Genomic DNA, 55862 nt, shown 5'->3' on the forward strand with positions numbered 1-55862 from the left:
ATTGGCCGGGCTTCAGTATCAATCCCTAACGCGCAAGATCGACAGCATGGGTAAATGCTTTCTCACTTGTTGCAACATTTTTTCAGTAGCCCAGGTGTATTTCGTGCTGTTTACAAGGAAGGGCGAGATCTTGCGGTCTCTTTCCTCCTGAAGGCTGGCAGAAAACAGATAGCCGCCGATGGCCCAAGATTACAGCTATAGTTCTTAGACGCTTCGGAGGCAAATGACGACTTTTTAGGGGTCTGATAACGTCTAGCCACAGGACAGTGTTACACGAGGTTAATCATGGACGCAGACGCTCCCATCCCTGACTACGAAACTGAACGCTTACGACGCGTTGCGGACCTTTGCCCGCAAAATGACCAAGATGACGAAGTCTTCGAAAAGATGATTTCAATGACATCTGAGTACTTCAGCGCTCCGATCGCATTGATTTCGATCGTTGACAAGCACGAACAATGGTTCAGGGCTCGGATAGGGATTGAACAGCGCGCAACACCACGGAGCGCTTCGTTCTGCGCGCACTCACTGCGTGATAGAGAGCCTGTGGAGATCTTGGATGCGCAAAAGGACGATCACTTCAAAGATAACCCTTTGGTAACAGGCCTCCCCTTCATTCGCTATTACGCTAGCGCACCACTTCTCACAAGTGACGGTTTCTCGTTAGGCAGTCTATGCGTAATTGACACCTCGCCAAGAGGGCCTATGAGCAAACGAGACGCCGGAATGCTCGTTTATTTTGCTCAACTGGTCGTGATGCGGATTGTGGGCTTACGCTCCCGTAACTATATAGACCAGCCTACTGGACTATTTAACCGGCTCCGACTTGAAGAAGATATTCGCCAAGCGAGCTCTAGCGGCATACCACAAAACCTATATGCCGTAGATATTATCTCACCAAAATTTTTGAATGATGTAGTAAAAGCACTTGGCTATAGTTTTGCGCAATTGCTGATGCTTAATGTAAAGACTCGACTCCTGTCTTTGTTACCAAAAAATTTACTTTTGTACAAAATCAGCCCCACCCGCTTTGGCTTTCTTCTCAATGCTCGCGAACCTGTTGAAGATCTCTGCTTAAAAATTCTTTCGAGCTTTGAAACGCCGGTTGATTGTCAAGACATTCCAATACTTATGCAGGCAGGCATAGGAGTTTTGGAAATTGCCGATGCAGAAGAGAAGGATTGGCTGCGCTTGGTGGTTGGGGCAGCTGACGATGCGAGAGCAAGAAACTTGGGATGGTCGCTTTACCAGGCTGAACTGGATGCAGCCCAGCAACGCGCGTTTGCACTATTGAGTTCTCTACCGGATGCAGTTCGATCTACCGAGCAACTGAGTCTAGTGTTCCATCCGAAAGTCAATTTGCCCAGCCTCGCGTGCGAAAGCGTAGAAGCGTTGATCCGGTGGAATCATCCGACACTCGGCCCGATTAGTCCGGCAGAATTTATACCTCTCGCCGTTAAAACTGCATTAATGCAGTCAATAACTTTCTGGGTGCTTGATGCGGTAGTGGACCAAACGAAAGATTGGAGAACGAGAGGCATTGAGTTAAGAGTCGCTATGAACGTGACCGTCAGCGACCTTGAAAACTCAAAATTGGTAGAAAAAATTATAGAACACATGCAAAACGGAGACCTTTACCCGGAAAGTATTGAGCTTGAATTCACCGAGAGCATGCTCATATCAGATCCTCAGATGGTTATTAAACAGCTAGAGCGCGTGCGCGGATTGGGAATTGAGATTTCCGTAGATGACTTTGGTACTGGCTATAGTAACTGGACATACTTGCGTCAACTTCCGATAAATACGGTAAAACTCGACCAGTCACTGATTAGCAACATCAACACGAATGAAAAAGACAAACAACTAGTTAAGACGCTGATCGAACTCTCAAGGGGGCTGGGGTATAGAGTCGTAGCAGAGGGCGTTGAGACCGACAACATCCTTGATCTCATTACTAGCTGGGGTTGTACAGAGGCTCAAGGGTACCTGATCACTAAGCCTCTGCAGGCGAGTTTGTTGGAAAAATGGCTGGAACAAGGCGGCTTCAGCACCGGCTCTTGATAGGCCGAATGATCCGGCGGGTAGCGTGCTTGAGCTCCCGCCCCATCAATGAAGGTTTTCTCAGATAGCATCCGTCTCACCTCGCTGCTACAGCAACGTGCTACGCAGCAAAGGTTTCACTCTGCATCAAGCAGTTCCTGTGCCACTGTCAGCGCCCCACTCACCTGGTCATCCAGCGTCTTGCGGATCCCCGAGCGCCACAGGTATCGGGTCGACTCTGGTTTGCCGTCGTTGTCCCCATTGGTAATGTCTGTACTACCAGCGAGACCACGAGAAAATTATCTGGTCGGAGGCGATTCCGGACCTGAATATCAGCGAAATCACCGGGTAGTTTTGCGCCAATTTTGCGCAGACACAAAAAAGCCGATCTATCTGATCGGCTCAAGTGTCTGATTTTACTCAGGAATAATGGTCGGGACGGAGTGATTCGAACACTCGACCCCTAGCACCCCATGCTAGTGCGCTACCGGACTGCGCTACGCCCCGACTAGGCGTGTTACTGGGTTTACTTCGCTACGAAGCGATCCGGAATATACCGCAAGCTTTTGAAATGTGGAAGTATTTTAAAAGCTTGTATCACTTCTTCAGAACAACCAGCACATCTTCGAGTTCGGAGATCATCTGACGGATCATTTGCTTGTATTGGGTGGTGTCGTCTTTGGCTTCATCACCGGACATACGCTGGCGTGCGCCGCTGATGGTGAACCCCTGGTCGTACAGCAACGCACGGATCTGTCGGATCATCAGCACATCCTGGCGCTGATAATACCGACGGTTCCCGGTGCGTTTGACGGGGTTGAGTTGAGGAAACTCCTGCTCCCAATAGCGCAGCACGTGCGGTTTGACCGCACAGAGCTCGCTGACTTCACCAATGGTGAAGTAGCGTTTGCCTGGGATGACGGGTAGCTCGTCGTTATGACTTGGTTCCAGCATAAGCCTCAACTCGGGCCTTCAACTTCTGCCCTGGACGAAAGGTGACCACACGGCGAGCCGTGATCGGGATTTCTTCTCCCGTTTTTGGATTGCGGCCAGGCCGCTGGCGTTTGTCACGCAGGTCAAAGTTGCCGAAACCGGACAATTTGACCTGCTCGTTGTCTTCCAGAGCGTGCCTGATTTCTTCAAAAAACAGCTCGACCAATTCCTTGGCTTCGCGTTTGTTCAGACCCAGCTCTTCGTACAGACGTTCCGCCATCTCAGCTTTCGTCAAAGCCCCCATACGTCACTTCCTTAACGTGGCGTTCAACCTTTGTTCGAGCGAGGTGAGGATATTTTGTGTCGTGGTATTCACCTCATCGTCATTAAGAGTGCGCGATGGATGCTGCCAGGTCAAGCCAACTGCAAGGCTTTTTCTATGCGGATCAATGCCTTTACCCTGATAGACGTCAAATAGCCTGAGGTCTGTCAGCCATTCCCCTGCATTTTCACGGATTACATCCAGAACGGCAGTGGCGGCCACTTCACGGTCGGCGATCAGGGCCAAGTCACGACGCACTTCAGGGAAGCGCGACAACTCGCTGAATTTAGGCATTTTGCCCGATGCAACTTCAGCCAAGACCAGCTCAAAAACGAACACTGGACGGTCCAGACCTAGGGTTTTCGACAGCTCCGGGTGGATGGCGCCGACGAAGCCTACCAAACGCCCTTCGCGCTCGATACGCGCGGTCTGGCCCGGGTGCAACGCCGGGTGGCTGCCTGGCACGAAGGTGAAATCGTCGAGTGCGCCGGCGAAGCCCAATACTGCTTCCACATCCGCTTTAACGTCGAAGAAATCCACGCCGTCACGGCCCTGTGCCCAGCCTTCCGGCAGGCGGCTGCCGCACACCACGCCAGCCAGCATCGGCTCTTGCTTCAGGCCGTCGAGTTGGCCGACGAAACGCAGGCCGCTTTCGAACATGCGCACGCGGTCTTGCTGACGGTTCAAGTTGTGGGAAAGTGCTTTCACCAGGCCCGGCCACAGCGACGAACGCATGGCCGCCATGTCGTTGGAGATCGGGTTGGCCAACAGCAGCGGTTCTACGCCCGGGTTGAACAGTTCGAACTGTTTCGGGTCGATGAAGCTGTAGGTCACCGCTTCCTGATAGCCACGGGCAACCAGCAAACGACGCAGTTCAGGCAGGTGCGCACGCGCTTCTGCTTTAGGCTGCGGCGCGAGACGCGCTTGCGGGTAGCGAACCGGCAGGCGGTTGTAGCCATATAGGCGGGCCAGCTCTTCGATCAGGTCGACTTCCAGGCTGATGTCGAAACGATAGCTTGGCACTTCAACGTGCCACTGCCCTTCCCCGCCAGCGGAAATACCCAGGCCGAGCGCCGACAGCAGTTGCTCGATTTGAGCAGGCTCGATCACCAGACCGAGCATTTGCTCGACGCTCTTGGCGCGCAGGGTGATCGGTGCAACGGACGGCAGGTGCTGCTCGCTCACGCTTTCAGTGATCGGGCCAGCTTCGCCGCCGGTGATTTCCAGCAGCAAGCCAGTGGCGCGCTCCATGGCTTCACGGGCCAGCTTCCAGTCCACGCCACGCTCATAGCGGTGCGAAGCATCGGTGTGCAAGCCGTAGGAACGGGCCTTGCCAGCGATGACGATCTGATCAAAGAACGCACTTTCAAGGAAAATGTCACGCGTGGTCGCGGACACGCCGCTGTGCTCGCCCCCCATCACGCCGGCAATGGCCAGTGCGCGGGAATGGTCGGCGATCACCAGCGTGTCGGCGCGCAGGGTTACTTCCTGGCCGTCGAGCAGTACCAGCTTCTCACCTTCTTCGGCCATGCGTACGCGGACGCCGCCGTTGATTTCGGCAAGATCGAACGCATGCAGCGGTTGGCCCAACTCGAGCATCACGTAGTTGGTGATATCGACGGCGGCGTCAATGCTGCGTACGTCGGCGCGACGCAGGCGCTCAACCATCCACAGTGGGGTTGGCTTGGACAGGTCGACATTGCGGATCACGCGGCCCAGGTAACGTGGGCAAGCGTTGGGTGCCAGCACTTCGATAGAGCGCACTTCGTCGTGCACAGCGGGTACGGCGGCAACCACGGGACGAGTGACGGGGGCGTTGTACAGCGCACCCACTTCACGCGCCAGACCCGCCAGGGACAGGCAGTCGCCACGGTTCGGGGTCAGGTCGACCTCGATGCTGGCGTCTTCCAGTTCCAGGTAGACACGAACGTCCTGGCCCACTGGCGCGTCGGCCGGCAGCTCCATCAGGCCATCGTTGCCCTCGCCCACTTGCAGCTCAGCCTGTGAGCAGAGCATGCCGTTGGACTCAACGCCACGCAGCTTGGCTTTCTTGATCTTGAAGTCGCCCGGCAGTTCGGCGCCGATCATGGCGAACGGAATCTTCAGGCCCGGGCGCACGTTTGGCGCACCGCACACGACCTGGAAAGTCTGCGCGCCATTGCTGACCTGGCACACACGCAATTTGTCGGCATCGGGATGTTGCTCGGTGCTCAGCACTTCGCCCACGACCACACCGCTGAAAACACCGGCGGCCGGCGTAACGCTATCGACCTCAAGACCGGCCATCGACAGACGAGCAACCAGCTCGTCGCGATCTACCTGCGGGCTTACCCAGCCACGCAGCCATTGTTCACTGAATTTCATCCTGCTCTCCTAAAGATTCGTTACGACTAGCGAAATTGCGCGAGGAACCGCAAGTCGTTGTCGAAGAACAGACGCAAGTCGTTCACGCCGTAACGCAGCATGGCCAGACGCTCAACGCCCATGCCGAAGGCAAAGCCCGAGAACTCTTCCGGGTCGATCCCGGACATGCGCAGTACGTTGGGGTGAACCATGCCGCAGCCCATCACTTCCAGCCAGCCGGTCTGCTTGCAGACACGGCAGCCTTTACCGCTGCACATCACGCATTCCATATCGACTTCAGCGGACGGCTCGGTGAACGGGAAGAACGATGGACGAAAACGCACCGCCAGCTCTTTCTCGAAAAACACCCGCAGGAATTCTTCGATGGTGCCTTTGAGGTCGGCGAAATTGATATCGCGATCAACCAGCAGGCCTTCAACCTGGTGGAACATCGGCGAGTGGGTGATATCGGAGTCGCTACGGTACACACGGCCTGGGCAGACGATGCGGATCGGCGGCTTGGTCGCTTCCATGGTGCGGACCTGTACCGGCGAGGTATGGGTGCGCAACAGCATGTTCGCGTTGAAATAGAAGGTGTCGTGCATCGACCGGGCCGGGTGATGGCCTGGGATGTTGAGCGCCTCGAAGTTGTGATAGTCGTCTTCGACCTCAGGGCCTTCGGCAATGCCGTAGCCGATGTGGGTGAAGAACTGCTCGATACGTTCCAGAGTCCGGGTAATCGGATGCAGACCGCCCGAGGCCTGGCCACGGCCAGGCAAGGTCACGTCAATGGACTCGGCGGCGAGCTTGGCCGCAAGATCGGCCTCCTCGAGCGACGCCTTGCGCGCATTGAGAACCTCAGTGACACGCTCCTTGGCGACGTTGATCAGCGCACCGACTTGCGGACGCTCTTCAGCCGGCAAATTCCCCAGGGTCTTCATCACCTGAGTCAATTCACCTTTTTTGCCAAGGTAGTGAACCCGGATTTGCTCCAGGGCATTGATATCTTCAGCGCTTTGCACAGCCTCGAGAGCTTGAGCGACGAGCGCGTCCAGGTTTTCCATGTACAGACTCCAGATACAAAATAGGGGAAGAGCTTGAAGGCTCTTCCCCTATTTATGACGTTTACCACCTTGGGCTACAGGAGTAACCCAAGGTGACTGTCGGGGGTACTTAAGCCAAGGTGGCTTTAGCTTTCTCGACAATCGCAGCAAACACCGCTTTATCGTTCACGGCCAGTTCAGCCAGAACCTTACGGTCGATTTCGATGGACGCTTTTTTCAGGCCAGCGATGAAACGGCTGTAGGACAGACCGTTAACACGTGCACCAGCGTTGATACGAGCGATCCACAGAGCGCGGAACTGACGTTTTTTCTGACGACGGTCACGGTAGGCGTATTGGCCTGCCTTGATTACCGCTTGCTTGGCAACACGGAATACGCGTGAGCGTGCGCCGTAGTAGCCTTTAGCGAGTTTCAGAATTTTTTTGTGACGTTTACGGGCAATGACGCCACGCTTTACACGAGCCATGAGTTACTTCCTCTATTCTTGATCCAAAATTAACGAAGGCGCAGCATGCGCTCGACTTTTGCCACGTCAGACGGATGCAGCAAGCTGCTACCGCGCAATTGACGCTTACGCTTGGTCGACATTTTGGTCAGGATGTGGCTCTTGAAAGCGTGCTTGTGCTTGATACCGTTAGCAGTTTTCAGAAACCGCTTAGCAGCACCACTTTTAGTCTTCATCTTTGGCATGTTCGGATACTCCGCATTCAGTTGATAAACATAATCAGAAGGCCTGCCGTGCCCTGTTGATTACTTCTTCTTTTTCGGGGCGATGACCATAATCAGCTGGCGTCCTTCCATCTTAGGATGCTGCTCGACGGAACCGTACTCCAGCAGGTCACCTTCAACCCGCTTGAGGAGTTCCATCCCCAGCTCCTGGTGGGCCATCTCACGGCCGCGGAATCGCAAGGATACCTTGGCCCTGTCCCCATCACTCAGGAAACGTACCAGGTTGCGCAGTTTTACCTGGTAATCCCCTTCCTCCGTCCCTGGACGAAACTTGATTTCTTTTACTTGAATCTGCTTCTGGTTCTTCTTCGCTGCGGCAACCTGCTTCTTCTTCTCGAAGATCGACTTGCCGTAGTCCATCACCCGGCAAACGGGTGGGATTGCGTCGGCGGAGATTTCCACCAGGTCCAATTTGGACTCTTCAGCAATACGAAGCGCTTCATCAATCGAGACGATGCCAATCTGCTCGCCGTCAGCGCCAATTAACCGAACCTCGCGTGCCGAGATATTCTCGTTGATCGGGGCTTTCGGTGCAGCTCGTTTATCTTGTCTCATTTCACGCTTAATAATAATTACTCCGAATCTGGGCGACCACGCCGGGAAACCGCTTGCGCGAGGAACTCAGCGAACTGGGCGACGGGCATCGAGCCCAGGTCAGCACCTTCACGAGTACGCACAGCGACAGTCTGCATCTCGACTTCCCGATCTCCGATAACCAAAAGATAGGGAACCTTGAGCAAAGTATGCTCACGGATTTTAAAGCCGATCTTTTCATTTCTCAAGTCGGACTTGGCACGAAATCCGCTTTCGTTGAGAGTTTTTTCAACTTCAGCAGCAAAATCGGCCTGTTTATCAGTGATATTCATGATCACTGCCTGGGTGGGAGCCAGCCACGCGGGGAATGCACCCTCGTAGTGCTCGATCAGGATCCCGACAAACCGTTCGAACGAGCCGAGGATCGCCCGGTGCAGCATAACCGGGTGTTTACGGCTGTTGTCTTCGGAGACGTATTCGGCTCCCAAACGGATCGGCAGGTTAAAATCGAGCTGCAAAGTACCACATTGCCAGACACGGCCAAGACAATCTTTCAGCGAGAACTCGATTTTAGGACCGTAGAAGGCGCCCTCACCCGGCTGCAAATCGTACGCAAGGCCCGCGCTGTCTAGGGCTGCGGCCAGTGCAGCTTCGGCGCGATCCCACAGCTCGTCGGAACCGACGCGTTTTTCCGGACGAGTGGACAGCTTCATTTCGACTTCGGTGAAACCGAAATCGCGATAAACGTCCATGGTCAGCTTGATGAACGCAGCGGATTCAGCCTGCATCTGCTCTTCGGTGCAGAAGATGTGGGCGTCGTCCTGAGTGAAGCCGCGCACACGCATGATGCCATGCAGTGCACCCGATGGCTCGTTACGGTGGCAGGCACCGAACTCGGCCAGGCGCATCGGCAACTCGCGGTAGCTCTTCAGGCCCTGGTTGAACACCTGCACGTGGCACGGGCAGTTCATTGGCTTGATGGCGTAGTCGCGGTTTTCCGACTGAGTGGTGAACATGTTGTCGGCGTAGTTGGCCCAGTGCCCGGATTTCTCCCACAGGCTGCGATCAACGACCTGGGGAGTCTTGATCTCCAGGTAGCCGTTTTCGCGCTGCACTTTGCGCATGTACTGCTCGAGCACTTGGTACAGGGTCCAGCCGTTCGGGTGCCAGAACACCATCCCCGGCGCTTCTTCCTGAAGGTGGAACAGGTTCAGGCGCTTGCCGATCTTGCGGTGATCGCGCTTCTCGGCTTCTTCGATGCGCTGGATGTAGGCCGCCAGCTGCTTCTTGTCAGCCCAGGCAGTGCCGTAGATCCGCTGCAGTTGCTCGTTCTTTGCGTCGCCGCGCCAGTAGGCACCGGACAACTTGGTCAGCTTGAACGACTTGAGGAAGCGTGTGTTCGGCACGTGCGGACCGCGGCACATGTCGACATATTCTTCGTGGTAGTACAGGCCCATGGCCTGCTCGTCCGGCATGTCTTCCACCAGACGCAGCTTGTAGTCTTCGCCACGAGCAGTGAACACGTCGATCACTTCAGCGCGCGGGGTGACCTTCTTGATCACGTCGTAATCTTTTTCGATCAGCGCGTGCATGCGCTGCTCGATCGCGGCCAGGTCGTCCGGCGTGAAAGGGCGTTCGTAGGCGATGTCGTAATAGAAGCCTTCATCGATGACCGGGCCGATGACCATTTTCGCCGTCGGGTACAGCTGCTTGACCGCATGGCCAATCAGGTGCGCGCAAGAGTGGCGAATGATCTCCAGCCCCTCTTGATCCTTGGGCGTGATGATTTGCAGGCTGGCGTCTGAGGTGATCAGGTCGCTGGCGTCAACCAGCTTGCCGTCGACCTTGCCGGCCACGGTGGCCTTGGCCAGGCCTGCACCAATGGATGCGGCGACCTCGGCGACTGAAACCGAATGATCGAATGAACGTTGACTGCCGTCGGGAAGAGTAATAGTTGGCATGGCGCCTCCTCTCCTAGTGGTGACCCCTACCAAAGGTCACGTGGGTTGGGATGAGCCAGTACAAGATCCAACACCAGGCCGTTCATTGCTGAACGCCTGCCTTACAGCGGCAGGAGCCTTTCGGCCAACCGATAATCGAACCAGAGTGACTGGAGTGAGCTAAAAAGAAACATGGCAAGGCGGCAATTGGCACGCCCGGATTTAGCCAAGCGCAAGATCCTAGCACAGATGAACGGTCATCGCGCCGACGCTATCTTGTGTAAAGACAAATTCCAGGCTTTATAGCTGCAAAAGTGAACTTGAGCTGTACGCCACGCCTCAAACACCCCGAGAATCGCCGTTCGTCCTCGACCCAAAGGAGCATCCACATGATGCGTTTCACCTCATCCCTCGCTCTCGCCGCATCCCTGACTATTCTTTCCCTCGGCGCGCAGGCCGCTGCCCCGTCGAACTGGCCAGCGGGCGCACGTGACAGCTTCGTCAAAGACTGCAGCGCAGCTGCCAGCCAGAACGTAGACGCCAAAACCGCCAAAGACCATTGCGAATGTGGCGCGGACAAGATCAACGCCGAATTGAGCACTGCAGAAATCAAAGAGCTCATGACCAACCAGAACGCCAGCCCGCAGCTTAAAAACAAAGCTGTCGCGGCCATTTCGTCCTGCAAAGTGGTGAAGAAAAAGTAAGATCGACCACTGATCAGACGGTCGCCGTGCTGAAAAAACCGCCTGAAAACTGCTATTTCTCACAAATTACGCAGCTTTTACGGCTTTTTTTAACAGCTGATATTTCGCGCGAAAGCCCCGTAGATCGGGGCTTTCAGCCGACCAAAGCACTAAACGCAACGCTATTGATTAGCAAACAATGCCTTGGGGGGGCTCCCAAGTCGAACATTTCGACTATGATAGCTCGGTGTGCCCAGTTGGCCTGAGCAGCACAGCACTACTGAAAATATATGTTTCTTGGAGATACACCATGTCTAATCGCCAAACCGGCACCGTTAAATGGTTCAACGATGAAAAAGGCTTCGGCTTCATCACTCCTCAAGGTGGCGGTGACGACCTGTTCGTACACTTCAAAGCTATCGAAAGCGACGGTTTCAAAAGCCTGAAAGAAGGCCAAACCGTTTCCTTCGTGGCTGAGAAAGGCCAAAAGGGTATGCAAGCTGCACAGGTTCGCGGCGAGTAATTCTCCGCTGAGCTAAAAAAAACCCCGTCCATGTGACGGGGTTTTTTATGCGCGTTGCAAAAGCCGCGAGGTGCTCAGCCGCAGTTGACCCGCGTGATCACCAAGTTATCGTCGGTGCTCAGGTTCAGGCGGTCTGAGCGGTATTCCAGGGTGACCATGTCGCTAGGCCTGAGGATCCGCGCGTTCTGCGCACCGGCACGGGTACGCGCCTGATCCAGCAGTTGAGGCGAGGCTTTCTGGCCGATCGCGAACTCGGCAGCTTTCGACTCACAGCGGCTATGACCGGCATCGGTCACGGCGGCGTCTTTGGCTGGCTCAGAGGCACCTGGGGTGCTGCAACCCGCCAAAGCGAGTGCTGCCAACAAAGTACCGAATGATGCGAGCTTCCAAGGCATGAAGCCTCCTATGATTAAAAATGGACAGAGATCGTGCGACAGCGATCTGGCAGATTGGTTTCAAGACGTAAATCGCCCGTAGGCAAGTCTGCCTGACTCAGGGCGAGCATTCGCTCAGTCAATCGTCACCAGATATGAACGTATTCAGTAGATGTCGATGTAGTCGAACGGCGGTGTTGGCCAGTTCTGCTTGAGCGCGTTGAAAATCTGCATGACCCAGACTTCATCGCTGGCCGCGACGTTACCGACGTAACCAGAACCTTTGGCCCAGGTTTCAAGACGAAACAGCAAGCCTCCAATATCAGTGCCACCCACCACCCCTGAAGAAATGTAGGCGACACCGGCCTTAGTGACCCGCAACTGCGTATGTTCATCGTCACTGGCACTGGCCAGCAGCTGACGGACAGCGTCCAGCGTCAGGTTCTCGGGGTTTTTCAAATCGATCTGCACCTGGCGTTCCCCGGCAATTAAATTGAGGCACAGTGTCGCACAGCGTCTGCCTCATCCCGAAGCATCTCATGCCTAAGTAGCAGTGCCATACGCCCGCCAAAAATGGTTAACTGCCCCGGTAAGAACCGCGTTTTAGCGCACTGCCCAGTACTTCCAACTCCGCGAGACACCCATGACCACTGTTACCCTCCAAGCCGACATCAAAGCCAAGTGGCCCCAAGGACAAAGCTCCTACAGCCCCGGAAGCCCGGAGGAGTTGGCAATCATTGGAATCGATCTGCTGGTCAAAGAGCTCGGCACTCAGGCCGCTCAGGCGTTCATCGGCCAGATATTCGAGAAATACCCGGCCGATCACATGGGCGCTCACAACCCCGAGCGCGAATAAAGAACCGGCCGGCGAACGCCGACCGGCAAACTCATTACTTCAGACGCGCCAGGCGCTCGGTCAGCAGATCGAAGAAGCCTTGGGCGTCGCCGTTCTCAACCCAGAACGCGTTCTTCGGTTGTTTCAGGCCATCGTACCAATCGACGATGGTCTGGCCGAAGGTCGGGCCTTCACGGCTGTCCACCACCACGTTCACTTCACGCCCGCTGAACAGCTCAGGCTTGAGCAGGTAGGCAATGACCGTGGCATCGTGCACTGGCCCGCCTGGGATGCCGTAGTGCTCCATGTCGCCTTTGACGTATTCATTCAGGATATCGCCAACGACTTTGCTCGCGTTGTTCTTGATGTCGGCGATCTGTTTCATCCGCGCGTCACTGGTCAGCACCTTGTGGGTCACGTCCAGCGGCAGGTAAGTCAGCTTGACGCCACTTTTGAGCACGATCTCAGCCGCGATAGGGTCCGCGAACAAGTTGAACTCAGCCACCGGCGTGATGTTGCCGCCGTTGAAGTGCGCACCGCCCATCACCACCACTTCTTTGATGCCTTGAGTGATTTCCGGCGCCTGGGTCAGCGCCAATGCCAGGTTGGTCTGTGGGCCGAGCATGGCGATGGTAATGCTGTGCGGCTTGGCGGTGCCGAGGGTCTTGATCAGGTAATCAACGGCATTGCCCTCAGCCAGGCCTTTTTTCGGCTCGTGCACGGCAACGCCGGAGATACCTTCCTTACCGTGAATGTTCTCGGCGTAGATCGGCGTGCGCAGCATCGGTTTGGGTGCGCCTGCGTACACCGGAATATCCTCGCGCCCTGCCCACTCACGGGCCAGTCGCGCGTTACGGGAGGTTTTGTCGAGGCGCACGTTACCGGCGACGGTGGTCAGTGCACGAATGCTCAATTCCTGGGGTGAGGCCATTGCAAACAGCAACGCCACCACATCGTCGGCGCCTGGGTCGGTGTCGATGATCAGGTCGATTTTTTCCGCCGCATGGGCGCTGGCTGCAGTGAGCGCGGACAAAAGCAGGACACTCCGAAACAGGTTTTTCAGGGTTGGAAGACCACGTTGCATGAAACACTCCTTGTCGTAGGGGAACTCTAGAAGGTTACGCCGGACACCAGCGCGATATTGCAATAAGGCTGGCACTCGCCAGTGCGCACCACGGCGCGGGCCTTGCGGCTCAGTTGCTTGAATTCTTCATGGCTGACCAGACGGCGCTCGCCGAGGGCTGCCTGCTCAGTCAGGCTGTTGAGTTCGGCGAGCGCAGGCGGTTGCTTGAGCAGGATTTCTTCGGCCAACACATGGCTTTCCACCTGCATTTCGCTGAGCACAATGCGCAGGGTGCTGATGAAGTCGGGAATGCCCTGGGTCAGCGCCAGGTCGATCAGCTCGACACCTGGCGGCACAGGCAGGCCGGCATCGCCGATCACCAGGATGTCGCCGTGACCGAGAGATGCGATCACGCGCGACAGGGCAATATTGAGCAGAGGTGTCTTTTTCATGAGGGCACAAAACCTTGCACGTCGTGCAGCGTAGGAATAGAGGGTTGCGCACCGGCGCGAGTCACGGACAAGGCTGCCGCCACCTGGCCAAAGCGGATGGCCTCGGCTTCGCTCTTGCCATTGGCGAGCGCTGCGGCAAAACCACCGACAAAGGTGTCGCCGGCAGCCGTGGTATCCACCGCCTTGACCTTGGGCGCCACCAAATGCTCAAAACCTTGGCCATCGGCAAACAACGCGCCCTGAGCACCGAGGGTGATGATGACCTTGCCGGCACCCGCCTTGATCAGCTGCGTTGCGGCGACCTTGGCACTGTCGAGGGAGTCGACCGTCACGCCACTTAATGCGCTGGCTTCACTTTCATTGGGAATCAGGTAATCGATCGAGGCGTACCACTCGGCAGGCAAGGGGCCACTGGCCGGCGCCGGGTTAAGGATCACCGTTTTGCCCAATTCACGACTGCGTTTCAGGGCATGGCCTACGGTGTGCAGCGGGGTTTCCAGCTGGCAGACGATCACCTCGGCGGCTTGTAACACCGCGTCAGCGACTTGCAACGAGTCGGGGGTCAGCTCACCGTTACTGCCAGCCACGATCACAATCGCGTTCTGGCTGCTGTCATCCACCACAATCAGCGCCACGCCGCTGGAACCGTCGACGGTGCTCACAGCCTGGCAATCAATGCCCTCAACCAATAAAGCCTCGCGCAACTGGGTGCCGTAGGCGTCCGTGCCGACGCAGCCGACCATCGCCACATCCGCCCCAAGACGCGCCGCAGCCACCGCCTGGTTAGCGCCCTTGCCACCGGGGACGGTGGAAAACGTTTGGCCGATCAGGGTTTCACCGGCGCGTGGCAACCGGCTGGCGCGGGTGACCAGGTCCATGTTCAAGCTGCCTATTACCACTACTTTTGCGGGCATACATCATTACTCATCAATTCGGTTCAGCGGTATTGGGCGAACACACCGGCAAAGGGCGCCGTCGACTCACGCAAAACAATACTCGGCGTCACGATGCGTTGATCGATCGGCAGTTGGGGTGTTGCAATTCGTCGCAGTAAAAGCTCGGCGGCCGTCTCGCCCAGTTGCACGATCGACTGCCCGACCGTGGTCAACGCGGGGTACACGTAACGGCCCATTTGAATATCATCGAACCCGATCACCGACAGCTCGCCAGGCACGCGAATATTGCGCTCGGCCGCGGCACGTAACACGCCGAAACCAATCATATCGTTACTGGCGAATATCGCGCTGGGCGGATTTTCCGACAGCAACTGCACCGCCGCCGCATATCCGCCGGTGCTGGTGAAGTCGCTTTCCAAGGTGCGATTCGCCGCCACTTCCACGCCCGCCTCACGCAGCGCGCGGTGATACCCCGCCAAACGCATCTGCGCCACGCGAGTGTGGCCGGGGCCACCGATACAGGCGATGTCGCGGTGACCGAGTTCAAGCAAGTGCCGGGTCGCGAGGTAAGCGCCCTCCTCGTGGTCGATGCGCACCAGGTCGACATCAATGCCGTCCAGCGCACGGTCGACGATCACCATGGGCGTGCGCACCGCACTCAAGCCGGCGGCGAGGCCACTGTCGTCGCCCCCCACCGAGGTGACGATCAAGCCGTCGATGCGTTTCTCCAGCAACACGCGCAAATAACTGCGCTGCTTTTCAGCGTTGTCGTCGGAGTTGCAGAGGATCACGCAATAGCCATTACGCTCGCAGTAATCCTCGATCCCCCGGGCCAACTCCGCAAAATACGGGTTCAGACTGTTGGGCACCAACAAGCCGATGGTGGCGGTAGTCTTGGCCTTGAGCGATCGCGCGACCGCACTCGGCACGTAGTCGAGCTGCTTGATCGCCGCCTCCACCTTGATCCGCACAGGTTCGCTGACCGGCCGCGTCTTGTTCACCACATGCGACACGGTGGTGTAGGAAATACCTGCAAGCGCTGCCACATCCTTGATCGTTGCCATGGTTTAGCCCCGCCGACTGGCGCGCTGGCTGCGGTAGGTGTCGAGGACCACAGCAATCACGATCACAGCACCGGTGATGATGCGTTTGGTGGGCTCGGTGGCACCGATCTGCGCAAGGCCGGCGGCCAATACCGAAATAATCAACACACCGAAGAACGTACTGATGACCGAACCGCGCCCGCCCATCAGGCTCGTACCGCCGATGACCACAGCGGCGATCACCTGCAGTTCCAGGCCGGAGCCGGCATTCGGGTCCGCCGCTTCCAGGCGCGAAATCTGGAACAGCGCCGCCACACCGGCCAACAGGCCCATCAGACTGAACACCAGGATCTTGTAGGGCTTTGGATTGATCCCGGCCAGGCGCACGGCCTCTTCGTTGGTGCCGATACCGATCAGGTAGCGACCAAACACCGTGCGCGTCAACACCAACTGAGCGGCGATGATCACCAGCAGGGCGATGATAAACGACGGTGAAATCCCGAAGGCAACCGGGTTCGACAGCCAGGCATACGAGTCACCGATATAGGCGGTGCGCGAGCCGGTCATCTGGTAGGCCACGCCACGCGCCATTTCCAGCACACCGAGCGACACGATGAACGACGGAATGCGCCAAGCCACGGTGATCGAGCCCGTGATGGTGCCAGCCAACGCGGCGCAGCCCATGCCGAGCAGCGCTGCCGGCAGAACGCTCCAGCCCCAGCCGAGAATCGCCACACTGACCGCCGATGCGGCCAATGCCAGCACCGAACCTACCGACAGGTCGATGCCGCCGATGATCAGGATGAACGTCATGCCCACCGCCAGCACCATCAGGTCCGGAATCTGGTTGGCCAGGGTGCTGAAGGTGTCATAGGACAGGAAGTGGTCGCTCAGCACCGAGAACAGCGCAATCATCGCCAACAAAGCGCCGGCCAGCCCCAGGTAGGTGCCCAGGCCGTAGAAGTTACCGCCGGTTTTACCGGGGGAAGTTGTGGTTTTCATGGGGTTTCCCTAAGCACTGCGTCATTGAGCAGCGCGTCACGTTTTTGGTAGCCGGCAAAGGCGGCGGCGAGCAATTCGTCCTGGGTCCAGCTGTCGCGCTCGAAGGTCTCGATCAGGCGCCCGGCGGACAACACACCGATGCGGTCGCAGATCAGCATCAGTTCCCGCAGATCACTGGAGACCACCACCAGCGCTTTGCCCTGGCGAGTCAATTCGCCGAGCAAGGCATAAATGTCGAACTTGGCGCCGACGTCGATACCCCGAGTCGGTTCATCGAACAGCATCACCGCGCAATCGCGCTCCAGCCAACGGCCGATCACGACTTTCTGCTGGTTGCCGCCCGACAGCTCGGACACCAGCTGCGCCGGGCTGGAGCTGCGAATGCGCATGGCATCGATCTGACGCTTGGCCAAGGCGGTTTCGTCGCGGCTGTTCACCACACCGCCGCCGGAGATTTCCGGCATGTTGCCCAAGGCAATGTTGGCGCTGATGGACTGGGTCAGCAGCAGGCCTTCGCCTTTGCGGTCTTCGGTGATCAGGGCGATGCCATGGCCGACCGCATCCACCGGGGAACGGATGCTCACCACCTTGGCCGGCGAACCCAAGGCGACAGTGCCGCTGTCCGCCAGGTCCGCGCCGAAGATCAGTCGCAATAACTCAGTGCGGCCAGCGCCGATCAGGCCGGAGATGCCATAGATCTCACCGGCGCGCACTTCAAAGGACACATCGCGAACCTTGTCCGAGCGGGTCAACCCTTTCACGGTCAAGGCGGGACCGCCGATGGTGCGCGGGCCCAGGTCGATTTTTTCACCCAACTCGCGACCAACCATCAAGGTGACCAGTTGCTCACTGTTGTAATTGGCCATCGGCTCGACGCAGACCAGCTTGCCGTCGCGCAATACCGCAATACGCTGGGCGACACGGGCCAGTTCTTCCAGCCGGTGCGAAATATAAATGATCGCCACGCCGCGGGCCTGCAGGCGGGTGATTTGCTCAAAGAGCATTTCGACTTCACGCGCGGTCAGCATCGCCGTGGGCTCGTCGAGGATCAGAACATGGCAGTCGCCGATCAGGTTGCGGGCGATTTCGACCATTTGTTGATGGCCAATGCCCAAGGTGCCAACCAGGGTGTCCGGGTCGATCGCATCCAGGCCGACCTGGGCCATGGCCTCGATCGCGGCTTTGCGCAATTGCTTGCGGCTGATCCAACCACATTTGCTGGGCAGGTTATCCAGGAACAGGTTTTCGGCCACGGTCAGTGTTGGCAGCAGATTGAGTTCCTGCATGACCATGCGCACGCCCAGCTCTTCAGCCTGGGTGCGGCTGCCGGGGCGGAAATCCTGACCATTGAACTGCATGTGCCCGGTGGTCGGCGTGACCAGCCCGCCGATAATTTTCGACAGCGTACTTTTACCTGCGCCGTTCTCACCGGTCAGCGCCAGCACTTCCCCGCGATTGAGCGTGAGGGTGATGTCGGATAGAACCGGTTGGGCATAGGTCTTGCCGATACCGCTGACCGAGAGGACAGCGTTCGGGGCGGAAGATGACATAGGAAAATCTCCAGGCGCCCGCTCAGGACGAGCGGGCGCTGTTGGGTACTGCCAGGATTACTTCTTGAGAACGAGTTCGACCGGGGTTTCGATCACGCCATCTTTGGCATCGACTTTCTCACCCTTGACCAGCTTGAGCGCGTTCTGGATACCGAACACGGCCTGCTGAGCAGCGGCCTGGTCGGCGGTCGCCAAGACCCGGCCGTCCTGCAACATCGGCTTGATGGCTTCAATGTTGTCGTAGCCCACGACCAGCACTTTGCCGGCCTTGCCCGCTGCACGTACGGCAGAGACAGCGCCCAGCGCCATGTTGTCGTTACCCGCCAACAGTGCCTTGAGGTCCGGGTATTCGCTCAACATGGCAGACGCGACTTTCTGGCCCTGGTCGATTTCCCAGTTGCCCGATTGGGTGGAGACAATCTTCATACCAGCGGCGTCCATCGCATCCTTGTAGCCTGCGGTGCGCTGTTGGGCGTTGGTGGTGGTCGGTACACCTTCGATGATGCCGACTTTATCGCCCGAGGCCAGTTGTTTGGCCAGGTAGTCACCCACCAGCTTGGAGCCTTTGCGGTTGTCCGGGCCTACGAACGGGATATTGAGGTTTTTGCTTTTCAGTACGTCCGGATCCAGGCGGTTGTCGATGTTGACGATCTTGATGCCGGCATCGGAGGCTTTCTTCAGCACGGTCACCAATGCCTTGGAGTCGGCAGGGGCGATCACGATGGCGTTTACTTTGGCAAGGATCATCTGGTTGACGATATCGATCTGTGCACTGGTATCGGTTTCGTTCTTGATGCCGTTGGTGATCATGTCAAAGTCGGCGGCGTGTTCTTTCTGATAGGACTTGGCGCCGTCCTGCATGGTGACGAAGAATTCATTAGCGAGGGATTTCATCACCAGGCCGACCTTGGGTTTGGCGGCGGCGTCATCAGCAAATGCAGAGGAAATAGGTAGAGCAGCGGATGCGGCAGCAAGCACAGCGACAGCAAGAAGACGTCCAGCAAATGGCAGCTTCATGGGTTCACTCCGATCTTATGATTATTGTGAGCAACGCTTGCACAATGAAACATCTCGCAAACGTTTGCGTTGTTCAAACTATGAGAACCTTGCCGAGATTTGTCAACGGGTGAAAAACGTCTTTCATCCAAGCCCTTTGGCCTCTGCACCTACGCCCTACCATTGATCTGATTAAACATCGCCCTCCCCCAGTCGTTCTCTAAAGCGACAGGCCGTGACACCCAGGTCATACACAACCTGTCGATATTCCATCGTGGTTTTCGGACAACCGAACGTAATACTGTCTTGTCGTTCGGAAAGCCGGACAGGCGTCTTTCCGATCAATCTGAAAAATCAACATAAATTGTTTTAAATCAACACGTTAAATTATATTTACAGACACAATCGGCTTGGTACAAATCCTGCTCTTTCTCAGCACCTCGGCGGCGTTCAGAACTGCCCGGGTGTTCTAGATGAACCGGCTACAGCACTCATCAAAAGCCAGAGAGAAAAATAATGAAATCTGCACTGAAGACCTTTGTTCCGGGCGCCCTCGCCCTCCTGCTGCTGTTCCCCGTTGCCGCCCAGGCAAAGGACGTTGAAACCAAGACCAAACTGTCCAATGTGGTGATTCTCGCCACCGGCGGCACAATTGCCGGGGCCGGCGCCAGCGCCGCCAACAGCGCTACCTACCAGGCGGCCAAAGTCGGCATCGAGCAGTTGATCGCCGGTGTTCCTGAGCTTAGCCAGATCGCCAATGTGCGCGGCGAGCAAGTGATGCAAATTGCTTCCGAAAGCATCAACAATGAAAACCTGCTGCAACTGGGTCGCCGTGTTGCTGAACTGGTCGACAACAAGGACGTGGACGGCATCGTCATCACCCACGGTACCGACACCCTGGAAGAAACCGCCTACTTCCTGAACTTGGTGGAAAAAACCGACAAGCCAATCGTGGTAGTCGGCTCGATGCGCCCAGGCACCGCGATGTCGGCAGACGGCATGCTCAACCTGTACAACGCCGTGGCCGTGGCCAGCAGCAAAGATGCACGCGGCAAGGGCGTGCTAGTCACCATGAACGACGAGATCCAATCGGGTCGCGACGTCAGCAAGATGATCAACATCAAGACCGAAGCGTTCAAGAGCCCATGGGGCCCACTGGGCATGGTGGTTGAAGGCAAATCCTACTGGTTCCGCCTGCCTGCCAAGCGCCACACCATGGATTCTGAATTCGACATCAAGACCATCAAGAGCCTGCCGGACGTGGAAATCGCCTACGGTTACGGCAACGTGAGCGACACCGCCGTCAAGGCCCTGGCCCAGGCCGGCGCCAAAGCCATCATCCATGCGGGTACCGGCAACGGTTCGGTGTCTTCCAAGGTAGTGCCTGCCCTGCAGGAACTGCGCAAGCAAGGCGTGCAGATCATTCGCTCTTCCCACGTGAATGCCGGCGGTTTCGTACTGCGCAATGCCGAACAGCCTGACGACAAGTACGACTGGGTGGCTGCCCATGACTTGAACCCGCAGAAAGCGCGGATTCTGGCGATGGTTGCCCTGACCAAGACCCAGGACAGCAAAGAGCTGCAACGGATGTTCTGGGAATATTGATTCCTGGTGACACCTGTAGGGGCGAGTTTACTCGCCTCTATCTCCCCACACCGCCCCGCTACAGCCGCCCTCGAATGTCTTGAATTTTAAGCAGTTGCGAAATTCCTCATAGTTAAATACTGTATACACATACAGCAAACTAAGGAATGCTCCGTGGCAAAGTCCTCTTCCGCAGCACCAACCCCACCTGATGCCTACGCAAGCCTGGCCGTTCGCGTGCAAAAAATCATCAATTCGACCAATGCCCAGAAAGCCAAGGCAGCGTTGATCTTCCGTTTGCCGGAGGAACCGGAAGAGGAATGGGCGCGCTTGCTGGAAGAAATTGCAGAGAACGACAACGTCACCCTCGCCTATCGGGACGACGGCGGCGTGCAGATTTTCTGGGTTGTGCCGAAGGAAGATTGATTCAATGAGTGCCCGCTTGACTGCTTTGTTTTGTTTGTTTTTTGCCATCAGCGCCAACGCCCAGGCGCCTCGAACCTTCAGCGAAGCCAAGAAAGTCGCCTGGAAGCTCTACGCCCCACAATCCACGGAGTTTTACTGCGGCTGCAAATACACCGGCAACCGGGTGAATTTGAAAGCCTGCGGTTACATCCCACGCAAAAATGCCAACCGCGCCGCACGTATCGAATGGGAGCATATCGTCCCGGCCTGGCAGATCGGGCACCAGCGCCAGTGCTGGCAGAACGGTGGGCGCAAAAACTGTACGCGCGTTGATGACGTGTTCAAGCGCGCCGAAGCGGACTTGCACAACTTGGTGCCGAGCATCGGTGAGGTTAATGGCGACCGTAACAACTTCAGTTTTGGCTGGCTGCCGGTTCAACGCGGTCAGTACGGCTCATGCCTGACCCAGGTGGACTTCAAGGCCAAGAAGGTCATGCCGCGCCCATCCATTCGCGGGATGATTGCCCGAACGTATTTCTACATGAGCAAACAATACGGCCTGCGCCTGTCCAAACAGGATCGCCAACTGTACGAGGCTTGGAACAAGACTTACCCGGTGCAAGCCTGGGAACGCCAGCGCAACCAAACGGTGGCTTGTGTAATGGGGCGTGGCAATGAGTTTGTCGGCGCAGTGAACCTGAAGGCCTGCGGCGTGTAGGTGCGAGCTTGCGCGCGAAAGACGTCAACGATAACGCGCGTATCTTGGATAAACGCGGCGGCTTTGAGCTTTTCGCGAGCAAGCTCGCTCCTACAATGGCCAGCCCCTACGTTACTGCGCAGTCTTGTGCTCGATAACCTGCGACTCGGTGTCGTTTTTCTTGGCGCGGGCCAGCTTTTCGGTCAATAACGCCTGCTTGGCTTCGGCCTCGGCCTTGCTGGCGAACGGCCCCAGCAATACCTCATCCTTGCCGTCTACCTTCACGATGTAAAAATTGAACCCATGTTCCAGCAACCAGGCGGTCAGGTCAGTGAGTGCCTGCAGCTTGTGGTCCGGCGGCCCGACCCAAACGTCCCATTCCTGAGCGGCAATCGCACCGTTTTGTGGCTGGCTTTCAGTCACGGCAGGCTTGGCCTTGGGCGCTTCGACAGGTTTGCCTTCACCGCAACCAGCCAATGCCAACACCGCCATTGCCATCGCTACTTTACGCACTGCGCTGCTCCTTTAAGGATAAAGAGGCAACTTTATCATTCACTGTCTATTCTGGCCGTCATAAACGTTGGCTTAAACAATGCGAATGATGTATCGCAGACCTGTATGATGCCGGCATGGGAATTAATGTCGCCTCTATGCGTCCTAAAAGAGGCAGTCACAGGGAAGCGCTTAGCAGTAAGCTACACACATCCGACACCTGCCCTGTCTGAAACATGTGTCCTTAAAAGTAATCAAGGAGAAGTCCATGCTTATACTCACCCGCAAAGTCGGTGAAAGCATAAACATCGGTGATGACATTACGATCACCATCCTGGGCGTTAGCGGCCAGCAAGTACGAATCGGCATCAACGCACCCAAGGACGTTGCCGTGCATCGCGAGGAGATTTACCAGCGCATCCAGGCCGGCCTGACTGCACCGGACAAAAACCAGACGCCTTGAAGCGCCCTCAGTAGCCAGCCTTTTCGTTCACTGTAACGGCTGGCGAAGACCCTTTCGGCCTCTTAGCGCTTTCTTGCGCCCAGAGCCTCGTCTCTTCATCGTCAGTACAAGATGAAACCTTCTTCACTCCTGAAACTTGTGGCGGGCTGCACAGCCAAATCTTGTGACCCATTCTGCCGACATCTGAGCGCACTCAGGAGTACGTCGATGAGGCGCACCTCAATGCAACACTTTGTCACCCATTCCTGGATGATCGCACTGCTGATCGCGCTGGTTTTTGCAGGCCTGGAATATGGCTTGAGGTACGAGATTGAAGGTACAAGTGCCAGTGACGCTCCCCCCTGGCTGGACCTGACACTGTTCTTGTGCGGCTACCTGTTTGTGTTCTGTTTAAAGCCAATACAGGTGACCATCCAACGCAAATTGTGCCAGCGAGCCGATCACCGCACACATCAAAAGTCTGTAGGCTGATGGGCGGTAACACGCTATCAAATCGCCGGTATTTACAGCCCCGTAGCAAGATCTGTGCTTGGGCTTGCACGATCAGTCATAGGCATTAAGCAGATGGATACCCTCAGCAAATCCGAGATCGAATCTGCACTGGCAGCCCGTCTGCCCAGCGACAAAATCACCTGTACGCTCCACGCCGACAGCACACTCTCGGCCATCCTGAGTGGCCCGCAGACCGACCATTTTGCGATTACCGGAATCGTGCGCGCGCATTATCACGGCGTCGAAGCGATTGCCCGGCTTGCCAATGAAATCCTCAGGGAGAGGGTGATGTCGCGCCAGGGAATGCGCAGCAACCGGCTGCAAACTTCACCTGATCACACCTCTTCGCAAGAAGGCAAAGACCGGTAACGGCTCGGCTTTTTCGTTTCAGCCCGCGACGTTCTGCAAACACAGCATGCCGTCACCATCGCGCAGGACCTGCACCTGCTCATACCCATTAATAGCAGCATGCTGTGTGACCATCGGCGTCAGGTGCGTCGAAGTCACCACCACTACCGTCGCTCCCGCCGCCTCCCCTGCTCGAATGCCCACCGGCGCATCCTCGAACACCAGGCAGTCCTGCACGGGTACGCCCAGACGCTGCGCGCCCAGCACATAGCAGGCCGGGTCCGGCTTGCCGCGCCCCACATCTTCGGCCGTGACCAGCACCGCCGGCGGGGAAATACCCGCAGCGTGCAGCCTGCGTAAGGCCAGCTCCTTGGGCGCAGAGGTCACCAACGCCCATTGATCGCCGGGCAAACGGTTTAAAAATTCGATGGCGCCGGGAAGCGCAACAACACCCTCGACATCATTCAACTCCGCCTCGGTGATCCACTGCGCTTCAGCCTCAGGATCGACGCCGGGAAGCGCTTGACGGGTAATGGTATCGATGGCCCGCGCACCATGAATAGTGCTCAAGAAGGCCACCACATCCAGGCCGTGGCGTTCAGCCCAGATGCTCCACACCCGCTCAGCAGCAGCGATAGAGTTGAGCAGGGTCCCATCCATATCGAACAGGAAGGCGCGGAAACGTTGGGTAAATACGGCTGGACCGGGACTGGACACTGCTTGGCTTCCTTTTAATCGGTAACAAATGCTGACCCCGATGCAATCTACGGCTCCCCTCCGTGCTTGTAAACGCTGAGCACGAATACCCATTCCAATCCATTACACGCTTGTAATGAAGCTGTAAGTCTTATCAGCACCCTCACTTCATACAGTGGAGTCCTCAGTCACCTACACCGGTTGACGCCGCTTCCCACTGATGAAAAGGGTCCAAGCCATGAAACCTGCCAGCAAACTCTGCCTGATCGCCGCCAGCCTGTTGATACTGGGCACCGGTACCGCCATGGCCAGCACGGTCTCGCCGGTCAAAGCCAACAACGTAGTGCTGGTCCACGGCTCCTGGGCTGACGGTTCAAGCTGGTCCGAGGTGATCACCCGGCTCCAGGCTGCCGGCCTGCACGTGACCGCCGTACAAAACCCGCTGACCTCGGTAGCCGATGACGTCGCCGCCACCCACCGCGTGCTGGACCAACAGGACGGCCCTACCGTGCTGGTCGGCCATTCCTACGCCGGTACCGTGGTCAGCGACGCCGGGGTCGACCCGAAGGTCAGCGCACTGGTGTACGTCGCCGCCCGCGCGCCGGACGCCAACGAAGACTTCGTCGCACTCTCCGCCCAATACCCGACCATGCCAGTGCGTGCCGGCGTGGAGGATCACAACGGCTACCTCACCCTGAACCAGGACGCCTTCCTCAAGTACTTCGCCGCCGACGTGCCGCGCGCCAAGGCGCTGGAGCTGTACGCCGTGCAACAACCGATCACCAAGACGTTGTTCAGCGGCAGCACCGTCAACGCCGCCTGGCACACCAAGCCGTCCTGGTACGCCGTGTCGAGCAACGACCAGACCATCAGCCCAGACCTGGAACGCTTCCTCGCCAAACGCATGAACGCCACCACCCTCGAGCTGCCGTCCAGCCACCTGTCGCTGGTGTCCCACGCCAAGGAAATCACCGACCTGATCCTCGAAGCGTCCGGTCGCCAACCTTAAATCCCTTCATTACGAACTTGTCATGATCCTGTTGGTTGGCTGTTTGGGGCGCCTGGTTACTGTGAACTCACTGCCAAGACCCGGCAGCCAACCCTTAAAGAGAGCTACTGCCATGAAACTGTTTACCTTAGGCTTTGCCGCTTTGCTTGCCAGCGGTTCCGCGTTTGCCGCCGACACAACCCCTGCCACGAGCGTGATCCACGACAAGACCGGTTTTTTCGTGCACCTGGACGTCGATAAAGTGCTGTCGAGCACCGACACCTACGGCCAATGCGGCATCGTCCCCGCCCGCCTCGACTACCTCGACCACCAAGGCCGTGAACATGTGCTGGACTACCAGGTACAGGGCACCGGTTGCGCCAGTGACAATTGATCGGGCTACACTTGCGCCACGCACAGCACCAGGGCATTTCCCATGAACATCCTCGTAGTCGAAGACGAACCCAAGGCCGGCAATTACTTACTCAACGGCCTGCAGGAACTGGGTTACTCCGTGAGCCTTGCCCGTGATGGCGTGGACGGGTTGCACCAGGCGCTGGAAACGCCATTCGACGTGATCGTGCTGGATGTAATGATGCCAAAAATGGACGGTTGGGAAGTGCTGCGCCGCCTGCGCAAAGAAGCCGACACGCCGGTGCTGTTCCTGACCGCCCGTGACGACATCGCCGACCGCATCAAAGGCCTGGAACTGGGCGCCGACGATTACTTGATCAAGCCGTTCTCCTTCGCCGAGCTGGTCGCGCGCTTGCGCACCCTGACCCGTCGCGGCCCGAGCCGCGAAGAAGAACACCTTCACATCGCCGACCTGCAAATCGACGTACTCAAACGTCGCGTCACCCGCGCAGGTACGCGCATCACCCTGACCAATAAGGAGTTCGCCCTGCTGCACCTGTTCGCCACCCATCAAGACCAAGTGCTGTCACGCTCGATGATTGCCTCGCGCGTCTGGGACATGAATTTCGACAGCGACACGAATGTGGTCGATGTCGCCGTGCGGCGACTGCGCCTGAAAATCGATGACCCGTTCCAGCTCAAGTTGATCCACAGCGTGCGCGGCATTGGCTACCGCTTCGACACGCAGCCATGAACACTCGCCGCCACTATTCGCTGACCCTGCGCCTGGCGCTGATCTTCGCCCTGCTCGCCTTCGCCCTGCTGGCCACCCTGGGCGTGGCGCTGTACCGCGAGCTTGAGCGTGAACTGATCAAGCGTGACGACGCGGCGCTGATCTATCGCGCCGACCAGTTGCGCAACCTACTCAACGACAGCAACACCCTGGACCTGATCAAGACCAAGCCGGAGCTGTTCCAGAACATGCTGGGCAACAGCGAGTCGGTGCTAAGCATCGCGGCGCCCGGCCAGAAGCCATTGCTGCTGGTTAACCCAGGCAACATCGACATGCCGTCCGTGCCTCCTGTGCCAAAAGACCATGAACTGGGCTTTTCCGACGTGCACCATTTACCCGGCGTGAACGGCGTACCCTTCGCCACCGTGGCCGCCTCCATCGACTCGGGCGACCTTGGCAGCCTGCAGGTCACCACCGGGCGCTTGATGACCGAACGCACCGCGATGCTCGCCAACTATCGCTTGAGCGTGTTTGTCCTGGCCAGCATCGCAGCGGTCATCCTCGCCTTAGTCGGTTACCTGCTGGTGTACCGTGGGCTGCTGCCATTGCGGCGCCTGGCCACACACGCCCAAGGCATCGGCGTAGGCAACCTGGCCGAACGCCTCGACAGCCACGGCGCGCCGAAAGAGCTGCTGCCGATGATCGACTCGTTCAACACCATGCTCGAGCGGCTGGCCAAGGGTTTTGTGCAGCTGGGCCAGGTGTCCACCGACATGGCTCACGAACTGCGCACGCCGATCAACAACCTGCTGGGCGAAACCCAAGTCGCCTTGCAGCAGAGCCGCACTATCGAGAGCTACCAGCAACTGCTGGCGTCCAACGTCGAAGAGCTCGAACGATTGGCGCGGATGCTCGACAACATGCTGTTCCTTGCCCGCACCGACCCGGCCAGCGCCCTGCGCCAGCGCCAGGAACTCAGTGCGGCGGATGAAGTGCAACGGATGGCTGACTACTTCGACGGGTTGGCGAGCGATGTGGGTATCAGCATTCTCGCGCAGGGCGAAGGGTTGATCTGGGCCGAACCGATGCTGTTGCGCCGGGCGCTGGCAAACTTGTGTGCCAACGCCATCAAATACGGCGCGCCGGGTTCGGAGCTGGTCATTCGAGCGACGCCCACTGCAGAAGGCATCAGCCTGAGCGTCAGCAACAGGGGCGAAAACATCCCCGCCGAGCATCTGCCCAGACTGTTTGAGCGATTCTACCGGGTAGACGAATCACGGGAACGTTCAGCCCAGTCCAATGGGCTGGGGTTATCGATTGTTGCCACCATCATGCAATTGCATAACGGTCGTTACAGCGTCACCAGCCAGGCGGGGGCGACCTGTTTTGAGTTGTTTTTCCCGAGGCGGGAAGCCTGAAAGCCCCGACCAGAACCGTGTGTTATTTTGCAAAAAATTGTCGCTCACAATGAGCGTCGACTCCGACTATTCTTCTTTCCCAAGCGCTATCTCACATTTTGAACAGGTGTAATGCTTTGGAGAGAAAACACTATCAACTCGGTGGGACGAACGCGCTGAACATCCCGGCTCAAGGTAGAGCCGGCGGAGGCAATGACGGAGGTTCAGGTATGGAAAAACGCTTGGGTTTATTGGAGAAGGGGCTGGCTGACATGAAAGAGAAGCTATTCGCCGTTTCAAGCAAAGCAGACTCGTTTGAAAAGCACTTCGCCACCCGAGCGGACCTGGCGACAACGGAGCTGAATCTAATCAAATGGTACGTGGCCACTGCGTTCGCAATGACGGGGCTGGCCTGCGCCATTACCTTTGGCCTGACCCGACTGTTGGCCAGCTAAGATCAGTTCGACAGGTCAGCTGACCTGCCCACCGGTTTGCAGAATATCGACCTGCGTGTCCCAGGCCGCCTGTACCGCAACACGTAAACCTTCAACCAACGTCACCAGCGCCATCGAAGGTTGCGCCGAAACCTCTTGCGGCGGGCTGGGTGGCACATGGATAAAACCACTGCGTATAGCCGTACCGGCAAGCGCATGCTGCAACAGGTAAAACACCTGATTACACACGAATGTCCCGGCCGTCTGCGACACCGATGCAGCAATGCCTGCCTCGCGCACCGCCTTGACCATCGCCTTGATCGGCAACGTAGTGAAGTAGGCCGCCGGCCCTCCGACTATCACCGCTGTGTCGATAGGTTGCGCCCCTAAATTGTCGGGGATGCGGGCATCGTTCACGTTGATCGCCACCCGCTCAATCGAAATATCACCACGCCCGGGCCCTAGCCCCGTGGCAATCACCATCACCGGGCGCAATTCGGCGATGAACTGCGTCAGGCAGTCTCCCGCCGTGGCAAATGCACAGGGCAGTCGACGCGCAACAATTTGCACATCCCCGCCTAATTGCACGCCATCCAACTGGCGCGCGGCCTCCCAGGAGGGGTTGATCAGGTCTTGATCAAAGGGCTCGAAGCCCGTCAACAACACAGTTTGCATCTTGGCCTCACATCAACAGATAGAGCAGGACAATATTGACCACCAGCATCATCAACGCAGTCGGCAGTTGAGCCTTGATGACCGCGTTCTTATCCGGCAACTCCAGCAACGCCGCCGGGACGATATTGAAGTTGGCGGCCATTGGCGTCATCAGCGTACCGCAGTAGCCGGAGAACATGCCGATCGCCGCCATCACCGCCGGGTTACCCCCATAGATACCTACCAGTACCGGCACACCGACTCCGCCGGTCATGACTGGGAAAGCCGCGAAACCATTACCCATAATCACGGTGAACAGCGCCATGCCCAGTACGTAAACCATCACCGCTACCAACTTGAAATCCAGATTGATGTAGGTGGTGGTGACATGGGCGACAGCCGTGCCGACGCCGGCTTCATTGAACAACAACCCGAGCATTGCCAGCATTTGAGGCAACACCATGGCCCAGCCCAGGGCTTCAGTCAGACGTCGGGATTCGCGCAAGGCTTGCACAGGAGTGTCGCGGGTCAGCCAGCACGCCAGGCCCAGCGCGATCAGGCAACCGATGCCCAAGGATACAAACGTCGTGTTTTTGGGGTCCAGCAGCGGCACGCCGCCAATTTCAGTGTGCTTGAGCAGCACCGAGCCAATCACCGTGGTCAGGGGAATCGCCAACGCCGGAATAAACAATTTGTGCCCCAGGCGGGCGGCACTCGCACGGGATGCTTTGTCATGCAGTTCGATGTGCTTGCCACGGCCAACGCCACCCAGGCCCGCAATCAATGCCATCACTACCACGCCGGCACCAATCACCACCGATGGCAGGCGCTCACCGACCAAGAACGGGATGGCAAACAGCAACCAGAACAAGGCGGTGGACCAGCGTTTTGGATGGGTTCGGTCGAACAGAATCATGCCCGCGGTAATCAGCAACAAAACGCCGGCCAGCCAGTACAGGTATTGGATAGAGATGATCATTGCGCAGCCTCCACTGGGGCGGCAGCAGGTGTCATCTCACGGGTGAGCCTTCGATCAAATCGATGCAGGCGAATCGCATGGATGATAAACGCACAAATCGCCGTCGGGATGCCCCACACCGCAATGTGCAACGGCTCCACATCAATTCCCGAGCCCAACAGGAAGGTGTGCATCAGTGCAATCGCGCCAAAGGCGACAAAGATGTCTTCACCGAAAAACAGCCCGACGTTATCGGTCGCCGCACACATGGCCAGCACCTTGTGGCGCACCTTGTCCGGCAACTTGCCGTAGCGTTTTTCTGCCGCACCTTCGGCCATCGGCGCCAGCAGTGGCCGTACCATCTGCGGATGTCCGCCCAGGCTGGTCAGGCCCATGGCCGCCGTGGACTCGCGCACAAACAAGTAGATGATTAACAAACGCCCGACCGTGGCGCGCTCGAAGCGCGCAATCCAGTTCTGCGCATGCAAGCGCAGGCCATGGCGCTCCAGCAGGCCGATGACCGCCAGGGGCAATAACAGGATGAGTTGCAAGGCACGAGTCTGAAGGAAACCATCGCCCATGCTGGCGAGGATTTTTTCCAACGGAAAGTGCGCGGCGAGCCCGGTGGCGATGGCAGCAGCGGTGACCACCAGCAGCGGATTGAAGCGCAAGACGAAGCCAACCACGATGACAAGCACGCCGATCAACGGCCATAGGTTCACAACAGTTTGCATGACGATGAGGTCCTTGAATGCGCGTTGCGGCGCCATTGCAGCAGGATGTGAACAAAGCGTTCACAGCATGAAAGTGGCGTGCAGCCCGGCGCGGTTTTTATTGTTGACCTTGAAGGTCGAGCGTCAGTGGCGGCAACTGTGCTGCTTGGGGGCGGGAGGTGTCCAACAAGAAAAATTGTTGCTGCAAACCAATAAATTTTGTGGATGAATGGCGCCAGGTGATCTGGCGCCGCACGGGATTCAGGCCAGGCGTTTTTGGAAAAAATACCGTTGGTGACCCGGTGGGTAATCGGCAATGTGGCCAACCTCGCTGAAGCCCAGCTTTCGATAGAACCCCGGCGCCTGGAAGCTGAAGGTGTCCAGCCAGATCCCGACACATCCCCGCTGACGGGCCAGGTCTTCAGCGGCGCGCATCAAACGCGTGCCGGTACCTTGTGTGCGCATCTGGTCGGGGATGCTCAAGAGCTCAATGAACAGCCACCCGTAGGAAATCTTCCCGTAGAGGCCACCGACCACTTCCTGGGTGGCGGGGTCGCGCAAGAAAATCCCGACCGTTTCAAACGCCATGTCGCCGGTATGGCTGAGGTTATAGGCCCTCAGCGGTTTGAGGATGGCCTCACGCTCCTCTGCCGTCACGTCGAACGACACCTCCATTGCCAATTCCATTGCAAGCTCCCTGGGTTGAATTCAGTTGCCCGCCAGTATGCCCAATCCGACGCCGGCAATGCAGGCACGGTGATTGGAACGTGCGAGCCCAGGACTGACCCGGATTGGCTTCGCCGATGAGCCCAAAGCGCGCACGAGCGAGGCGTCGGCGCTGTTCAGCATGGCGTTCCATCAGGTCATGGGCTTGAGCGTGTCGATTGCGGCGCTGTTGTTGCGCGCGTCCATCGCGATGAACGGCCATGAGATACAGGCTAGCGCCGGGGATTTTCGGGTGGCGTTCGTCGGCGTGGCGCTGGCTGGGATACTGGGGTTGATTGACGTGTATCGCTTGCCGACGCAGGCCGGGGACAGTGTGCTCAATCGCGTTAAATCGGCTCATTCGTGACGAATCCTGTTACGGACCTATACTCAATAGAGCCACTGCGCGTTTCTGCGCATCGAGCACGGCACTAATGCCGATGAAGAATTGCCGACAATGAGGTAGCCACTATGTACGCCGGACAAATGTATATGGCGACAACGAATGGTGAGATACGCTGCCAGATGGTGGTGCAAATCATCTGCCTGTTATCGGTGGCTACGCTGTTCTGTTGAGCAAATCCCCCGCGTTAAAGCGAGCCGTAAAGCGGCTTGGCGAAGCTTTGCTTGAGTTCCAGACAACAAAAAAGGGCCCACCTTTCGGTGAGCCCTTCTAGACCGCCCAGCAGAGCGGATTTTGTTTGGTAGGCGCGATTGGACTCGAACCAACGACCCCCACCATGTCAAGAGCCCCCCTACTAAGCGCTAGGCCCCGTAGCCTATAGCCCTAAGGAAACGCCCATTCACATTATGAGGCGTCAACCATGGCTAACATTCGCTCCCTTCCCTCTGGTAACTGGAACGCTCAGGTTCGATTGAGAGGAACCCCACCACAGTCCAAAACATTCCCCACTCAAGCCTTGGCCCAAGCATGGGCTGATCAGTTAGAGGCTGTCACCAAGACGCATCAGACGCACACCCTCTACACCCTTGGCGTGACCTATTGCGAAACCATGCTCAAGGGCAAGGGGAGCTATGACCACGCTCTCAAGATTGTTGATCAACTCTTTGCTGCCTTCCCCCAGTCAATCCATGACATCACCCCTCAGTTAGTCAACGACTTCAAGCTGAAGCGTCTACAAACGGTCAAGCCTGCTACCTGTCGCATACAGCTAGCGTTCATGTCCCGTTTCTTCAGGTTCGCCAAGCGTGGCCTGCTCATTGATATTCACAACCCCGTAAGTGACATAGCCCTACCCAAGCCCGACAAGTCTAGTGACAAGGTAATCAGCGCTGGCGAGCTAGGTAAGCTGCTCGACAAGCTCTCCCCCACCATGGCCCTAATTGTGGAGCTGGCCTATGAGACAGCCATGAGACGCTCAGAGATACTCAAGCTCACAACCCAATGCCTTCACCTGGATGAACGTATAGCGGATGTCGTGGATGGTAAGAACGGCACTAGGTCTGTGCCCCTCACAATGCGAGCCATAGAGCTGCTGAGAGAGGCACAACGGTTGGCACAGGCTAACAGGGCACACAGAGGACGACTGTTTATTGTGACGCCTCATGCAGTGTCACAGGCAGTTAGATTGGCAAGGAACAAGGCGGGCCTGGATGATAGCGTCAGACTTCACCAGTTGAGGCACACCCGCATTACCAACGTAGCCAAGAAGGGATTCAACAACGCCCAGATAATGATTGTGTCAGGCCACAGGGATACTAGGTCAGTAGCTAGGTACTCCCACCTGAACGCCAAGGATGTACTCCATCTTATTGATTGAAGCCCCTGTGAGGCGATAGGAGCGACGACAAGCAACTAACTGCCATCCATGTAGCCATGCCCGCCTGTAAGCTCTCACAAGGGCTTACAGCAAGGATAAAGTAAAGGGCGAGTAATGGAATGTGGATGACTCAGAGTTACGGATAGAAACTAATTTGCAGGATGCTTGTAGACCTTTACCTCAGAAAACGAGTATAGCATATAGTTGATATAACATTTTCTTGATGACCTTGATTTCCTACCCCAGGAAACGAAAGGCATGTGTAGCTAATGGAACCCTTCCATTATTAGAGAATGCTGTATCCATCCTGCAAACACCTAAACCTGAGAACCATATGAACCCCACCCTAGAAGACATTGTGGCGCTTCGTCATGCGCGCCTTAAAACACTTACAAGCAAGCTGATCTATCTGATGATCCTCAACGGAGCTAAAGATGATGGCTGGACTACTATCTCAATCAGCGAGTTTGGACACGCAACAGCACTCACACGCAGAGCCGTAGATTACATCATAAAGGGCTTACTAACGTCTGGCGTGATTGAGCGTAGAAAGTCTGGACCAGCGTACACCTCTCCCTATCAATATCGAATCATCGAAATCTGAGGATTAATATGAACACAGTTACAATGAGTGAAGTGAAAGAACTGGCCCGCCAGACCGGCAACTCTACGATGGGCGTCCTTACTGACCTCCTAGAGAATGGCTATGAGTTAGTCGAAGAAGCACCTGTACCTAGGGGCAACCCGCTTGCATCATCCAAGGATGCGCTAGCTCTATGGAAAGCGACCAAGCAACAAGTGGCAGACGACTTGTATAAGTCAGACCCACTCATTCGTCAGATGGTAGATGTGGATAATGCCTATCGTGGGTTTGGCAGCCAGCCTACAGAGAGTGTCGTTAAGCGTGACGCCTTCGGCAATGTGATTGGCACTACTAAGTCAATGCTCACTGGCGCAACGATGAAAGAGCAAGCAGAACTGATGGCCGCTATCCGCAACAAATACAATCAAGGAGAATAACTATGAAAGCCATTGATCTTACACAAGCAGAAATTAAAGTATTGGAGCAGCGTCGATCCGCACTAGGCGCTATGGACTGTGACATTGCCAAGAAGAACAGGCTCATCACAGGCATTAAGGACCACAAGGGGGTTGAGTATGGCATGACTCAATTTGGCTCGTACCAAGTTCTGTTCACCAAAGGTTATCAGTCCTTCCCTATCGAGCTAACAGGAACATTTACAGACCCTCGACAGATTGTCAGACTAGTAGATAGCCTAGTTGCAGAAGGGAAGCTGATTGAATCAGAGTAAGACCAAGATAGTATTCGTAGCAGAAGCTACACCCGGCACAGGCAAGACAGAACAATTCATCAAAGAGCTAGACTCTGATCCCTACAAGCGGTACGTGTATGCTGTGCCTACCAAGGTACTGTCAAAGGATGTAGTCAAACGCATCCAAGCAAAAGGTATCAATCACGTATGCGTAATCAACAGTGACACGCATAAGAACGTCACTGACACTGTAGAATGCGCGCTGCTTGAAGATGAGCCCAAGGTGCTTGTCATTACGCATAAGACACTACTAGACCTCGATCCTCGCTACCTCCAAGATTGGATCGTGGTCATTGACGAAGTACCCTCAGTCGCTAACAATCTTACCAAAGACATTGGCGACCACGCTTATACAAACTTCCTAGAGAAATTCATTGAAATTGATAGCGTCTCCACCAGAGCGTTTATCAAGCAGGGAATGACGAAGGAGGCCAGAGCCACCTACTCTGATGTAGTAAACGATAAGGGTATGTCTACTATCTGCACTTGTCTTGGCGCCCTTCTCAGGGGTAAGGCTGATGTATTCATCAAAGAATATGTAGACAAGAAAGACAGCAGATGGAAGTGGCAAATCAGGGTGATTGATTACTTTGACTTAAGCGGGATCTATGAAGCTGCCCAAGAAACACACATCCTAGGTGCCAATGTCACAGGTACGTTAGCCTATCAGCACGCCCTGACCAAGGGATACGCTCTTGAAGTCTCCAAGTTCACACCAGAATACAGAGGCTACAAGCACCCAAGTTACATATACCCACTGATTGGGGGAAGCAAGGTAAGCAAGACCATGCTACTGACGCTCCCCAATGGTGATGTAGCAGAGGAATGGAATGAACAAGTGTACGGGCATGCTCTGCTACGTGACGCTATCCAGTTCGTCCAAGGTGAACCCCTTCTTGCTCAAGTACATGACTGGTGCAAGTTCCCCTTTGAAGACTATCCCAACGTTATACGTATGCCCTTTGATGCAAGGGGATTGAATGGATACTCAGGCGTACACCATACGCTCTCATTGATCCATGGCAATCCTAATCCTGTCGATGATCGGAATAACTCTGAGATGCTAGCAAAGATGGCAGTAGATATTTCTGTAGGCAAGCAAGCGTTACGCAATGAACGATACAGAGAATACATATTCCAAGCGGCAACACGAAGCAGCATCAGGACTTTCAGTAATGACAGACCGACTATTCACTTCGTGCCTACAGAAGAATCAGGGCGACACCTAGCGTTCGACTTGACAGGGTGCCACTACATTCTCAAAGACTTGACTAGGCACGCTCCAATTAGCAATGCAAAAGACAAAACAAAGCACAACATCGTCACAGCAAAAGGTTTGTCATCTGATGGATTCTCATTGCGAAGCATTGCAGCGACCATGGGTGTTAGCAAAAGCATAGTATCCAAGTGGTTGAAGGCTGATGAATGAAGCTAGCCCTGTCCACTTTCTCTTAGAACTCTCTAAGGAAAAGTGGACACCTCCTCCACTCACTTAAGATCAAGAGCAACGTCAGCAAGCTGACAAGAGCACGCATTAAAGAAGAATCAAAAGCAGAGCACCTACCAGTGTATCGCTCTTGATCTTTCTTTATGCGTATGCCACTCCGTGGCGTGCTCTTGCTCTTGCCTCTGTCACGCAGTGACGTTAAGACAACAACCAATCAAGGACATGAGTATGCCAGACAATGACATTATAAGAATTCCAGATTTAAGATCTACAGTGATACATAGCATAACGATACGCAGAGGCTTAGCAAGGGAGATCATTAGTAAGCGTGGAGACTACAAAGCCTTGTACAACATTTCGTTCAATAACAAGTTAACCTTGCAAGCAGTAGGTTATATCTCAAGGCTAGACCTACGAGAGATTGAGATTGCAAGAGCAAACTAAACGGTGACACTCCTCTTAACCATACTACTTTGCCTACAGTACACCCAGCTAGTAATCATCCAGATCAAGCAAGATTACAGCATGACCGCTATAGCGCTTAACACCATAAGCTATTCACTATCCCTATTTATAATGATCCGACACAGAGCCAGACTATGAAATTCACACAAGAAGACAAGACAGAATACATTGAGACAAACTCCCATTGCGTATTAGCTAAGCGCTTAGGGATTAGTATGCTCACCCTGGATACCTATGCGGATGATCAAGGCTGGAAAGAGGAACACCGCATCTACTGGCATGACAAATCAATTGAGATCTTGAAACAAGAGCTAGTCAACGGAAACATCAGCGCTGTTAAAGAGATGCTTAAGGTTACAGGGAGCACAAGACCTGTAGGACGCCCACGTAAATTAGAGGTTGAGCGTGAAGTAGCTATTGGCAAACGGATTGACGAAGAGTTTGCAGCAGACATTCGAAGAATGAACGGCAAATGACAGGCTAATAAGGATAATTATTTATTTAGAAAGGAGGGACGCATTGGGTTATATGACTAGCGTTCAATTTAAAAGGTGAACACAAGACGTAGATATAGCAGGTTGAGCGTAACGCTCAGACTCTAGGTGATTCCTAGATGCCCCTCAGGGGTGCTCAATGTGTTACCACACTGGCCGTTCTTCACAGGGGCTAAGCCCTCTATGCCTGATAGTTCAGCTACCAGTCACCTGCCCTTCTAACCACGCCAGAAGGGTTAAGCGATCCACCTCTGAGGGTGGCACCTCGGCCTGTTTACAAACCACCGGCTCGGTCCTATCTGCGTTCACATCAACACTACACCATCTAAGGTTCGCTATGACGCTACTTACTTTAAGGCGCCTCACTCAATGAGACGTGCAGTTCAGCGTCCGCTGAGCCCGTTTGCATAGGAAACTTATAATCCATCAGTCGAAGGAAATCAAGTATCAAAATTGCGGTCAGATTCAGAGTCCACGAAAGCCATTATCTTTCCGTAAGCTTTTTCAATCTGTGGCTGTGGTCCGAATCTAGCCCTTAATATACTGAGGCCTGGAACCAAAAACTTAATTGAATGTATCCCGACCTTCTCGATTGAACACCCTTCCGCTTTTAAATAGTAAAGTTTTATCATGTGCAACTCGCAGCCGCCCTCTTCCATTGCACCATGATAAAGACTCCGATGTATCCCAAGTGAGTCAGCCACTTGATTGCCGAAGGCCTTACCTCGCCAAGCTCGATACAACGATGCAAAAACACTCATGACGGACTCCTTGTCGAGACAGCAGAAGCTTTATTACGCCATCACACGACAATTTTAGCTAGAAATCCAGAAGCCTCATTGCATACATAAGCACCCTACCCCACACCCCCTGCCCCACCCCTAGAGAGACGCCCCTCCAGCGCTACAGCAGCACACAGAGCGTTCAGGATTCACCACAGAGTGTAGGGTGTTGAGCGTGGCCGACAGGCGTACCCGCCTCACAGCAGGCACGTAGCTCAGTTGGTTAGGCAGCCTGCCCTTGTGAGGCACGAACAACGGGCAAGGGAGTGAGCTTGCGAACGTACCACCACCTAGACAAGATAGTGAACGAGCCATGTATATCAATGGGTTAGGTAGAGTCGTTCACAAATCTGAGTGTGAACAGGGGGAGGTACAGGTGTACGTTCACATTGCCTTGTGTGAATGAACCCTATAATTTGTGAATGTTTTCTTAGGCAAAGAAAAAGGGGAACCCTTTCGGATTCCCCCTCACACCGCCCAGCAGAGCGGATTTTGTTTGGTAGGCGCGATTGGACTCGAACCAACGACCCCCACCATGTCAAGGTGGTGCTCTAACCAACTGAGCTACGTGCCTGCTGTGAGGCGGCATTCTACGGAATTGTGGAGGGGTGTCAACATCTTTTTTGCAGCTAACCCTATGAATATGCGAATTATTTATTTGCCGGGGGTACGCCCGTCGTTTTCGGGTGGCTGGCAGGCAATTTTCAACTCAGGTAGGATCTGGGCACTCGTAAAAAATATAAAACAGAGGTTCCAGGATGGCGAACACCCCCTACCCCCAGTCGTATTACGCCGCGTCCGCGAATGCGGTTCCACCGCGCCCGGTACTGCAAGGTGAAGTCGAAACCGATGTGTGCGTGATCGGTGCCGGCTACACCGGTCTTTCCAGCGCGCTGTTTTTGCTGGAGAACGGTTTTCGCGTCACGGTGCTGGAAGCCGCCAAGGTGGGGTTTGGCGCGTCAGGCCGTAACGGTGGGCAAATCGTCAACAGCTACAGCCGCGACATTGATGTGATCGAACGCAGCGTTGGCCCAAAGCAGGCACAGTTGCTAGGGCAAATGGCGTTTGAGGGCAGCAAAATCATTCGTGAGCGTGTGGCCAAGTATCAGATCCAGTGCGACTTGAAGGACGGCGGCGTGTTCGCCGCACTCAACAGCAAGCACATGGGCCATCTGGAGTCGCAGCAGCGCCTGTGGGAACGCTACGGCCATACGCAGCTTGAGTTGCTGGATGAACGCCGTATTCGTGAAGTTGTAGCGTGTGACAACTATGTCGGCGGCCTGCTGGACATGAGTGGCGGGCACATTCATCCGCTCAACCTGGCACTGGGTGAAGCGGCGGCTGTGGAGTCTCTGGGCGGCACGATCTACGAGCAATCGGCCGCCATACGCATCGAGCGCGGCGCCAACCCGGTGGTGCACACCGCCGAAGGCAAAGTCAGGGCCAAGTTCATCATCGTCGCGGGCAACGCCTACCTGGGCAACCTGGTACCGGAGCTGGCGGCCAAATCTATGCCTTGTGGCACCCAGGTCATCACCACAGCACCGCTGGGCGATGAGCTGCCCAAGACGTTGCTGCCGCAGGATTATTGCGTCGAAGACTGCAACTACCTGCTCGACTACTATCGCCTCACCAGCGACAAGCGCCTGATCTTTGGCGGCGGCGTGGTGTATGGCGCGCGTGACCCAGCCAATATCGAAGCGATCATCCGCCCGAAGATGCTCAAGGCCTTCCCGCAGCTCAAGGATGTGAAAATCGATTACGCCTGGACCGGTAATTTCCTGCTAACCCTGTCGCGCCTGCCGCAGGTCGGTCGACTGGGCGACAACATCTATTACTCACAGGGCTGCAGCGGCCATGGCGTGACGTACACGCACTTGGCAGGCAAGGTACTGGCGGAGGCGCTGAGAGGCCAGGCAGAGCGTTTTGATGCGTTTGCCGACCTGCCGCACTACCCGTTCCCAGGTGGGCAACTGTTGCGCACGCCGTTCGCAGCGCTAGGCGCGTGGTATTACGGTTTGCGGGATAAATTAGGATTTTAAAACCTGTAGGAGTCGGCTTGCCGGCGATGGCGATCTTGAAGACGTCATCGCCGGCAAGCCGACTCCCACAGTTCTCATTATCAAATCGCAGACACAAAAAACCCCGGTCTCTCGACCAGGGTCTTTGCTATCGGATCAAAGTCAGCCAGTGGCTTTCTTTGTGCTTCAAGGCGTTCAGTGGGCCTTGATGCAGATATGGCGCAGCGGACGGGACTCGAACCCGCGACCCCCGGCGTGACAGGCCGGTATTCTAACCGACTGAACTACCGCTGCGTATCGCTTGACCAGTTGAGCGTAAACCCTCAACCGTCTTTAAACATCTGATCGATCAGCCTTGGCTGTTCAATCTCAAGCTCGACATGTCGAACCTGGAAATATGGCGCAGCGGACGGGACTCGAACCCGCGACCCCCGGCGTGACAGGCCGGTATTCTAACCGACTGAACTACCGCTGCGCGTCGGTGCAACCTTAACGTTGCGTCTTACCCTAAGGCAAAACTCTCAAGAAGTGGTGGGTGATGACGGGATCGAACCGCCGACCCTCTGCTTGTAAGGCAGATGCTCTCCCAGCTGAGCTAATCACCCTTTGCTTCGTTGAGGCCGCGAAATTTACGCAGGTAGCAGACCTAAGTCAATAGCCTGCTTGAAGTTTTTCTGAAAAAGACAAAATAGCTTCAAGGCGGCTACCCGCCCTACTCGGTGTAAATCATCTTCTTGCTCATGCCGCCGTCCACCACGAACTCTTGCCCGGTGACAAACCCCGCCTGGCGCGACAGCAACCACGCCACCATCGCCGCCACGTCCTCAACCGTGCCCACCCTGCCCGCGGGATGCTGGGCATGGTCGGCATCGGTCAAAGGCTCGGCACGCCGCGCCGCCGGATCACGCGCATCGATCCAGCCAGGGCTCACAGCGTTGACACGCACCTCTGGCCCCAGACTCATGGCCAACGCGTGCGTCAAGGCCAGCAGGCCGCCCTTGCTCGCTGCATAGGCCTCGGTGTCGGGCTCCGACTGACGCGCCCGGGTCGACGCCAGGTTGACGATGGCACCGCCGTGGGCACGCAGGTACGGCGCGCAGTGCTTGGCCAGCAGCATCGGCCCACTGAGGTTCACCGCCAGTACGCGGTTCCAATACGCCAGGTCGAGGCTTTCCAGGGTGATATTGCGCGGGTCGGCTACCGCCGCGTTGCACACCAGCGCGTCGAGGCGCCCAAACTGCCCCAACACTTCGGCAACGCCCTGGGCGACTTGTTTTTCGTCGGCCACGTCCATGGTGATAAACCAGGCGTTGTCACCTAGCACCTTGGACACCTTGGAGCCGCGCTCGCGGTCCAGGTCGGTCAACACCACCTGCCAGCCTTCGCTGATCAACCACGCGGCAATGCCCAGGCCAATGCCCCGCGCCGCGCCCGTCACCAGTGCGACACGGCCGTTACCAGCCGCTGCAGCTTCCATGGACCACTCGATCACAAGGCTGCCAGCCCGCGGGCCAGATCAGCCTGCAAGTCAGCCACATCTTCCAGGCCCACCGCGATGCGGATCAGGCTGTCACGAATGCCGGCTGCCTCGCGCTCTTGCGGGGCCAGGCGACCATGGGAGGTGGTGCTTGGGTGCGTAATGGTGGTCTTGCTATCACCCAGGTTGGCGGTGATGGAGATCAAGCGTGTCGCATCGATAAAGCGCCAGGCGCCCTCTTTGCCACCCTTCACTTCGAAGCTGACCACGGCGCCGAAACCACGCTGCTGGCGCTGGGCCAATTCGTGTTGCGGGTGGCTCTTGAGGCCTGCGTAGTGGACCTTCTCGATACCGTCCTGCTGCTCCAGCCACTCGGCCAGGGCCTGGGCATTGGCGCAATGGGCCTTCATGCGCAGGCTGAGGGTTTCCAGGCCTTTGAGGAAGATCCAGGCATTGAACGGGCTCAAAGTCGGGCCGGCGGTGCGCAAGAAGCCCACCACTTCTTTCATCTGCTCACTGCGGCCAGCAACTACACCGCCCATGCAACGGCCCTGGCCATCGATGAACTTGGTGGCCGAGTGCACAACAATGTCCGCACCCAGCTTCAACGGCTGCTGCAACGCAGGCGTGCAGAAGCAGTTGTCGACCACCAGCATCGCGCCCTTGGCGTGCGCCACTTCGGACAATGCAGCGATATCCACCAGCTCGGCCAACGGGTTGGACGGCGACTCGACAAACAGCAATTTAGTGTTGGCCTTGATCGCCGCATCCCAACCGGACAGGTCCGCCAGGGGCACGTAATCCACTTCGATGCCAAAACGCTTGAAGTACTTCTCGAACAGGCTGATGGTCGAACCGAACACGCTGCGCGACACCAGCACATGGTCGCCAGCGCTGCACAGGCTCATCACCACGGCCAGGATGGCAGCCATGCCGGTCGCCGTGGCCACCGCCTGCTCAGCGCCTTCCAGAGCCGCGATACGCTCCTCGAACGCACGCACGGTCGGGTTGGTGTAGCGCGAATACACGTTACCCGGCACTTCACCGGCAAAACGCGCGGCGGCGTCGGCGGCGGTGCGGAACACGTAGCTGGAGGTGAAGAACATCGGGTCACCGTGCTCACCTTCCGGGGTGCGGTGCTGGCCAGCGCGCACAGCCAGGGTATCGAAAGCTACGCCATCGAGGTCGCTGTCCAAGCGACCGGCATCCCATTCCTGACTCATGCTGCGACTCCTTACTCAATTCTTTATTTAAGATACAAAACCGGCCCCTCAGGGCCGGTGTTTACTCAGTTGTTGTACAGATCGATAATCGCGCTGACCGCCTGGGTCTTGATCTTCGACGAGTCGTTACGCGCCTGCTCGATCTTGTTCAGGTAAGCCTCATCGACATCACCGGTCACGTACTTGCCATCGAACACGGCGCAGTCGAACTGCTCGATCTTGATCTTGCCACCACCGACCGCTTCGATCAGGTCCGACAGGTCCTGATAGATCAGCCAGTCGGCGCCAATCAGGTCAGCCACGTCCTGGGTCGAACGGTTATGGGCGATCAGTTCGTGGGCGCTCGGCATGTCGATACCGTACACGTTCGGGTAGCGCACGGCAGGTGCAGCAGAACAGAAGTACACGTTCTTGGCGCCGGCTTCGCGGGCCATCTGGATGATCTGCTTGCAGGTGGTGCCGCGTACGATGGAATCGTCCACCAGCATCACGTTCTTGCCGCGGAATTCCAGCTCGATGGCGTTGAGCTTCTGGCGTACCGACTTCTTGCGCGCAGCCTGGCCGGGCATGATAAAGGTGCGGCCGATGTAGCGGTTCTTGACGAAGCCTTCGCGGAACTTGACGCCCAAGTGGTTGGCCAGTTCCAACGCAGCGGTACGGCTGGTGTCCGGGATCGGGATCACCACGTCGATATCGTGCTCAGGACGCTCGCGCAGGATCTTCTCGGCCAGCTTCTCGCCCATGCGCAGGCGCGCCTTGTACACCGAAACGCCGTCGATGATCGAATCCGGACGCGCCAGGTAGACGTGCTCGAAGATGCACGGGGTGAGTTTTGGTGCCACAGCGCATTGACGAGTGTGCAACTTGCCGTCTTCGGTGATGTAGACCGCTTCGCCCGGCGCGAGGTCGCGGATCAGGGTGAAGCCCAGCACGTCGAGGGACACGCTTTCGGAGGCGATCATGTATTCGACGCCTTCGTCGGTGTGACGCTGGCCGAACACGATCGGGCGGATGCCGTGCGGATCGCGGAAACCGACGATGCCGTAACCGGTGACCATGGCCACGACCGCGTAACCACCGACGCAACGGTTGTGCACGTCAGTCACGGCAGCGAACACGTCTTCTTCGGTCGGCTGCAGCTTGCCGCGCTGGGCCAACTCGTGGGCGAACACGTTGAGCAGCACCTCCGAGTCGGAGCTGGTGTTGACGTGGCGCAGGTCAGATTCGTAAATCTCCTTGGCCAGCTGTTCAACGTTGGTCAGGTTACCGTTGTGCGCCAGGGTGATGCCGTAAGGCGAGTTGACGTAAAACGGTTGAGCTTCGGCCGAGGTCGAGCTACCAGCAGTCGGGTAACGCACATGGCCAATGCCCATGTGCCCGACGAGGCGCTGCATGTGACGCTGATGGAACACGTCACGCACCAGACCATTGTCCTTGCGCAGGAATAACCGGCCGTCGTGGCTGGTCACAATACCGGCAGCGTCCTGGCCGCGGTGCTGGAGGACGGTTAGCGCGTCATACAGCGCCTGATTGACGTTCGACTTACCGACGATACCGACGATGCCACACATGCGACGCAACCCCTACTTAATGAATCTTGACTGAACACAGCTTACTGAGGCGTTTTGGCCGGTAAGAGGTGTTCCTTGAACGGAAGATCAGCGGGTACGCTGATTCCGCTGGCCAGCCACTGACTGCTCCACCCCAAAATGAGGTTCTTGGACCAATCTGCAACCAATAGAAATTTTGGCACGAGTACCGACTCCTGCCACCACGAATCCTGCTGTACCGGCCCCAGGCTCAACAGCCCAACCGCCACAACCACCAGCAATGCGCCACGCGCGGCGCCGAAGGCCATGCCGAGAAATCGATCGGTCCCTGAGAGGCCGGTGACACGTATCAACTCGCCAATAAGATAATTGACCATTGCCCCCACCAGCAGCGTGGCGATGAACATGATGGCGCAGCCCGCGATGACGCGAGCCGAAGGTGTCTCGATGTAACCGGCCAGGTAAACCGACAGTGAACCACCGAACATCCAGGCTACGACTCCTGCGATGATCCAGGTCAGCAACGACAGTGCTTCTTTTACGAAGCCGCGGCTTAGACTGATCAATGCGGAGATGGCGACGATTGCAACGATCGCCCAATCAACCCAGGTAAATGGCACAGTGCAGCCTACGTACGGATAAGGCGGCGCATTTTAGCAGAGCGCCGGGCTATCGGTAAGCTGTGATTGCGGGTGCTTTGCAAATCAATGGGTTGCGTAGAGCGAACGCGCTTTCAAGACCACCAAAAAACAATGTGGGAGCTGGCTTGCCTGCGACGAGGCAGGCGCACCCAACATCGCTGTTGACTGAGCCACCGCTATCGCAGGCAAGCCAGCTCCCACATTCGGCCTGCATTCCAATCAGAAGCTTGCAGTTATTCACCCGCGCTCAGGCTGGAAACGCACCACAAAACCATTCAGATTCTGCTGGCGACCCAGCAAGTCCCGCAGGCGGTCCGCCTCGGCACGCTCGATCAACGGCCCGATAAACACCCGGTTTTTGCCATCGGCACTGCGGATATAGGCGTTGTAGCCCTGAGTACGCAGTTTTTTCTGCAAGGCTTCGGCGCTATCACGATTGGCCAGGCTGGCGAGCTGGATCGACCAACTGATCGGCAAGCCATTCGGGTCGATGCGGCTTTGGCCCACATCCGGCTTACCCGGCGCGGCAGGTTGCGGCGCCACCGGCTTGGGCGCAGGGGCTGGCGCGGCCGGCTTGGCAGCGACGACGGGGGCGGCTGGGGCAGGCGCCGGCTTGGCCACCGGAACACTCGGCTGCACCGGCATGGTCGGCGCCTGCTGCGCAGCCACCTCCTCATCGCTCGGCACAGGCTCTTCAGGCAATGCTTGCGGATCGGGCACCACCACCGGCTCAACCTGAACCTGAGGCACCGTCGGTGCCTGGGGCGTAGCCGGAGCCTCAACCACTACCTGGCGCTGTTCGTCCTGGCGGGAAAACAGCATCGGCAGGAAAATCACCGCCAATGCCACCAACACCAGGGCTCCAACCATTCGCTGCTTGTACGCGCTATCCAGTAATGCCATGTGCAGCTTCCTCCGTGGAGCGCCGGGCCAACCACTCTAGCGCCTCGGCAACACAATAAAATGATCCGAACAACAGAATCTCGTCCTCGGCCGTGGCCACCGCGCACTGCGCTTCAAGCGCAGCGGTGACGCTTGCATACGACGCCACCGGCGCACCAAGGTTCTGCAAAGCCACTTCCAACTCAGCAGCCGGGCGACTGCGCGGCGTATCCAGCGGCGCGACCGCCCAAGCTTGGACATTGCCCAACAACGGCGCAACTACGCCGCCCAAGTCTTTATCCACCAACAACCCGAACACCGCCAGGCGACGACCGACCGGCGGCGTGCGTGACAGGCGTTGCGCCAAGTACTCAGCGGCGTGGGGGTTATGCCCCACATCCAGCAACAGGTTGAGGCGCTTGCCTTCCCACTCGAAGGTGCGACGATCCAGTCGCCCAACTACACGGGTTGCCAGCAATGTGGCAGCAATCTGCTCGGCATGCCAAGGCAGCTCCAGCAGCAGGTAGGCTTGCAGCGCGAGCGCGGCGTTTTCCATCGGTAGGTTCAGCAGCGGCAGATCGCGTAATTCGACCACTTGGCCACGCGCGTCATGCCCACGCCATTGCCAATGCTGAGCGCCGATCTCGAGATTGAATTCGCGGCCGCGCAGGTAAAACGGGCAACCCAGCTCGCGCACCTTGTCGAGCAAGGGCTGCGGCGAGTCCAGGTCACCACACAGCGCAGGCTTGCCCTGGCGCAAGATCCCGGCCTTTTCAAAGGCCACCGACTCACGGGTATTGCCCAGGTAATCGGCATGATCAACACCAATGCTGGTGACCAGCGCCAGGTCGGCATCCACCACGTTGACCGTGTCCAGCCGCCCACCCAAGCCGACTTCCAGGACGACCACGTCCAATTGCGCACGCTCGAACAGCCAGAACGCCGCCAGGGTGCCCATCTCGAAGTAAGTCAGGGAAATCTCACCCCGCCCGGCATCCAGTGCGGCAAAGGCTTCGCAGAGCTGCTCGTCAGTGGCTTCGACGCCATTGAGCTGCACCCGCTCGTTATAACGCAGCAGGTGCGGGGAATTGTAGACGCCGACTTTCAGCCCTTGGGCTTGCAGCAGCGCAGCGACAAAGGCGCAGGTAGAGCCTTTGCCGTTGGTGCCGGTCACCGTGATCACACGCGGCGCCGGCCGGCCCAACCCAAGGCGGGCCGCTACCTGTTGCGAGCGCTCCAGGCCCATGTCGATGGCTGACGGATGCAACTGCTCAAGGTAGGCGAGCCATTCGCCCAGGGTACGTTGGGTCATAGGTTTGCAGGCACCGGCGGCACAACAATCGGTTCGATTTTAGGCGCGACGTACACAGGTGTCGGCAGGCCCATCATTTGCGCCAGCAGGTTACCCAGGCGTGGACGCAGCTCGCCACGGGCGATGATCATGTCGATGGCGCCGTGCTCCAGCAGGAACTCGCTGCGCTGGAAACCTTCGGGCAGTTTTTCGCGAACGGTCTGCTCGATCACGCGCGGGCCGGCAAAGCCGATCAGGGCTTTAGGTTCGCCGACGATCACATCACCCAGCATCGCCAGGCTGGCGGAAACACCACCGTAGACCGGGTCGGTCAGCACGGAGATGAACGGGATGCCTTCTTCACGCAGACGCGCCAGCACCGCGGAGGTCTTGGCCATTTGCATCAGGGAGATCAGCGCTTCCTGCATACGCGCGCCACCGGAGGCGGCGAAGCAGATCATCGGGCAACGGTTTTCCAGGGCGTAATTGGCGGCACGTACGAAACGCTCACCAACGATGGCACCCATGGAGCCGCCCATAAAGGAGAATTCAAATGCGGAAACCACCACCGGCATGCCCAGCAACTTGCCGCTGACAGAAATCAGCGCGTCTTTCTCACCGGTCTGCTTCTGCGCAGCGGTCAGGCGGTCCTTGTACTTCTTGCCGTCGCGGAACTTGAGACGGTCAACCGGCTCCAGCTCAGCACCCAACTCGGCACGGCCATCGGCGTCGAGGAAGATGTCGATGCGGGCGCGGGCGCCGATACGCATGTGGTGGTTGCACTTGGGGCAAACATCCAGAGTCTTTTCCAGCTCCGGGCGGTACAGCACCGCGTCGCAGGAGGGGCACTTATGCCACAGACCTTCAGGAACCGAGCTTTTCTTCACCTCGGAACGCATGATCGAAGGGATCAGTTTGTCTACTAACCAGTTGCTCATGCTTTCTTTCTCCAGTACCGGTGGCTTGAACACAGCCCCGCGTATGCCCTTGAGCTAAATTCATATGTGGCGATGACACAGACTGGACGGGGTCAGACGCTCGACCGGCCATTTCCTGCCTGTACCCTCAGCCTTCCAGACAACCTGCCAGCGCAGGGTTGCCACTTCATTTCCGGGCCTCCCGCAGGCGGCGCCGGTGCTGTTTTACACAGTGGTAGTTATGGACGGCGGCAGACTGCCAGCCGTCACATCGCGCCACTGCTGTTGCGCACGGCGTGCATGAACGCGCGAATCTTGTGGTGATCCTTGATGCCTTTGCCCTGCTCTACCCCACCGCTGACATCCACGGCATACGGCCGGACCCGCTCAATGGCCGCCCCGACATTCGCGGGGTTGAGCCCACCGGCCAGGATGATCGGCTTGCTCAGGCCCTCGGGTATCAACGACCAGTCAAACGCCTCACCCGTACCACCGGGCACACCTTCGACATAAGTGTCCAACAAGATTGCGCGAGCGCCAGTATAGGCAGCACATGCGGCAGCGATGTCATCCCCGGACTTGACGCGCAACGCCTTAATATACGGGCGCTGGTAGCTTTCACATTCGTCAGGGCTTTCGTCGCCGTGAAACTGCAGCATGTCGAGCTGCACGGCATCCAGGGTTTCGTTGAGTTCGCAACGGCTGGCGTTGACGAACAAGCCCACGGTGGTCACGAACGGCGGCAGCGCGGCGATGATCGCCCGCGCCTGCAACACGTTCACAGCCCGTGGGCTCTTGGCATAAAGCACCAAACCAATGGCGTCCGCCCCCGCCTCGACAGCCGCCAGCGCGTCTTCTATGCGAGTAATCCCGCAAATCTTGCTGCGAACGGCTGCCATATCGTAGAAACCTCAGGGGTTGAACCGAGAAAGTCCCGGATGGTAACAAAAGCTTTTCCGGGCGTCAGCCGCCAAGTTCGCTGAAACCTGTGAGGAAGTGTGGCCCGATGAAACGATCGGGCAATTCGAACTCGTCGCGGTACTCCACATCCACCAGATAAAGGCCGAACGGGTGCGCGGTCACCCCGCCGGTACGACGAACACGGCTTTCCAACACTTCCTTCGCCCACTCCACCGGGCGCTCGCCGGTGCCGATGGTCATCAACACGCCGGCAATGTTGCGCACCATATGGTGCAGGAAGGCGCCGGCACGGATATCCAGCACGATCATCTTGCCGTGACGGGTCACGCGCAGGTGATGCACTTCCTTGATCGGCGACTTGGCCTGACACTGGCCGGCACGGAACGCACTGAAATCATGCACGCCGACCAAATGCTGCGCGGCCTCGGCCATGCGCTCGGCGTCCAGCGGGCGGTGATTCCAGGTGATTTCTTGATTGAGGTGCGCCGGGCGGATCTGATCGTTGTAGATCACATAGCGGTAGCGCCGGGCGATGGCCTTGAAGCGCGCATGAAAATCCGCAGGCATGACCTTGGCCCAAGTGACGCTGACGTCATGCGGCAAATTGATATTTGCGCCCATCACCCACGCCTTCATCGTGCGCTCGGCCTGGGTATCGAAGTGCACCACTTGGCCGCAGGCGTGCACACCGGCATCGGTACGCCCGGCACACATCAGCGACACCGGCGAATCGGCGACCTTCGATAACGCGTTTTCGAGGGTTTCCTGCACCGTCAGCACACCAGAGGCCTGGCGCTGCCAGCCGCGATAGCGCGAGCCTTTGTATTCCACGCCCAGGGCGATGCGATTAAAGCCTGCGGCTGCCATTTCGGCGGCCGCGTTATCTATATTTGCCAAGAACTGAGAGCCCGATGAGTTGCGCAAAGGCGGCCATTATAAAGGCGGAGCAGATATGAGGGGCGCTTTTGTTGCAAGCCATGCGAAGGCCTGATGTGTGGGAGCTGGCTTGCCTGCGATTGCATCAATGCGGTGTAACAGATAAACCGAGTTGCCCGCGTCGCAGGCAAGTCAGCTCCCACATTGGTTCTGCGTTGCACCTTAGATTTTGCCGAGCATTTCCTTGGCCTCACCACGCTGGGCCTCATCGCCTTCGGTCAGCACTTCGGAAAGGATGTCGCGCGCACCGTCGGCATCGCCCATGTCGATGTAGGCCTGGGCCAGGTCCAACTTGGTGGCAACCTCGTCGGTGCCGGAGAGGAAATCAAATTCCGGCTCATCACCGCCCGACGCTGCGTCTTCAGCGGTGAACGAAGGCTCGATCGGCGGATGCTCCAGGCTCTGGGACAGGCGATCCAACTCGGCGTTGACGTCATCCAACTCAGACGCGAAGGCATCCGGCTTGGTTGCAGCCGGTGCTTGCGGCTCGTCAGCCAGGGACAAGTCGAAGTCTTCCGGCAGGTCCAAGTCGTCCAACGCGGCGGGCGTGAGCGTCGGCGGCTGAGCCGCCTGCACATCCTTCATCTGCTCTTCAAGGCCGGAAAGGAAATCGTCGTCAGCTTGGGTGGAAGACGGCGCTTCCAGTTGCAGGTCCAGGTCGAAGTCCGACAGATCGTCCGGGGCAGTCTTGGCTTCGGTCTGGCGCTGCAGGACAGATTCAAAACTCAGCTCATCCTCCGGGCGAACCACGGCAGGTGAAGCGGCTTCCAGATCGTCCAGGCTCAAGTCAAAATCGGTGTCGAAAGCGTCTGGTACTGGAGCCGGCGCGGCCGGCTTGTCTTCCAGCAAGTTCTTGACGTATTGCGCGTCCAAGGCTGCCGCAGCAACCGCAGCACTGACGCCCGCTGCCAACACAGCCATGCCCGGGAAGCGGCCTTTTAGTTGTTCAACCTGGGCGTGATTTTCACCCGTGGCCACCAGTTGACGCTCCTGGCTGATGAAGCCGTCCTTATCGCCTTGCAGGCCGTAAACCTCCATCAACTTCAAACGCAGGTCGCTGCGTTTTGGCTCGTGCTTGATCGCCTGCTGAAGGACGTCGGCAGCCTGGTTCAAATGACCGCGATCAATATGGGATTGAGCTTGTGCCAGCGAATCGCTGGAATTTTGCGGAGCCACTGCAGCGGCCAAGGGCGAAAGCACGGAGGCAACCGACGGCACCACCACCGGCTCGGCAACCGCAGCAGGTGCGGGCGCAGGAGCGGCAGCCATCTTGACGTTCGGCGCCACCACTTCCAGACCTTCAAAGCTGTCCGGTGGCAGATCGTGCTCTACGCTCGGGGAGAATTGCGGCTCTTCAGCCAGCGCCCGCGCCATCCGCAGGTGCTTTTCCTCTTCGAGACGGGCATTGCGATGACGCGCCCACAGCAGCAGGAGCAACAACACCAACAGACCGGCCGCGCCGCCAATGACACCAAGCACAACCGGGTTGGTCAGCAGCTCGTTGAATTTGCCTTCGGCGGCGGCAGCAGGCGCGGCATCCGGCTTGATTGGCTCGGGCGCAGGCGCTGCTGCAGTCGGCGTGGTATCCGCTGCCGGCGCAGTGGCCGCAGGCTCACCGGCCAACTGAGCGGGCATCGCCGCTGTTGCCGCCGCTGCCGGGTTACCGTTTTCAGCCTGCAACTTAGCCAACTGATCATTTTTCAGCTGAATCAGTTTTTGCAGCTTATCCAGTTGGCTTTGCAGGTCCGCCGCACGGCTTTTCAGCTCGGCATTGTCGCGGCGCGTGGTGTCCAGTTCTTCCTGGGTCATCGCCAGCTTGTCGTTTAGCGCCCGGCTATCACCGGCCTTGCCCTTCGCGCCCGGCTTGGCGGATTCGGCCGAGACCAGGCTCAAATTATCCTTGGCGCTGGTGCTCGCCGGCGCATTGCCCGCCTGGGTGCGCTTGGTCGCGTCCAGTTGCTGCTTGCCAGCGGCTTGATTTTTAGCCGTGCGGCGCCCTTCGCGCCAGGCCGCGTTTTGCGCGGTCACTTCGGCAATTGCCTCAGGCTGCGGCAGGCTGGTCGCTTGCACGCGATCCGGCAGGCGCAATACCTGGCCGGTTTTCAAGCGGTTGATATTGCCGTCTAGAAACGCATCAGGGTTGAGCGCCTGAATAGCCAGCATGGTTTGCTGGACCGAGGCGCCGTTGCGATTCTTCGCGGCAATTTCCCACAAGGTGTCGTGAGGCGTCGTGGTGTGCTGGGCAGCCTTGCTGACAGTCGGTGCAGTGCGGGCGGGCGCTGTAGCAGACGGCGCACTCAAGCGCGGTGCAGGCGCGCTGACGGCGGGCGTCGATTGCTCAAACTTCGCCGGGTCGAGCAGCACACTGTAGTCGCGCATCAGGCGGCCGTTAGGCCATTGCACCTGCAACAAGAAACGTACGTAGGAATCGGGCAGCGGCTTGCTGGAGGTAACGCGCACCACACTGCGGCCACTTGGATTGACCACTGGGGTAAATGTCAGGTCATTGAGAAACGCCTGGCGATCCACGCCCGCATCCACATATGCCTGGTCAGACGCCAGGCTGGGCGTGATCTCGGAAGCCGTAAGGCCACCGACATCGAGCAATTCGATTTCCACTGACAACGGCTGGTTCAACTTCGACTTGAGGGTCATCTCCCCAAGCTGCAGCGCCTGCGCCATACCGGAGGACAGCGCCGAGGCGGCCGCTATTGCTAACACCAGTTTGCGAACTTGAACCATAGCCTCATCCTTTGTCTGAACACTCCCCGACCTGCGAGAAGGTTGGTAACCGCTGCCATTAGGCATGGCGAGCCGATAGGTCACCGACGCGCTTCTGTTCCGCTTTGGACCAAGCATAGCGCTTGGTTAGAATCAATCTACAAATTGCCGCCAAGTATCTTTTACGCAAGGCTTTTTATCAACAACTGCGCCAGCTGCACCGCGTTGAGTGCCGCCCCCTTGCGTACGTTATCTGACGTCAGCCACAGATTTAGTTCCGCCGGGTCGTCCACGCCCGCACGCACCCGGCCGACGTAGACTACATCCTGGCCGACCGCATCCCCAACCGGCGTAGGGTAGTCGCCCTCTTCCACCAGCTCGATACCTGGCGCCGCCTCAAGTGCGCGGTTGACCGCCGTAAGGTCGACCGGCGCGCCCAACTGCAATGACACTGTCAGGCTATCGCCAAAAAACACCGGGGCTTGAACGCAAGTTGCGGAAATCTTTAGCAAAGGAGTTTCCAGCACTGCGCGCAGCTCGTGCACGAGACGTTTCTCCAGGGCTGTATGCCCCTGGGCGTCTGGCGTGCCGACTTGTGCCAGCAGGTTGAAGGCCATCTGCCGATCAAAGAACTTGGGCTCCAGCGGGCGTACGTTTAACAGTTCGGCGGTCTGCCGGGCCAGTTCACTGACAGCCTCGCGACCCTGGGCGGATACGGCCAGGTTGGCAGTGACGCTGACGCGTTGGATGTCCAGCAACCCGCGCAGCGGCGCGAGGACGACGGCCAGGTTGGTAGCGGATGGGCTTGGGCTGCCGAGTTGGAAGGGCTTTTTCAAACCGTTGAGGATATGCGCATTGGCTTCCGGCACCACTTGAGGCGCCTGATCGGCCGGCAAGGCGCCGGACAGGTCGATCACCGAGCAACCGGCAGCGATCGCGCGCGGGGCGAAACTCTGGGTTACCGCCGGGCCTGCCGCGAAGAAGGCCAACTGCGCTTTTTTGAAGTCGAACTCATCGACTTCCTTGACCCGCACGTTCTTGCCGCGAAACGGCACTGATGCACCGGCCGAGTTACTGCCCGCCAGCAGATACAGGGTGCCTACCGGGAAATCCAGTTCTTCGAGAATCTGCACCAGGGTTTCGCCAACGGTTCCGGTGGCGCCGATCACGGCGATTTCAAAGGTCTGGGTCATGGTGGCTGCCTCGGGCATTGCGGGGGGAGCGGCACTTTAACGGGTGGTTGGGAGTGAGGCAATTAACCTGGTTTTTGTGGTGGGGCTGATGACCTCATCGCGGCATAGGTATCTACGCAACTTTTTGTGTTGCGCTGAGCTTTTGACGGGGTTTTTAGGTAGATGTGAGTACATATCCGTTGCTGCGGTAACGGCTTCGTAGGGTTCCGCCCTTACGGCGGGTCACTTTTGGAAAAGAGCCCCAAAAGTAACCAAAAGGGCTCTTGCCCCACCACTCGGTGCCTCGCCTAGGCTCGGCATGCCCTCACTCCGGCTTGAATCCGTGGGCCGCCGCCATGGGCCATCCTTGGCCCATCGCGGCTAACCCGGCGTCCTGCCGGGTTACCCACGGATTCAAGCCTGCGTTCGGCCATCGTGGTTTAACGGGGCGCCTAAGATCAAGATCAAAAGCAAGAGCACGGCGGCCTAGTAGCCGACCTGAGTGGTAGAAGCAAAAGCAGGGCAGAAGCAGAGCAGAAGCAGAGCACCACCCTATCTAGCTGATGTAATGAGATCCCAATGTGGGAGCGGGCTTGCTCGCGAAGGCGGTGGGTCAGTTACACATGAGCTGGCTGACCCACCGCCTTCGCGAGCAAACCCGCTCCCACAATTTTGACCGAGTTCGACTGCCAGCACCGCAGTGCTCTGCTTTTCTGTGGGAGCTGGCTTGTCGGATCGCCGCACCGCTGCGATGCAGACACCTCGGTCCATCAAGTACACCGAGTTGATGCCATCGCAGGCAAGCCAGCTCCCACATTAGATTGAGTTCAGTTTCAGAGATCAGGTCGGCTGTCAGGCCGCCTCGGCTTTGCTTTTGATTTGCTTCAACCACTCAGGTCGGCTACTAGGCCGCCGTGCTCTTGCTTTTGATCTTGATCTTAGGCGCCCCGTTAAACCACGCTGGCCGAACGCAGGCTTTGGAGCGGGGGTGAGGGCACACCGAGCCTAAGCGAGGTGCCGAGTGGTGGGGCAAGAGCCCTTTTGGTTACTTTTGGCTGGGCCGGCATTCCGGGCTCTTTTCCAAAAGTGACCCGCTGTAAGAGCGGAACCCATAGCAGCCGTTACCCAAATAACGGATATGCACCCCGCGCCCCCGCAACAACCAAAGAATTCAACCCATAAAAAGATGTGTAGATACCTATGCTCATCGCGGGCCAGCCCGCCCCCTCCACACTTGAATGTATTCACAAATCAAAATGTGGGAGCGGGCTTGCCCGCGATGAGGGCCTCAAGGGCAACAAAAAACCCGCGCCTTTCACCAGTCGCGGGTTTTTCGTACAGCATTAAGCGATCAACGCTCCAGCAAAATCCGCAGCATACGACGCAGCGGTTCAGCCGCGCCCCACAGCAGTTGGTCACCAACAGTGAACGCGCCCAGGTACTGAGTCCCCATGTTCAGCTTACGCAGACGGCCGACCGGTACATTCAGGGTGCCGGTAACCTTGGTTGGGCTCAGCTCCTGCATGCTGATGTCACGGTTGTTCGGCACCAGTTTGACCCAAGGGTTGTGCTGGCTGATCAACCCTTCGATATCGGCGATCGGCACGTCTTTGTTCAGCTTGATGGTCAGCGCCTGGCTGTGGCAGCGCATGGCGCCGATGCGCACGCAAATGCCGTCCACCGGGATCGGGCTCTTGAAGCGACCGAGGATCTTGTTGGTCTCAGCCTGGGCCTTCCACTCTTCGCGGCTCTGGCCGTTCGGCAGCTCTTTGTCGATCCACGGGATCAGGCTACCGGCCAATGGCACGCCGAAGTTCTCGGTCGGGTAGGCATCGCTGCGCATGGCTTCGGCCACACGACGGTCGATGTCGAGGATCGCACTGGCAGGGTCCGCCAGTTGATCGGCAACGGCTGCGTGGGTCGCGCCCATCTGCTTGATCAGTTCACGCATGTTCTGCGCGCCGGCGCCGGAGGCCGCCTGATAGGTCATGGCGCTCATCCACTCGACCAGACCGGCTTCGAACAAGCCGCCCAGGCCCATCAGCATCAGGCTGACGGTGCAGTTGCCGCCCACGTAGTTCTTGGTGCCGGCGTCCAACTGTTGGTCGATGACCCTGCGGTTCACCGGGTCGAGGATGATCACCGCGTCGTCCTGCATGCGCAGGCTCGAGGCGGCGTCGATCCAGTAACCCTGCCAGCCGGCTTCACGCAGCTTGGGGAAGACTTCGCTGGTGTAGTCGCCACCCTGGCAGGTCAGAATCACGTCGAGGGTTTTCAGCTCTTCAATGCTGTAGGCGTCCTTGAGCGGAGCAATATCCTTGCCCACGGACGGCCCTTGGCCACCTACGTTCGAAGTGGTGAAAAACACCGGC

General features: G+C 57.5%; 59 protein-coding genes and 5 tRNA genes (1 of these 64 running past the window's edge). 23 read left to right on the forward strand and 41 right to left on the reverse strand.

The window, feature by feature from the left end; translation table 11 throughout:
* Window positions 1-285 precede the first annotated feature (285 nt).
* Window positions 286-2061 (forward strand): EAL domain-containing protein, encoded by a 1776-nt coding sequence (locus ACI77I_RS14700; protein ID WP_406997830.1) that lies wholly within the window; start codon window positions 286-288, stop codon window positions 2059-2061.
* 409 nt (window positions 2062-2470) lie between these two features.
* Here the strand turns inward: ACI77I_RS14700 and ACI77I_RS14705 are convergent.
* The 9 genes from ACI77I_RS14705 to thrS all read right to left on the reverse strand — a co-directional run bounded on the left by ACI77I_RS14705 (window position 2471) and on the right by thrS (window position 9926).
* A tRNA-Pro gene (locus ACI77I_RS14705) sits at window positions 2471-2547 on the reverse strand.
* A gap of 90 nt (window positions 2548-2637) precedes the next feature.
* A complete protein-coding gene (locus tag ACI77I_RS14710) occupies window positions 2638-2994 on the reverse strand; it encodes a MerR family transcriptional regulator (RefSeq protein ID WP_003219935.1) in 357 nt (118 codons plus the stop codon).
* Window positions 2975-3277, reverse strand: a complete 303-nt coding sequence (gene ihfA / locus ACI77I_RS14715) for an integration host factor subunit alpha (RefSeq protein WP_002553164.1) — start codon at window positions 3275-3277, stop codon at window positions 2975-2977. Before ihfA ends, ACI77I_RS14710 begins: the two co-directional genes overlap by 20 nt.
* 3 nt (window positions 3278-3280) lie before the next feature.
* Window positions 3281-5659, reverse strand: coding sequence for a phenylalanine--tRNA ligase subunit beta (gene pheT / locus ACI77I_RS14720; protein ID WP_406997831.1), 2379 nt, complete (start codon window positions 5657-5659; stop codon window positions 3281-3283).
* Window positions 5660-5685: 26 nt separating this feature from the next.
* Entirely contained in the window at window positions 5686-6702 is a 1017-nt protein-coding gene (gene pheS / locus ACI77I_RS14725; protein ID WP_094952229.1) for a phenylalanine--tRNA ligase subunit alpha, read from the reverse strand.
* Between the two features lie 109 nt (window positions 6703-6811).
* Window positions 6812-7168, reverse strand: a complete 357-nt coding sequence (gene rplT, locus ACI77I_RS14730; protein ID WP_053257052.1) for a 50S ribosomal protein L20 — start codon at window positions 7166-7168, stop codon at window positions 6812-6814.
* Between the two features lie 29 nt (window positions 7169-7197).
* Entirely contained in the window at window positions 7198-7392 is a 195-nt protein-coding gene (gene rpmI, locus ACI77I_RS14735; protein WP_002553160.1) for a 50S ribosomal protein L35, read from the reverse strand.
* A 60-nt stretch (window positions 7393-7452) separates the two neighbouring features.
* Window positions 7453-8004, reverse strand: coding sequence for a translation initiation factor IF-3 (gene infC, locus ACI77I_RS14740; RefSeq protein ID WP_172979313.1), 552 nt, complete (start codon window positions 8002-8004; stop codon window positions 7453-7455).
* Entirely contained in the window at window positions 8004-9926 is a 1923-nt protein-coding gene (thrS, locus tag ACI77I_RS14745) for a threonine--tRNA ligase (RefSeq protein ID WP_024076468.1), read from the reverse strand. Before thrS ends, infC begins: the two co-directional genes overlap by 1 nt.
* 368 nt (window positions 9927-10294) lie before the next feature.
* On the opposite strand from thrS, the gene ACI77I_RS14750 reads away from it, so the two are divergent.
* Both ACI77I_RS14750 and ACI77I_RS14755 read left to right on the forward strand, forming a co-directional pair.
* Complete coding sequence (locus ACI77I_RS14750) at window positions 10295-10609, forward strand: hypothetical protein (protein ID WP_094952230.1); 315 nt, start codon at window positions 10295-10297, stop codon at window positions 10607-10609.
* Between the two features lie 289 nt (window positions 10610-10898).
* Complete coding sequence (locus ACI77I_RS14755; protein WP_003234260.1) at window positions 10899-11111, forward strand: cold-shock protein; 213 nt, start codon at window positions 10899-10901, stop codon at window positions 11109-11111.
* Window positions 11112-11185: 74 nt separating this feature from the next.
* Here ACI77I_RS14755 and ACI77I_RS14760 read toward each other — a convergent pair whose 3' ends face one another.
* Both ACI77I_RS14760 and ACI77I_RS14765 read right to left on the reverse strand, forming a co-directional pair.
* On the reverse strand, window positions 11186-11506 hold the full coding sequence (locus ACI77I_RS14760) for an I78 family peptidase inhibitor (RefSeq protein WP_242151073.1): 321 nt from the start codon (window positions 11504-11506) through the stop codon (window positions 11186-11188).
* A gap of 144 nt (window positions 11507-11650) precedes the next feature.
* Window positions 11651-11956, reverse strand: coding sequence for a hypothetical protein (locus ACI77I_RS14765; protein ID WP_094952232.1), 306 nt, complete (start codon window positions 11954-11956; stop codon window positions 11651-11653).
* A 172-nt stretch (window positions 11957-12128) separates the two neighbouring features.
* Between ACI77I_RS14765 and ACI77I_RS14770 the strand changes: the two genes are divergently transcribed.
* Window positions 12129-12341, forward strand: a complete 213-nt coding sequence (locus ACI77I_RS14770; RefSeq protein WP_015884938.1) for a hypothetical protein — start codon at window positions 12129-12131, stop codon at window positions 12339-12341.
* 34 nt (window positions 12342-12375) lie between these two features.
* Here ACI77I_RS14770 and ACI77I_RS14775 read toward each other — a convergent pair whose 3' ends face one another.
* Genes ACI77I_RS14775 through ACI77I_RS14805 form a run of 7 tightly spaced genes read right to left on the reverse strand, consistent with a single transcriptional unit; the run spans window position 12376 to window position 19343 of the window.
* Window positions 12376-13404 (reverse strand): nucleoside hydrolase, encoded by a 1029-nt coding sequence (locus ACI77I_RS14775; protein WP_406997832.1) that lies wholly within the window; start codon window positions 13402-13404, stop codon window positions 12376-12378.
* Between the two features lie 26 nt (window positions 13405-13430).
* The gene (rbsD, locus tag ACI77I_RS14780) at window positions 13431-13835 is read right to left on the reverse strand and encodes a D-ribose pyranase (RefSeq protein WP_094952234.1); all 405 of its coding nucleotides are present in this window, start codon (window positions 13833-13835) and stop codon (window positions 13431-13433) included.
* The gene (gene rbsK, locus ACI77I_RS14785) at window positions 13832-14749 is read right to left on the reverse strand and encodes a ribokinase (RefSeq protein WP_406997833.1); all 918 of its coding nucleotides are present in this window, start codon (window positions 14747-14749) and stop codon (window positions 13832-13834) included. Before rbsK ends, rbsD begins: the two co-directional genes overlap by 4 nt.
* A gap of 23 nt (window positions 14750-14772) precedes the next feature.
* A complete protein-coding gene (locus ACI77I_RS14790; RefSeq protein ID WP_094952236.1) occupies window positions 14773-15795 on the reverse strand; it encodes a LacI family DNA-binding transcriptional regulator in 1023 nt (340 codons plus the stop codon).
* Window positions 15796-15798: 3 nt separating this feature from the next.
* On the reverse strand, window positions 15799-16776 hold the full coding sequence (locus tag ACI77I_RS14795) for an ABC transporter permease (RefSeq protein ID WP_094952237.1): 978 nt from the start codon (window positions 16774-16776) through the stop codon (window positions 15799-15801).
* Window positions 16773-18326 (reverse strand): sugar ABC transporter ATP-binding protein, encoded by a 1554-nt coding sequence (locus ACI77I_RS14800; protein ID WP_094952238.1) that lies wholly within the window; start codon window positions 18324-18326, stop codon window positions 16773-16775. The genes ACI77I_RS14795 and ACI77I_RS14800 overlap by 4 nt, the downstream gene beginning before the upstream one ends.
* 57 nt (window positions 18327-18383) lie before the next feature.
* A complete protein-coding gene (locus ACI77I_RS14805) occupies window positions 18384-19343 on the reverse strand; it encodes a sugar ABC transporter substrate-binding protein (RefSeq protein ID WP_094952239.1) in 960 nt (319 codons plus the stop codon).
* 495 nt (window positions 19344-19838) lie between these two features.
* Between ACI77I_RS14805 and ACI77I_RS14810 the strand changes: the two genes are divergently transcribed.
* The 3 genes from ACI77I_RS14810 (at window position 19839) to ACI77I_RS14820 (ending at window position 22029) form a co-directional block, all read left to right on the forward strand.
* Window positions 19839-20927 (forward strand): asparaginase, encoded by a 1089-nt coding sequence (locus ACI77I_RS14810; protein ID WP_406997834.1) that lies wholly within the window; start codon window positions 19839-19841, stop codon window positions 20925-20927.
* Window positions 20928-21080: 153 nt separating this feature from the next.
* Window positions 21081-21332, forward strand: a complete 252-nt coding sequence (locus tag ACI77I_RS14815; protein ID WP_094952241.1) for a DUF1654 domain-containing protein — start codon at window positions 21081-21083, stop codon at window positions 21330-21332.
* Window positions 21333-21336: 4 nt separating this feature from the next.
* A complete protein-coding gene (locus ACI77I_RS14820; protein WP_094952242.1) occupies window positions 21337-22029 on the forward strand; it encodes an endonuclease in 693 nt (230 codons plus the stop codon).
* A 111-nt stretch (window positions 22030-22140) separates the two neighbouring features.
* On the opposite strand, the gene ACI77I_RS14825 is transcribed toward ACI77I_RS14820, so the two are convergent.
* The gene (locus tag ACI77I_RS14825) at window positions 22141-22506 is read right to left on the reverse strand and encodes an SPOR domain-containing protein (RefSeq protein ID WP_263275124.1); all 366 of its coding nucleotides are present in this window, start codon (window positions 22504-22506) and stop codon (window positions 22141-22143) included.
* Window positions 22507-22768: 262 nt separating this feature from the next.
* On the opposite strand from ACI77I_RS14825, the gene csrA reads away from it, so the two are divergent.
* The 3 genes from csrA to ACI77I_RS14840 all read left to right on the forward strand — a co-directional run bounded on the left by csrA (window position 22769) and on the right by ACI77I_RS14840 (window position 23824).
* Window positions 22769-22963, forward strand: coding sequence for a carbon storage regulator CsrA (gene csrA / locus ACI77I_RS14830; RefSeq protein WP_003192511.1), 195 nt, complete (start codon window positions 22769-22771; stop codon window positions 22961-22963).
* Window positions 22964-23170: 207 nt separating this feature from the next.
* Window positions 23171-23434 carry a hypothetical protein gene (locus ACI77I_RS14835; protein ID WP_094952244.1) on the forward strand — a complete coding sequence of 88 codons (264 nt, stop codon included), beginning with the start codon at window positions 23171-23173 and terminating at the stop codon, window positions 23432-23434.
* A 93-nt stretch (window positions 23435-23527) separates the two neighbouring features.
* The gene (locus ACI77I_RS14840; RefSeq protein ID WP_406997835.1) at window positions 23528-23824 is read left to right on the forward strand and encodes a hypothetical protein; all 297 of its coding nucleotides are present in this window, start codon (window positions 23528-23530) and stop codon (window positions 23822-23824) included.
* A gap of 18 nt (window positions 23825-23842) precedes the next feature.
* Here the strand turns inward: ACI77I_RS14840 and ACI77I_RS14845 are convergent, their stop codons facing one another.
* On the reverse strand, window positions 23843-24520 hold the full coding sequence (locus tag ACI77I_RS14845) for an HAD family hydrolase (protein WP_242151082.1): 678 nt from the start codon (window positions 24518-24520) through the stop codon (window positions 23843-23845).
* Window positions 24521-24737: 217 nt separating this feature from the next.
* On the opposite strand from ACI77I_RS14845, the gene ACI77I_RS14850 reads away from it, so the two are divergent.
* The 5 genes from ACI77I_RS14850 (at window position 24738) to ACI77I_RS14870 (ending at window position 28426) form a co-directional block, all read left to right on the forward strand.
* Complete coding sequence (locus ACI77I_RS14850) at window positions 24738-25508, forward strand: alpha/beta fold hydrolase (RefSeq protein WP_406997836.1); 771 nt, start codon at window positions 24738-24740, stop codon at window positions 25506-25508.
* Window positions 25509-25620: 112 nt separating this feature from the next.
* Window positions 25621-25881: a DUF2790 domain-containing protein gene (locus tag ACI77I_RS14855; RefSeq protein ID WP_094952248.1), complete on the forward strand. Its 261-nt coding sequence runs from the start codon at window positions 25621-25623 to the stop codon at window positions 25879-25881.
* A 42-nt stretch (window positions 25882-25923) separates the two neighbouring features.
* Window positions 25924-26595: a heavy metal response regulator transcription factor gene (locus tag ACI77I_RS14860; RefSeq protein WP_094952249.1), complete on the forward strand. Its 672-nt coding sequence runs from the start codon at window positions 25924-25926 to the stop codon at window positions 26593-26595.
* A complete protein-coding gene (locus ACI77I_RS14865) occupies window positions 26592-27992 on the forward strand; it encodes a heavy metal sensor histidine kinase (RefSeq protein ID WP_406997837.1) in 1401 nt (466 codons plus the stop codon). Before ACI77I_RS14860 ends, ACI77I_RS14865 begins: the two co-directional genes overlap by 4 nt.
* Before the next feature lie 209 nt (window positions 27993-28201).
* Window positions 28202-28426 (forward strand): hypothetical protein, encoded by a 225-nt coding sequence (locus ACI77I_RS14870; RefSeq protein ID WP_094952251.1) that lies wholly within the window; start codon window positions 28202-28204, stop codon window positions 28424-28426.
* A gap of 15 nt (window positions 28427-28441) precedes the next feature.
* On the opposite strand, the gene pcp is transcribed toward ACI77I_RS14870, so the two are convergent.
* The 4 genes from pcp to ACI77I_RS14890 all read right to left on the reverse strand — a co-directional run bounded on the left by pcp (window position 28442) and on the right by ACI77I_RS14890 (window position 31417).
* Entirely contained in the window at window positions 28442-29080 is a 639-nt protein-coding gene (pcp, locus tag ACI77I_RS14875; RefSeq protein WP_094952252.1) for a pyroglutamyl-peptidase I, read from the reverse strand.
* Window positions 29081-29087: 7 nt separating this feature from the next.
* Window positions 29088-30038 carry a DUF979 domain-containing protein gene (locus ACI77I_RS14880; protein WP_094952253.1) on the reverse strand — a complete coding sequence of 317 codons (951 nt, stop codon included), beginning with the start codon at window positions 30036-30038 and terminating at the stop codon, window positions 29088-29090.
* Window positions 30035-30751 (reverse strand): DUF969 domain-containing protein, encoded by a 717-nt coding sequence (locus ACI77I_RS14885; protein ID WP_406997838.1) that lies wholly within the window; start codon window positions 30749-30751, stop codon window positions 30035-30037. The genes ACI77I_RS14880 and ACI77I_RS14885 overlap by 4 nt, the downstream gene beginning before the upstream one ends.
* Window positions 30752-30991: 240 nt before the next feature.
* Window positions 30992-31417, reverse strand: coding sequence for a GNAT family N-acetyltransferase (locus tag ACI77I_RS14890; protein ID WP_406997839.1), 426 nt, complete (start codon window positions 31415-31417; stop codon window positions 30992-30994).
* Window positions 31418-31490: 73 nt separating this feature from the next.
* Here ACI77I_RS14890 and ACI77I_RS14895 point away from each other — a divergent pair, with 73 nt between their 5' ends.
* From ACI77I_RS14895 to ACI77I_RS14925, 7 genes are all read left to right on the forward strand, one after another.
* Window positions 31491-31802 (forward strand): hypothetical protein, encoded by a 312-nt coding sequence (locus ACI77I_RS14895; RefSeq protein WP_406997840.1) that lies wholly within the window; start codon window positions 31491-31493, stop codon window positions 31800-31802.
* Window positions 31803-32259: 457 nt separating this feature from the next.
* Entirely contained in the window at window positions 32260-33216 is a 957-nt protein-coding gene (locus ACI77I_RS14900; protein WP_406997841.1) for a tyrosine-type recombinase/integrase, read from the forward strand.
* A 223-nt stretch (window positions 33217-33439) separates the two neighbouring features.
* Window positions 33440-33820, forward strand: a complete 381-nt coding sequence (locus ACI77I_RS14905) for a hypothetical protein (protein ID WP_406997842.1) — start codon at window positions 33440-33442, stop codon at window positions 33818-33820.
* Between the two features lie 8 nt (window positions 33821-33828).
* Window positions 33829-34236: a hypothetical protein gene (locus tag ACI77I_RS14910; RefSeq protein WP_406997843.1), complete on the forward strand. Its 408-nt coding sequence runs from the start codon at window positions 33829-33831 to the stop codon at window positions 34234-34236.
* 2 nt (window positions 34237-34238) lie between these two features.
* Window positions 34239-34529, forward strand: coding sequence for a hypothetical protein (locus ACI77I_RS14915; RefSeq protein WP_406997844.1), 291 nt, complete (start codon window positions 34239-34241; stop codon window positions 34527-34529).
* Window positions 34516-35979: a DEAD/DEAH box helicase family protein gene (locus tag ACI77I_RS14920; protein WP_406997845.1), complete on the forward strand. Its 1464-nt coding sequence runs from the start codon at window positions 34516-34518 to the stop codon at window positions 35977-35979. Before ACI77I_RS14915 ends, ACI77I_RS14920 begins: the two co-directional genes overlap by 14 nt.
* Before the next feature lie 617 nt (window positions 35980-36596).
* The gene (locus ACI77I_RS14925; protein ID WP_406997846.1) at window positions 36597-36938 is read left to right on the forward strand and encodes a hypothetical protein; all 342 of its coding nucleotides are present in this window, start codon (window positions 36597-36599) and stop codon (window positions 36936-36938) included.
* A 458-nt stretch (window positions 36939-37396) separates the two neighbouring features.
* On the opposite strand, the gene ACI77I_RS14930 is transcribed toward ACI77I_RS14925, so the two are convergent.
* Together ACI77I_RS14930 and ACI77I_RS14935 are read right to left on the reverse strand one after the other, a co-directional pair.
* Entirely contained in the window at window positions 37397-37717 is a 321-nt protein-coding gene (locus ACI77I_RS14930) for a hypothetical protein (protein ID WP_406997848.1), read from the reverse strand.
* A 518-nt stretch (window positions 37718-38235) separates the two neighbouring features.
* Window positions 38236-38312 (reverse strand) — tRNA-Val (locus ACI77I_RS14935).
* Between the two features lie 184 nt (window positions 38313-38496).
* Here ACI77I_RS14935 and ACI77I_RS14940 point away from each other — a divergent pair.
* On the forward strand, window positions 38497-39780 hold the full coding sequence (locus ACI77I_RS14940) for an NAD(P)/FAD-dependent oxidoreductase (RefSeq protein ID WP_406997849.1): 1284 nt from the start codon (window positions 38497-38499) through the stop codon (window positions 39778-39780).
* A 196-nt stretch (window positions 39781-39976) separates the two neighbouring features.
* Here the strand turns inward: ACI77I_RS14940 and ACI77I_RS14945 are convergent.
* The 15 genes from ACI77I_RS14945 to asd form a co-directional block, all read right to left on the reverse strand.
* Window positions 39977-40053, reverse strand: a tRNA-Asp gene (locus ACI77I_RS14945).
* A gap of 104 nt (window positions 40054-40157) precedes the next feature.
* A tRNA-Asp gene (locus ACI77I_RS14950) sits at window positions 40158-40234 on the reverse strand.
* A 54-nt stretch (window positions 40235-40288) separates the two neighbouring features.
* Window positions 40289-40364 (reverse strand) — tRNA-Val (locus ACI77I_RS14955).
* 107 nt (window positions 40365-40471) lie between these two features.
* Window positions 40472-41236 (reverse strand): SDR family oxidoreductase, encoded by a 765-nt coding sequence (locus ACI77I_RS14960; protein WP_242151246.1) that lies wholly within the window; start codon window positions 41234-41236, stop codon window positions 40472-40474.
* 11 nt (window positions 41237-41247) lie between these two features.
* Window positions 41248-42459, reverse strand: coding sequence for an O-succinylhomoserine sulfhydrylase (locus tag ACI77I_RS14965; protein WP_010566994.1), 1212 nt, complete (start codon window positions 42457-42459; stop codon window positions 41248-41250).
* A 65-nt stretch (window positions 42460-42524) separates the two neighbouring features.
* Window positions 42525-44030, reverse strand: a complete 1506-nt coding sequence (gene purF, locus ACI77I_RS14970; protein WP_094953096.1) for an amidophosphoribosyltransferase — start codon at window positions 44028-44030, stop codon at window positions 42525-42527.
* Between the two features lie 41 nt (window positions 44031-44071).
* Complete coding sequence (locus tag ACI77I_RS14975) at window positions 44072-44629, reverse strand: CvpA family protein (protein ID WP_003192538.1); 558 nt, start codon at window positions 44627-44629, stop codon at window positions 44072-44074.
* Between the two features lie 258 nt (window positions 44630-44887).
* Window positions 44888-45553: an SPOR domain-containing protein gene (locus ACI77I_RS14980; RefSeq protein ID WP_406997850.1), complete on the reverse strand. Its 666-nt coding sequence runs from the start codon at window positions 45551-45553 to the stop codon at window positions 44888-44890.
* Entirely contained in the window at window positions 45537-46844 is a 1308-nt protein-coding gene (gene folC / locus ACI77I_RS14985; protein WP_406997851.1) for a bifunctional tetrahydrofolate synthase/dihydrofolate synthase, read from the reverse strand. The genes ACI77I_RS14980 and folC overlap by 17 nt, the downstream gene beginning before the upstream one ends.
* Window positions 46841-47761 carry an acetyl-CoA carboxylase, carboxyltransferase subunit beta gene (accD, locus tag ACI77I_RS14990; protein ID WP_094953099.1) on the reverse strand — a complete coding sequence of 307 codons (921 nt, stop codon included), beginning with the start codon at window positions 47759-47761 and terminating at the stop codon, window positions 46841-46843. Before accD ends, folC begins: the two co-directional genes overlap by 4 nt.
* Before the next feature lie 245 nt (window positions 47762-48006).
* On the reverse strand, window positions 48007-48639 hold the full coding sequence (locus ACI77I_RS14995; RefSeq protein ID WP_406997852.1) for a phosphoribosylanthranilate isomerase: 633 nt from the start codon (window positions 48637-48639) through the stop codon (window positions 48007-48009).
* Window positions 48640-48703: 64 nt separating this feature from the next.
* Window positions 48704-49528, reverse strand: a complete 825-nt coding sequence (truA, locus tag ACI77I_RS15000) for a tRNA pseudouridine(38-40) synthase TruA (RefSeq protein ID WP_094953101.1) — start codon at window positions 49526-49528, stop codon at window positions 48704-48706.
* Between the two features lie 231 nt (window positions 49529-49759).
* Window positions 49760-52339: a FimV/HubP family polar landmark protein gene (locus ACI77I_RS15005; protein WP_406997853.1), complete on the reverse strand. Its 2580-nt coding sequence runs from the start codon at window positions 52337-52339 to the stop codon at window positions 49760-49762.
* Window positions 52340-52500: 161 nt separating this feature from the next.
* On the reverse strand, window positions 52501-53511 hold the full coding sequence (locus ACI77I_RS15010; RefSeq protein WP_406997854.1) for an aspartate-semialdehyde dehydrogenase: 1011 nt from the start codon (window positions 53509-53511) through the stop codon (window positions 52501-52503).
* 1330 nt (window positions 53512-54841) lie between these two features.
* Window positions 54842-55862 carry the 3' portion of an aspartate-semialdehyde dehydrogenase gene (asd, locus tag ACI77I_RS15015; protein ID WP_094953218.1) on the reverse strand. Its footprint extends 92 nt past the window's final position, so only the last 1021 of its 1113 coding nucleotides appear in the window; the start codon falls outside the window, past its right edge — the gene reads right to left on this strand; its stop codon occupies window positions 54842-54844.

Source organism: Pseudomonas sp. D47 (assembly GCF_045447305.1).
GTDB lineage: Bacteria > Pseudomonadota > Gammaproteobacteria > Pseudomonadales > Pseudomonadaceae > Aquipseudomonas.

Excerpts from the sequence above, each read along its gene's own strand:
- ACI77I_RS14700 (WP_406997830.1), top strand. The coding sequence starts at position 286 with ATGGACGCAGACGCTCCCATCCCTGACTACGAAACTGAACGCTTACGA.
- ACI77I_RS14710 (WP_003219935.1), bottom strand. The coding sequence starts at position 2,994 with ATGCTGGAACCAAGTCATAACGACGAGCTACCCGTCATCCCAGGCAAA.
- ihfA (WP_002553164.1), bottom strand. The coding sequence starts at position 3,277 with ATGGGGGCTTTGACGAAAGCTGAGATGGCGGAACGTCTGTACGAAGAG.
- pheT (WP_406997831.1), bottom strand. The coding sequence starts at position 5,659 with ATGAAATTCAGTGAACAATGGCTGCGTGGCTGGGTAAGCCCGCAGGTA.
- pheS (WP_094952229.1), bottom strand. The coding sequence starts at position 6,702 with ATGGAAAACCTGGACGCGCTCGTCGCTCAAGCTCTCGAGGCTGTGCAA.
- rplT (WP_053257052.1), bottom strand. The coding sequence starts at position 7,168 with ATGGCTCGTGTAAAGCGTGGCGTCATTGCCCGTAAACGTCACAAAAAA.
- rpmI (WP_002553160.1), bottom strand. The coding sequence starts at position 7,392 with ATGCCAAAGATGAAGACTAAAAGTGGTGCTGCTAAGCGGTTTCTGAAA.
- thrS (WP_024076468.1), bottom strand. The coding sequence starts at position 9,926 with ATGCCAACTATTACTCTTCCCGACGGCAGTCAACGTTCATTCGATCAT.
- ACI77I_RS14750 (WP_094952230.1), top strand. The coding sequence starts at position 10,295 with ATGATGCGTTTCACCTCATCCCTCGCTCTCGCCGCATCCCTGACTATT.
- ACI77I_RS14755 (WP_003234260.1), top strand. The coding sequence starts at position 10,899 with ATGTCTAATCGCCAAACCGGCACCGTTAAATGGTTCAACGATGAAAAA.
- ACI77I_RS14760 (WP_242151073.1), bottom strand. The coding sequence starts at position 11,506 with ATGCCTTGGAAGCTCGCATCATTCGGTACTTTGTTGGCAGCACTCGCT.
- ACI77I_RS14770 (WP_015884938.1), top strand. The coding sequence starts at position 12,129 with ATGACCACTGTTACCCTCCAAGCCGACATCAAAGCCAAGTGGCCCCAA.
- ACI77I_RS14775 (WP_406997832.1), bottom strand. The coding sequence starts at position 13,404 with ATGCAACGTGGTCTTCCAACCCTGAAAAACCTGTTTCGGAGTGTCCTG.
- rbsD (WP_094952234.1), bottom strand. The coding sequence starts at position 13,835 with ATGAAAAAGACACCTCTGCTCAATATTGCCCTGTCGCGCGTGATCGCA.
- rbsK (WP_406997833.1), bottom strand. The coding sequence starts at position 14,749 with ATGCCCGCAAAAGTAGTGGTAATAGGCAGCTTGAACATGGACCTGGTC.
- ACI77I_RS14790 (WP_094952236.1), bottom strand. The coding sequence starts at position 15,795 with ATGGCAACGATCAAGGATGTGGCAGCGCTTGCAGGTATTTCCTACACC.
- ACI77I_RS14795 (WP_094952237.1), bottom strand. The coding sequence starts at position 16,776 with ATGAAAACCACAACTTCCCCCGGTAAAACCGGCGGTAACTTCTACGGC.
- ACI77I_RS14800 (WP_094952238.1), bottom strand. The coding sequence starts at position 18,326 with ATGTCATCTTCCGCCCCGAACGCTGTCCTCTCGGTCAGCGGTATCGGC.
- ACI77I_RS14805 (WP_094952239.1), bottom strand. The coding sequence starts at position 19,343 with ATGAAGCTGCCATTTGCTGGACGTCTTCTTGCTGTCGCTGTGCTTGCT.
- ACI77I_RS14810 (WP_406997834.1), top strand. The coding sequence starts at position 19,839 with ATGAAATCTGCACTGAAGACCTTTGTTCCGGGCGCCCTCGCCCTCCTG.
- ACI77I_RS14820 (WP_094952242.1), top strand. The coding sequence starts at position 21,337 with ATGAGTGCCCGCTTGACTGCTTTGTTTTGTTTGTTTTTTGCCATCAGC.
- ACI77I_RS14825 (WP_263275124.1), bottom strand. The coding sequence starts at position 22,506 with ATGGCAATGGCGGTGTTGGCATTGGCTGGTTGCGGTGAAGGCAAACCT.
- csrA (WP_003192511.1), top strand. The coding sequence starts at position 22,769 with ATGCTTATACTCACCCGCAAAGTCGGTGAAAGCATAAACATCGGTGAT.
- ACI77I_RS14835 (WP_094952244.1), top strand. The coding sequence starts at position 23,171 with ATGAGGCGCACCTCAATGCAACACTTTGTCACCCATTCCTGGATGATC.
- ACI77I_RS14840 (WP_406997835.1), top strand. The coding sequence starts at position 23,528 with ATGGATACCCTCAGCAAATCCGAGATCGAATCTGCACTGGCAGCCCGT.
- ACI77I_RS14850 (WP_406997836.1), top strand. The coding sequence starts at position 24,738 with ATGAAACCTGCCAGCAAACTCTGCCTGATCGCCGCCAGCCTGTTGATA.
- ACI77I_RS14855 (WP_094952248.1), top strand. The coding sequence starts at position 25,621 with ATGAAACTGTTTACCTTAGGCTTTGCCGCTTTGCTTGCCAGCGGTTCC.
- ACI77I_RS14860 (WP_094952249.1), top strand. The coding sequence starts at position 25,924 with ATGAACATCCTCGTAGTCGAAGACGAACCCAAGGCCGGCAATTACTTA.
- ACI77I_RS14865 (WP_406997837.1), top strand. The coding sequence starts at position 26,592 with ATGAACACTCGCCGCCACTATTCGCTGACCCTGCGCCTGGCGCTGATC.
- ACI77I_RS14870 (WP_094952251.1), top strand. The coding sequence starts at position 28,202 with ATGGAAAAACGCTTGGGTTTATTGGAGAAGGGGCTGGCTGACATGAAA.
- pcp (WP_094952252.1), bottom strand. The coding sequence starts at position 29,080 with ATGCAAACTGTGTTGTTGACGGGCTTCGAGCCCTTTGATCAAGACCTG.
- ACI77I_RS14880 (WP_094952253.1), bottom strand. The coding sequence starts at position 30,038 with ATGATCATCTCTATCCAATACCTGTACTGGCTGGCCGGCGTTTTGTTG.
- ACI77I_RS14885 (WP_406997838.1), bottom strand. The coding sequence starts at position 30,751 with ATGCAAACTGTTGTGAACCTATGGCCGTTGATCGGCGTGCTTGTCATC.
- ACI77I_RS14890 (WP_406997839.1), bottom strand. The coding sequence starts at position 31,417 with ATGGAATTGGCAATGGAGGTGTCGTTCGACGTGACGGCAGAGGAGCGT.
- ACI77I_RS14900 (WP_406997841.1), top strand. The coding sequence starts at position 32,260 with ATGGCTAACATTCGCTCCCTTCCCTCTGGTAACTGGAACGCTCAGGTT.
- ACI77I_RS14905 (WP_406997842.1), top strand. The coding sequence starts at position 33,440 with ATGACCTTGATTTCCTACCCCAGGAAACGAAAGGCATGTGTAGCTAAT.
- ACI77I_RS14910 (WP_406997843.1), top strand. The coding sequence starts at position 33,829 with ATGAACACAGTTACAATGAGTGAAGTGAAAGAACTGGCCCGCCAGACC.
- ACI77I_RS14915 (WP_406997844.1), top strand. The coding sequence starts at position 34,239 with ATGAAAGCCATTGATCTTACACAAGCAGAAATTAAAGTATTGGAGCAG.
- ACI77I_RS14925 (WP_406997846.1), top strand. The coding sequence starts at position 36,597 with ATGAAATTCACACAAGAAGACAAGACAGAATACATTGAGACAAACTCC.
- ACI77I_RS14930 (WP_406997848.1), bottom strand. The coding sequence starts at position 37,717 with ATGAGTGTTTTTGCATCGTTGTATCGAGCTTGGCGAGGTAAGGCCTTC.
- ACI77I_RS14940 (WP_406997849.1), top strand. The coding sequence starts at position 38,497 with ATGGCGAACACCCCCTACCCCCAGTCGTATTACGCCGCGTCCGCGAAT.
- ACI77I_RS14960 (WP_242151246.1), bottom strand. The coding sequence starts at position 41,236 with ATGGAAGCTGCAGCGGCTGGTAACGGCCGTGTCGCACTGGTGACGGGC.
- ACI77I_RS14965 (WP_010566994.1), bottom strand. The coding sequence starts at position 42,459 with ATGAGTCAGGAATGGGATGCCGGTCGCTTGGACAGCGACCTCGATGGC.
- purF (WP_094953096.1), bottom strand. The coding sequence starts at position 44,030 with ATGTGTGGCATCGTCGGTATCGTCGGTAAGTCGAACGTCAATCAGGCG.
- ACI77I_RS14980 (WP_406997850.1), bottom strand. The coding sequence starts at position 45,553 with ATGGCATTACTGGATAGCGCGTACAAGCAGCGAATGGTTGGAGCCCTG.
- folC (WP_406997851.1), bottom strand. The coding sequence starts at position 46,844 with ATGACCCAACGTACCCTGGGCGAATGGCTCGCCTACCTTGAGCAGTTG.
- accD (WP_094953099.1), bottom strand. The coding sequence starts at position 47,761 with ATGAGCAACTGGTTAGTAGACAAACTGATCCCTTCGATCATGCGTTCC.
- ACI77I_RS14995 (WP_406997852.1), bottom strand. The coding sequence starts at position 48,639 with ATGGCAGCCGTTCGCAGCAAGATTTGCGGGATTACTCGCATAGAAGAC.
- truA (WP_094953101.1), bottom strand. The coding sequence starts at position 49,528 with ATGGCAGCCGCAGGCTTTAATCGCATCGCCCTGGGCGTGGAATACAAA.
- ACI77I_RS15005 (WP_406997853.1), bottom strand. The coding sequence starts at position 52,339 with ATGGTTCAAGTTCGCAAACTGGTGTTAGCAATAGCGGCCGCCTCGGCG.
- ACI77I_RS15010 (WP_406997854.1), bottom strand. The coding sequence starts at position 53,511 with ATGACCCAGACCTTTGAAATCGCCGTGATCGGCGCCACCGGAACCGTT.